The organism is Sedimentitalea xiamensis, assembly GCF_030164465.1.
GTDB lineage: Bacteria > Pseudomonadota > Alphaproteobacteria > Rhodobacterales > Rhodobacteraceae > Sedimentitalea > Sedimentitalea xiamensis.
The window spans coordinates 1-56721 of sequence record NZ_JASNJE010000004.1 but is presented as its reverse complement, the minus strand read 5'-3'; the positions used below and the strand labels follow the sequence as shown (position 1 = coordinate 56721).

At 64.6% G+C, this 56721-nt stretch carries 57 protein-coding genes (1 of these 57 only partly in view); 17 read left to right on the top strand and 40 right to left on the bottom strand.

Annotated elements, in window-relative coordinates:
- The 21 genes from nuoL to QO034_RS04545 form a co-directional block, all read right to left on the bottom strand.
- A protein-coding gene (gene nuoL, locus QO034_RS04645) for an NADH-quinone oxidoreductase subunit L (protein WP_284484336.1) crosses the window boundary here: on the bottom strand, positions 1-925 show its 5' portion. Its footprint begins 1205 nt before the window's first position; only the first 925 of its 2130 coding nucleotides appear in the window; it begins with the start codon at positions 923-925; the stop codon falls past the left edge of the window.
- A 7-nt stretch (positions 926-932) separates the two neighbouring features.
- Positions 933-1238: an NADH-quinone oxidoreductase subunit NuoK gene (gene nuoK / locus QO034_RS04640; RefSeq protein WP_005984024.1), complete on the bottom strand. Its 306-nt coding sequence runs from the start codon at positions 1236-1238 to the stop codon at positions 933-935.
- A gap of 3 nt (positions 1239-1241) precedes the next feature.
- The gene (locus tag QO034_RS04635) at positions 1242-1631 is read right to left on the bottom strand and encodes a hypothetical protein (protein ID WP_284484335.1); all 390 of its coding nucleotides are present in this window, start codon (positions 1629-1631) and stop codon (positions 1242-1244) included.
- Between the two features lie 3 nt (positions 1632-1634).
- Positions 1635-2237 (bottom strand): NADH-quinone oxidoreductase subunit J, encoded by a 603-nt coding sequence (locus QO034_RS04630; RefSeq protein WP_284484334.1) that lies wholly within the window; start codon positions 2235-2237, stop codon positions 1635-1637.
- On the bottom strand, positions 2234-2641 hold the full coding sequence (locus QO034_RS04625; protein WP_284484333.1) for a carboxymuconolactone decarboxylase family protein: 408 nt from the start codon (positions 2639-2641) through the stop codon (positions 2234-2236). The genes QO034_RS04630 and QO034_RS04625 overlap by 4 nt, the downstream gene beginning before the upstream one ends.
- Entirely contained in the window at positions 2638-3132 is a 495-nt protein-coding gene (nuoI, locus tag QO034_RS04620; RefSeq protein WP_199026136.1) for an NADH-quinone oxidoreductase subunit NuoI, read from the bottom strand. Before nuoI ends, QO034_RS04625 begins: the two co-directional genes overlap by 4 nt.
- 2 nt (positions 3133-3134) lie before the next feature.
- Positions 3135-4172, bottom strand: a complete 1038-nt coding sequence (gene nuoH, locus QO034_RS04615; RefSeq protein ID WP_284484332.1) for an NADH-quinone oxidoreductase subunit NuoH — start codon at positions 4170-4172, stop codon at positions 3135-3137.
- Positions 4173-4178: 6 nt separating this feature from the next.
- The gene (locus tag QO034_RS04610; RefSeq protein WP_284484331.1) at positions 4179-4562 is read right to left on the bottom strand and encodes a hypothetical protein; all 384 of its coding nucleotides are present in this window, start codon (positions 4560-4562) and stop codon (positions 4179-4181) included.
- On the bottom strand, positions 4559-6580 hold the full coding sequence (gene nuoG / locus QO034_RS04605; protein ID WP_284484330.1) for an NADH-quinone oxidoreductase subunit NuoG: 2022 nt from the start codon (positions 6578-6580) through the stop codon (positions 4559-4561). Before nuoG ends, QO034_RS04610 begins: the two co-directional genes overlap by 4 nt.
- Before the next feature lie 3 nt (positions 6581-6583).
- Entirely contained in the window at positions 6584-6952 is a 369-nt protein-coding gene (locus QO034_RS04600; protein WP_284484493.1) for a DUF5333 domain-containing protein, read from the bottom strand.
- 68 nt (positions 6953-7020) lie between these two features.
- A complete protein-coding gene (locus QO034_RS04595) occupies positions 7021-7386 on the bottom strand; it encodes a hypothetical protein (protein ID WP_284484329.1) in 366 nt (121 codons plus the stop codon).
- Entirely contained in the window at positions 7383-7766 is a 384-nt protein-coding gene (locus tag QO034_RS04590; RefSeq protein ID WP_284484328.1) for a hypothetical protein, read from the bottom strand. The genes QO034_RS04595 and QO034_RS04590 overlap by 4 nt, the downstream gene beginning before the upstream one ends.
- Positions 7766-9064, bottom strand: a complete 1299-nt coding sequence (nuoF, locus tag QO034_RS04585; RefSeq protein WP_284484327.1) for an NADH-quinone oxidoreductase subunit NuoF — start codon at positions 9062-9064, stop codon at positions 7766-7768. The genes QO034_RS04590 and nuoF overlap by 1 nt, the downstream gene beginning before the upstream one ends.
- 6 nt (positions 9065-9070) lie before the next feature.
- Positions 9071-9295: a DUF5337 domain-containing protein gene (locus tag QO034_RS04580; RefSeq protein WP_284484326.1), complete on the bottom strand. Its 225-nt coding sequence runs from the start codon at positions 9293-9295 to the stop codon at positions 9071-9073.
- An 18-nt stretch (positions 9296-9313) separates the two neighbouring features.
- On the bottom strand, positions 9314-9988 hold the full coding sequence (locus QO034_RS04575; RefSeq protein WP_284484325.1) for a hypothetical protein: 675 nt from the start codon (positions 9986-9988) through the stop codon (positions 9314-9316).
- A 32-nt stretch (positions 9989-10020) separates the two neighbouring features.
- Complete coding sequence (locus QO034_RS04570; RefSeq protein WP_284484324.1) at positions 10021-11304, bottom strand: NADH-quinone oxidoreductase subunit E; 1284 nt, start codon at positions 11302-11304, stop codon at positions 10021-10023.
- A gap of 82 nt (positions 11305-11386) precedes the next feature.
- Positions 11387-12631 carry an NADH-quinone oxidoreductase subunit D gene (locus tag QO034_RS04565; RefSeq protein WP_284484323.1) on the bottom strand — a complete coding sequence of 415 codons (1245 nt, stop codon included), beginning with the start codon at positions 12629-12631 and terminating at the stop codon, positions 11387-11389.
- Complete coding sequence (locus QO034_RS04560) at positions 12628-12801, bottom strand: hypothetical protein (RefSeq protein WP_284484322.1); 174 nt, start codon at positions 12799-12801, stop codon at positions 12628-12630. Before QO034_RS04560 ends, QO034_RS04565 begins: the two co-directional genes overlap by 4 nt.
- Positions 12801-13406 (bottom strand): NADH-quinone oxidoreductase subunit C, encoded by a 606-nt coding sequence (locus QO034_RS04555; RefSeq protein WP_284484321.1) that lies wholly within the window; start codon positions 13404-13406, stop codon positions 12801-12803. Before QO034_RS04555 ends, QO034_RS04560 begins: the two co-directional genes overlap by 1 nt.
- Positions 13403-13924, bottom strand: coding sequence for a NuoB/complex I 20 kDa subunit family protein (locus tag QO034_RS04550; protein ID WP_284484320.1), 522 nt, complete (start codon positions 13922-13924; stop codon positions 13403-13405). The genes QO034_RS04555 and QO034_RS04550 overlap by 4 nt, the downstream gene beginning before the upstream one ends.
- Positions 13915-14280 (bottom strand): NADH-quinone oxidoreductase subunit A, encoded by a 366-nt coding sequence (locus tag QO034_RS04545; RefSeq protein ID WP_284484492.1) that lies wholly within the window; start codon positions 14278-14280, stop codon positions 13915-13917. The genes QO034_RS04550 and QO034_RS04545 overlap by 10 nt, the downstream gene beginning before the upstream one ends.
- A 193-nt stretch (positions 14281-14473) precedes the next feature.
- Between QO034_RS04545 and QO034_RS04540 the strand changes: the two genes are divergently transcribed.
- On the top strand, positions 14474-15577 hold the full coding sequence (locus QO034_RS04540) for an NAD(P)H-dependent flavin oxidoreductase (protein ID WP_284484319.1): 1104 nt from the start codon (positions 14474-14476) through the stop codon (positions 15575-15577).
- A 40-nt stretch (positions 15578-15617) separates the two neighbouring features.
- Here the strand turns inward: QO034_RS04540 and QO034_RS04535 are convergent, their stop codons facing one another.
- The 7 genes from QO034_RS04535 to QO034_RS04505 all read right to left on the bottom strand — a co-directional run bounded on the left by QO034_RS04535 (position 15618) and on the right by QO034_RS04505 (position 25266).
- Positions 15618-16403: a crotonase/enoyl-CoA hydratase family protein gene (locus QO034_RS04535; protein ID WP_284484318.1), complete on the bottom strand. Its 786-nt coding sequence runs from the start codon at positions 16401-16403 to the stop codon at positions 15618-15620.
- Positions 16400-17257: a hydroxymethylglutaryl-CoA lyase gene (locus QO034_RS04530; RefSeq protein WP_284484317.1), complete on the bottom strand. Its 858-nt coding sequence runs from the start codon at positions 17255-17257 to the stop codon at positions 16400-16402. Before QO034_RS04530 ends, QO034_RS04535 begins: the two co-directional genes overlap by 4 nt.
- A gap of 57 nt (positions 17258-17314) precedes the next feature.
- Positions 17315-19252 carry an acetyl-CoA carboxylase biotin carboxylase subunit gene (locus QO034_RS04525; protein WP_284484316.1) on the bottom strand — a complete coding sequence of 646 codons (1938 nt, stop codon included), beginning with the start codon at positions 19250-19252 and terminating at the stop codon, positions 17315-17317.
- An 81-nt stretch (positions 19253-19333) separates the two neighbouring features.
- Complete coding sequence (locus QO034_RS04520) at positions 19334-20938, bottom strand: carboxyl transferase domain-containing protein (protein ID WP_284484315.1); 1605 nt, start codon at positions 20936-20938, stop codon at positions 19334-19336.
- Complete coding sequence (locus tag QO034_RS04515) at positions 20935-22470, bottom strand: AMP-binding protein (protein WP_284484314.1); 1536 nt, start codon at positions 22468-22470, stop codon at positions 20935-20937. Before QO034_RS04515 ends, QO034_RS04520 begins: the two co-directional genes overlap by 4 nt.
- Positions 22471-22761: 291 nt before the next feature.
- Positions 22762-23922 carry an isovaleryl-CoA dehydrogenase gene (locus QO034_RS04510; RefSeq protein ID WP_284484313.1) on the bottom strand — a complete coding sequence of 387 codons (1161 nt, stop codon included), beginning with the start codon at positions 23920-23922 and terminating at the stop codon, positions 22762-22764.
- A gap of 135 nt (positions 23923-24057) precedes the next feature.
- On the bottom strand, positions 24058-25266 hold the full coding sequence (locus tag QO034_RS04505; RefSeq protein ID WP_284484312.1) for a DegT/DnrJ/EryC1/StrS family aminotransferase: 1209 nt from the start codon (positions 25264-25266) through the stop codon (positions 24058-24060).
- Positions 25267-25552: 286 nt separating this feature from the next.
- Here QO034_RS04505 and QO034_RS04500 point away from each other — a divergent pair, with 286 nt between their 5' ends.
- A complete protein-coding gene (locus tag QO034_RS04500) occupies positions 25553-25918 on the top strand; it encodes an MmgE/PrpD family protein (RefSeq protein WP_321169986.1) in 366 nt (121 codons plus the stop codon).
- Between the two features lie 163 nt (positions 25919-26081).
- Here QO034_RS04500 and QO034_RS04495 read toward each other — a convergent pair whose 3' ends face one another.
- Complete coding sequence (locus QO034_RS04495) at positions 26082-26744, bottom strand: HAD-IA family hydrolase (protein ID WP_284484311.1); 663 nt, start codon at positions 26742-26744, stop codon at positions 26082-26084.
- A 130-nt stretch (positions 26745-26874) separates the two neighbouring features.
- Between QO034_RS04495 and glmU the strand changes: the two genes are divergently transcribed.
- The 7 genes from glmU to QO034_RS04460 are packed head-to-tail and all read left to right on the top strand — an operon-like array spanning position 26875 to position 34678.
- Positions 26875-28227, top strand: coding sequence for a bifunctional UDP-N-acetylglucosamine diphosphorylase/glucosamine-1-phosphate N-acetyltransferase GlmU (gene glmU / locus QO034_RS04490; RefSeq protein WP_284484310.1), 1353 nt, complete (start codon positions 26875-26877; stop codon positions 28225-28227).
- Between the two features lie 2 nt (positions 28228-28229).
- Positions 28230-30053 carry a glutamine--fructose-6-phosphate transaminase (isomerizing) gene (gene glmS, locus QO034_RS04485; protein ID WP_284484309.1) on the top strand — a complete coding sequence of 608 codons (1824 nt, stop codon included), beginning with the start codon at positions 28230-28232 and terminating at the stop codon, positions 30051-30053.
- Entirely contained in the window at positions 30054-30599 is a 546-nt protein-coding gene (locus QO034_RS04480; protein ID WP_284484308.1) for a pyridoxamine 5'-phosphate oxidase family protein, read from the top strand.
- Complete coding sequence (locus QO034_RS04475; RefSeq protein WP_284484307.1) at positions 30596-31297, top strand: DNA alkylation repair protein; 702 nt, start codon at positions 30596-30598, stop codon at positions 31295-31297. The genes QO034_RS04480 and QO034_RS04475 overlap by 4 nt, the downstream gene beginning before the upstream one ends.
- 39 nt (positions 31298-31336) lie before the next feature.
- Positions 31337-32344, top strand: a complete 1008-nt coding sequence (gene moaA / locus QO034_RS04470) for a GTP 3',8-cyclase MoaA (protein WP_284484306.1) — start codon at positions 31337-31339, stop codon at positions 32342-32344.
- Positions 32344-33651 (top strand): 3-deoxy-D-manno-octulosonic acid transferase, encoded by a 1308-nt coding sequence (locus QO034_RS04465; RefSeq protein ID WP_284484305.1) that lies wholly within the window; start codon positions 32344-32346, stop codon positions 33649-33651. The genes moaA and QO034_RS04465 overlap by 1 nt, the downstream gene beginning before the upstream one ends.
- On the top strand, positions 33644-34678 hold the full coding sequence (locus tag QO034_RS04460) for a glycosyltransferase family 4 protein (protein WP_284484304.1): 1035 nt from the start codon (positions 33644-33646) through the stop codon (positions 34676-34678). Before QO034_RS04465 ends, QO034_RS04460 begins: the two co-directional genes overlap by 8 nt.
- 98 nt (positions 34679-34776) lie before the next feature.
- On the opposite strand, the gene QO034_RS04455 is transcribed toward QO034_RS04460, so the two are convergent.
- Genes QO034_RS04455 through QO034_RS04440 form a run of 4 tightly spaced genes read right to left on the bottom strand, consistent with a single transcriptional unit; the run spans position 34777 to position 40148 of the window.
- Positions 34777-35940: a M20 aminoacylase family protein gene (locus QO034_RS04455; RefSeq protein ID WP_284484303.1), complete on the bottom strand. Its 1164-nt coding sequence runs from the start codon at positions 35938-35940 to the stop codon at positions 34777-34779.
- A gap of 48 nt (positions 35941-35988) precedes the next feature.
- Positions 35989-37155, bottom strand: a complete 1167-nt coding sequence (locus QO034_RS04450; protein WP_284484302.1) for a M20 aminoacylase family protein — start codon at positions 37153-37155, stop codon at positions 35989-35991.
- Between the two features lie 4 nt (positions 37156-37159).
- Positions 37160-38326 carry an acetylornithine deacetylase gene (gene argE / locus QO034_RS04445; RefSeq protein ID WP_284484301.1) on the bottom strand — a complete coding sequence of 389 codons (1167 nt, stop codon included), beginning with the start codon at positions 38324-38326 and terminating at the stop codon, positions 37160-37162.
- A 1-nt stretch (position 38327) separates the two neighbouring features.
- Positions 38328-40148 carry an ABC transporter ATP-binding protein gene (locus QO034_RS04440; protein WP_284484300.1) on the bottom strand — a complete coding sequence of 607 codons (1821 nt, stop codon included), beginning with the start codon at positions 40146-40148 and terminating at the stop codon, positions 38328-38330.
- 257 nt (positions 40149-40405) lie between these two features.
- Here QO034_RS04440 and QO034_RS04435 point away from each other — a divergent pair, with 257 nt between their 5' ends.
- The 4 genes from QO034_RS04435 (at position 40406) to QO034_RS04420 (ending at position 45451) form a co-directional block, all read left to right on the top strand.
- Positions 40406-42112, top strand: coding sequence for a peptide ABC transporter substrate-binding protein (locus QO034_RS04435; RefSeq protein WP_284484299.1), 1707 nt, complete (start codon positions 40406-40408; stop codon positions 42110-42112).
- A gap of 86 nt (positions 42113-42198) precedes the next feature.
- Positions 42199-43206, top strand: a complete 1008-nt coding sequence (locus QO034_RS04430; protein ID WP_284484298.1) for an ABC transporter permease — start codon at positions 42199-42201, stop codon at positions 43204-43206.
- A gap of 88 nt (positions 43207-43294) precedes the next feature.
- Complete coding sequence (locus tag QO034_RS04425) at positions 43295-44185, top strand: ABC transporter permease (protein ID WP_284484490.1); 891 nt, start codon at positions 43295-43297, stop codon at positions 44183-44185.
- Positions 44186-44392: 207 nt separating this feature from the next.
- A complete protein-coding gene (locus tag QO034_RS04420) occupies positions 44393-45451 on the top strand; it encodes a YeeE/YedE family protein (RefSeq protein WP_284484297.1) in 1059 nt (352 codons plus the stop codon).
- Between the two features lie 14 nt (positions 45452-45465).
- Here QO034_RS04420 and QO034_RS04415 read toward each other — a convergent pair whose 3' ends face one another.
- The 6 genes from QO034_RS04415 to QO034_RS04390 all read right to left on the bottom strand — a co-directional run bounded on the left by QO034_RS04415 (position 45466) and on the right by QO034_RS04390 (position 53087).
- The gene (locus QO034_RS04415; RefSeq protein ID WP_284484296.1) at positions 45466-46959 is read right to left on the bottom strand and encodes a protein kinase domain-containing protein; all 1494 of its coding nucleotides are present in this window, start codon (positions 46957-46959) and stop codon (positions 45466-45468) included.
- A gap of 87 nt (positions 46960-47046) precedes the next feature.
- Positions 47047-48327, bottom strand: a complete 1281-nt coding sequence (locus QO034_RS04410) for a DUF3422 family protein (protein ID WP_284484295.1) — start codon at positions 48325-48327, stop codon at positions 47047-47049.
- Between the two features lie 192 nt (positions 48328-48519).
- A complete protein-coding gene (locus QO034_RS04405) occupies positions 48520-49953 on the bottom strand; it encodes an NAD(P)(+) transhydrogenase (Re/Si-specific) subunit beta (protein WP_284484294.1) in 1434 nt (477 codons plus the stop codon).
- Positions 49954-49969: 16 nt separating this feature from the next.
- Complete coding sequence (locus tag QO034_RS04400) at positions 49970-51541, bottom strand: Re/Si-specific NAD(P)(+) transhydrogenase subunit alpha (protein ID WP_284484293.1); 1572 nt, start codon at positions 51539-51541, stop codon at positions 49970-49972.
- A gap of 117 nt (positions 51542-51658) precedes the next feature.
- A complete protein-coding gene (locus QO034_RS04395; protein ID WP_284484292.1) occupies positions 51659-52108 on the bottom strand; it encodes a methyltransferase family protein in 450 nt (149 codons plus the stop codon).
- A 31-nt stretch (positions 52109-52139) separates the two neighbouring features.
- Positions 52140-53087 carry an MBL fold metallo-hydrolase gene (locus QO034_RS04390; RefSeq protein WP_284484291.1) on the bottom strand — a complete coding sequence of 316 codons (948 nt, stop codon included), beginning with the start codon at positions 53085-53087 and terminating at the stop codon, positions 52140-52142.
- 129 nt (positions 53088-53216) lie between these two features.
- Between QO034_RS04390 and QO034_RS04385 the strand changes: the two genes are divergently transcribed.
- Genes QO034_RS04385 through kynA form a run of 4 tightly spaced genes read left to right on the top strand, consistent with a single transcriptional unit; the run spans position 53217 to position 56502 of the window.
- The gene (locus QO034_RS04385; RefSeq protein ID WP_284484290.1) at positions 53217-53969 is read left to right on the top strand and encodes an SDR family NAD(P)-dependent oxidoreductase; all 753 of its coding nucleotides are present in this window, start codon (positions 53217-53219) and stop codon (positions 53967-53969) included.
- 24 nt (positions 53970-53993) lie between these two features.
- Positions 53994-55187, top strand: coding sequence for a kynureninase (kynU, locus tag QO034_RS04380; RefSeq protein ID WP_284484289.1), 1194 nt, complete (start codon positions 53994-53996; stop codon positions 55185-55187).
- Positions 55184-55672, top strand: coding sequence for a GNAT family N-acetyltransferase (locus tag QO034_RS04375; RefSeq protein ID WP_284484288.1), 489 nt, complete (start codon positions 55184-55186; stop codon positions 55670-55672). Before kynU ends, QO034_RS04375 begins: the two co-directional genes overlap by 4 nt.
- Positions 55669-56502 carry a tryptophan 2,3-dioxygenase gene (kynA, locus tag QO034_RS04370; RefSeq protein ID WP_284484287.1) on the top strand — a complete coding sequence of 278 codons (834 nt, stop codon included), beginning with the start codon at positions 55669-55671 and terminating at the stop codon, positions 56500-56502. The genes QO034_RS04375 and kynA overlap by 4 nt, the downstream gene beginning before the upstream one ends.
- A 12-nt stretch (positions 56503-56514) precedes the next feature.
- Here kynA and QO034_RS04365 read toward each other — a convergent pair.
- Positions 56515-56721 (bottom strand): transposase (locus tag QO034_RS04365; protein ID WP_407696723.1); only part of this gene is annotated, 207 nt, incomplete at its 5' end.

Here is a 56721-nt window from a genome sequence, read left to right as displayed (position 1 = left end):
CCAGACCCACGGTCGCGGCGAAAAACGCGGTCGTCGCCCCGATCACGGTCACGAAGGCCATGGCCTCGGGCGCGAATTCCATCAGCGGCGACATGCGGCAGACAAGGAACACGCCCGCCGTCACCATGGTCGCGGCGTGAATCAGGGCCGACACCGGGGTCGGGCCTTCCATCGCGTCCGGCAGCCAGGTGTGCAGGAAGAGTTGCGCCGACTTGCCCATCGCGCCGATGAACAGCAGCACCGCGATCAGGTTGGCGGCGTTCCATTCGCCCCAGAGGAATGTCACCTGGGTTTCCGCCAGCGTCGGCGCGGCGGCGAAGATGTCATCCATGTTGATGCTGTCGACCAGGAAGAAGATGCAGCAGATGCCGAGCGCGAAGCCGAAATCGCCGACCCGGTTGACGACAAACGCCTTGATCGCGGCAGCGTTGGCGCTGGGTTTGCGGTAATAGAAACCGATCAGCAGATAGGAGGCGACGCCGACGCCCTCCCAGCCAAAGAACATCTGCACCAGGTTGTCCGCCGTCACCAGCATCAGCATCGCGAAGGTAAAGAAGGACAGGTAGGCGAAGAAGCGCGGCTTGTAGACCTCGCCTTCCTTCCACTGCGGATCGTGATCCATGTAACCGAAGGAGTAGAGATGCACGAGGGACGATACGGTGGTGATCACGATCAGCATGATCGCGGTCAGCCGGTCCATGCGGATCGCCCAGTCGGTCGAGAGCGAGCCGCTCTCGATCCAGCGCAGGATCTGGATCTGTTCGGTGGTGCCGTCGAAATTGACGAAGACCGCCCAGGAGAGCAGCGCGGACAGGAACAACAGGCCAGTCGCCACCCACAAGGCGGCGGTTTCGCCGATGAGTTTCCAGCCAAAACCGCAGATCAGCGACCCGATGAGCGGGGCGAAGAGGATGATGGTTTCCATTGTGCTCTCAGCCCTTCATCATGTTGACGTCTTCAACCGCGATGGTGCCGCGGTTGCGGAAGAAACAGACCAGGATCGCCAGCCCGATCGCTGCCTCGGCGGCCGCCACGGTCAGCACGAACAGGGTGAACACCTGCCCGACCAGATCGCCCAGGAAGCTCGAGAAGGCAACGAGGTTGATGTTCACCGCCAGAAGCATCAGTTCGATGCTCATCAGCAGGATGATCACGTTCTTCCGGTTCAGGAAAAGTCCGAAAATGCCGATAACGAACAGCGTCGCCGCAACCGTGAGATAGTGTTCAAGTCCAATCATGTTTCACCATTCCAGCAACGGATAGCCGTGCTTCTTGCATGCGTGCTGCGCCAGCGGCGCAACCGGGGAGGTTTCGTCAATCGGGTTCAGATTGAAATCGAGATTGTCGAACGGAAAGGCGTCCGGTGCGTTGTCGTCTTCATAGACCGGCGTATAGGTCTTGTTCACGCAGTCGATATTATGCACCGCATGCGTCGTGCCGGTTTCACTCTCCTTGCGGGAATGAAGCTGCACCTTGCCGCCGCCGAAATCCTTGCTGGCCACTTCGAAATGGCTATCGACCTGCCCGGTCGTGGTGATGGGGCTGTCCGCAACCGCGGCACCGGCAACGGAGAACAGACACCCCGCCGCGAGGATCATGCGAAAACCTTTGGGAAAGTTCCGGTTTGGCATCGGTTACAGCCCCTGCCCCGGCTTCACGTCTTTCAGTTCCATCGCCTTTGCCGGATCGCGCATCATCTGCGCCACGATGTTCTGGCGCTTGATGTCGGTCCGGTGGCGCAGCGTCAGCACGATGGCCCCGATCATCGCCACCAGCAGGATCAGGCCGGCCAGTTGGAACAGCAGGAAATACTGGTCATACAGGATCAGCCCCAGCGCCTCGGTATTGTGGCGGTCGGTCGGGATGACCTGCATCCGCAGGCTTTCAGCCGCTGCATTGCTTTCCCAGACGCCGAACGCCATGGCGAGTTGCATCAGGATCACCAGGCCGATCAAAAGCGCCAGCGGCATGTAGCGCGCCATTTCCGCCTTCAGTTCGGCAAAATCCACGTCCAGCATCATCACCACGAACAGGAACAGCACCGCCACCGCGCCCACATAGACGATGATCAGCAGCATGGCGACGAATTCCGCGCCCAGAAGAACGAAAAGCCCCGCGGCAGAGATGAAGGACAGGATCAGCCAGAGCACGGAATGCACCGGCTGGCGGCTGATCACGGTGAACAGACCGCCGGTGATCACGCAGATCGCAAAGAGGTAAAAGGCAAATACGCTCATTCCTGATTTTCCTCTGTCTCGTCCATGGCCTCTTGCGCCAGATCCAGGGCCCGCGTCATGGCCGGAATGCCGGCGAAGAGCGACATCTGGCCGATCGTTTCCACGATCTCCTGCTTGCGCGCACCCGCTGCGACGGCGTGGCGCACGGTCTGGCGCACGGCGGTATCGGCCTGCGCGCCCTGCATCGTCAACCCGGCCAGCGTGATCAGAAGGCGGGTCTTGGCGTCCAGCCCGTCCTTGTTGACGGTGTTGCCGAACCACATTTCCATGACCTCTTTGGGCATGGTCGGCCAAAGCGATTCAAACCCCTTCGGCGAAAAGCTTTCCAGCGCCGGGTTGAACGCCTTGGCCATGTCCTGCGCCTGCTTCATCATGGCTTCGAATGGGTTGGGAGCATCGGTCATCGGTAGGGCGCGTCCAGTTCGAGGTTGCGGGCGATTTCGGCTTCCCAGCGTTCGCCGTTTTCAAGCAGCTTGGCCTTGTCGTAGAACAGTTCCTCGCGGGTTTCGGTCGCGAATTCGAAATTCGGTCCCTCGACAATGGCATCGACCGGGCAGGCCTCCTGACAGAAGCCGCAATAGATGCATTTCGTCATGTCGATGTCATAGCGCGTGGTGCGGCGGCTGCCGTCTTCGCGCGGCTCGGCGTCGATGGTTATCGCCTGCGCGGGGCAGATCGCCTCGCAGAGCTTGCAGGCGATGCAGCGTTCTTCGCCGTTGGGATAGCGGCGCAGTGCGTGTTCGCCGCGGAAGCGGGGCGAAAGCGGCCCCTTTTCATGCGGGTAGTTCACCGTGGCCTTGGGCGCGAAGAAATACTTCAGCCCCAGCTTCATGCCGATCACGAAATCCCAGAGCAGGAAATACTTGGCCTTGCGTGCGTAGTCGATGTTCGCCATGGTCAGCCCCCCGTCGTCCAGCGCGCGAAAGCGCCCCAGAACCAGTCGAATTTTGCAGCGAAAGAGACAAAGACCACCCAGACCAGGCTGAACGGCAGAAACACCTTCCAGCCCAGGCGCATCAGCTGGTCATAGCGGTAGCGCGGCGTGATCGCCTTCACCATCGCAAAGATGAAGAAGAAGAAGGCCATCTTGCCCACCATCCAGAGAACGCCGTCCGGCAGACCGGGGATCGGCGACAGCCAGCCGCCGAAGAACAACAGGCTGGTCAGCGCGCACATCAGGAAGATGGCGATGTATTCACCGGCCATGAACAGCAGGAAGGGCGTCGCGGAATATTCCACCTGATAGCCCGCCACCAGTTCGCTTTCCGCTTCGGGCAGGTCGAACGGCGGACGGTTGGTTTCGGCCAGGGCCGAGATGAAGAACAGGAACACCATCGGGAAATGCGGCAGCCAATACCAGCTGAAGAAACCGAAATCGCCATCCTGCGCCCGCACGATATCGCCGAAGTTCATGCTGCCGGTCGAGATGATGACGCCGATGATGATCAGGCCGATGGAGACCTCGTAGGAAATCATCTGCGCCGCGGAGCGCAGGCTGCCCAGAAAAGGATATTTGGAGTTGCTGGCCCAGCCGCCCATGATCACGCCATAGACCTCGAGCGAGGACACGGCGAAGACATAGAGGATCGCGACGTTGATGTCGCTCAGAACCCAGCCGTCGTTGAACGGGATCACTGCCCAGGCGACCATCGCCAGCACAAAGCTGGTCAGCGGCGCCAGCATGAACACGGTGCGGTCGGCCCCGGCCGGAATGACGACTTCCTTGACAACGTATTTCAGGGCGTCGGCCACCGATTGCAGGATACCGTAGACGCCCACGACATTGGGCCCCCGCCGCATCTGCACCGCGGCCCAGATCTTGCGGTCGCCATAGACAAGGAACAAGAGCGAGATCATGACAAAGGCAACGACAGCAAGCACTTGCGCCAGTATCAGCACAGCGATGCCGCCCGGAGTGGAAAAGAAGTCAGCCATAAGTCCTCACACCGTGGGTATTCCGTTTTCAACGCAGCCGGCGACCATGACCTTGGCGTCGATGGTTTCCAGTCCGCGCGGCAGTGATGGCGAGATGGTGTAAACAGCATCTGCCCTCCACACGCCACCCTTTTCATTCACATTTGTGCGCAAATGCCGCGCAAAGCCAAAGCCCCGGCCAAGCGCATGCTGCGCCACGACGCAGTCGGCATAATCGGTTGCATCGTCATTCGACCGCGCCCCTGCCATCGCAACACCAGCCTGCACGAGATCGTCGTCCAGAAGGCTGGACCCGGCCCCCTTGGAGGCGGGCGCAAAGACCGATTCCCCGGACTGCCGTGCCGCGCAGGCCACCTGGACAAGCGGCGATATGAGCGCCGTCCGGATCATTCCGCGGCGATCTTGCGGTCGCCGCGGGCGCGCGCCTTCGCCGAAAGCTCTGCCATCAAGGCGCTGGCCCGCGCGATCGGATTGGTCAGGTAGAAATCCGTGATCGCCAGCCGGAACGTGGCCTTGCCCAAGGGCGCCGCATCCAGGGGCTGGACCGCGTTTTCCGGCACCACGTCGATCTGCGCCAGGTGCGGCACTTCCGTCACCAGCGCCATGCGCAACTGGGCAAGGGAATCGTAGGGCAGCGGAGCCCCGGTTTCAGCGCTCAATGCCCGCAGGATCGCCCAGTTCTCCTTGGCCTGGCCCGGCGCGAACCCGGCCCGCAAGGCCATCTGCGGACGCCCTTCCGTGTTCACGAACAGACCGGGTTCTTCGGTATAGGCAGCACCCGGCAGAATCACGTCGGCCCGATGCGCCCCACGGTCGCCGTGGCTGCCCTGGTAGATCACGAAGGCGCCGGCGGCGATGTCGATCTCGTCCGCCCCGAGGTTGTAGATCACGTCGGCGTCGTCGACCGCCTCCATGCCGGCGTCGCAGGTCGCGCCCGCATCCATCGCGCCGACCCGTCCGGCTGCCGTGTGCAGGACCAGCAGACCGCTTTGCGTCGCCTCGGCGATGGCCTGGGCCGCGGCCAGAACGGCCGCCCCGTCGGCTTCCTGCAAGGCACCCTGCCCGACAATGACCATCGAGGCCCGGTTGCGGATCTCGTCGTCCCCGCCCATGTCCACGACCTGTTGAAGTGCTGCTCGATCGTCGCCCACATGCGCATAGTCAAAAGTCAGATCGACGGCCTGCCCGACCAGCGCAACGTCGGCCCCATTGGACCACGCCTTGCGAATCCTCGCGTTCAGGACCGGCGATTCGACGCGGGGATTGGTTCCGATCAGAAGAATTCTTTCCGCCGAATCAATATCTTCTATGGTTGCCGTTCCGACATAGCCCCCCCGGTTGCCCGCCGGCAGCTTGGCCCCGTCGGTGCGGCATTCCACGACCCCGCCCCGTGCTTCGATCATCTGCTTCAGGGCAAAGGCGGCCTCGACCGGGACCAGATCACCGACCAGCCCGACCGGCTTCTTCGCCCCCTTGAGCGCCTCGGCGGCTTTGCCAAGCGCCTCGGGCCAGGTCGCCGGACGCAGCTTGCCATTCTCGCGCACATAGGGTTGGTCGAGCCGCTGGCGGCGCAGCCCGTCCCAGACGAACCGCGTCTTGTCGGAAATCCATTCCTCGTTCACGCCGTCGTGGTTGCGCGGCAGGAATCGCATGACCTCGCGCCCCTTGGTGTCGACCCGGATGTTGGAGCCGAGCGCGTCCATCACGTCGATGCTTTCGGTCTTGGTCAGTTCCCAGGGCCGCGCGGTAAAGGCATAGGGTTTGGAGACCAGCGCCCCGACCGGGCACAGGTCGATGATGTTGCCCTGCATGTTGCTGTCCAGCGTCTCGCCCAGATAGGAGGTGATCTCCGCATCCTCGCCGCGCCCGGTCTGGCCCATCTGGGTGATCCCGGCGACCTCGGTGGTGAAGCGCACGCAGCGGGTGCAGGAAATGCAGCGGGTCATGTGGGTTTCGACCAACGGACCCAGATCCAGATCCTCGGTTGCCCGTTTCGGTTCGCGGTAGCGGCTGAAATCGACGCCATAGGCCATCGCCTGGTCCTGCAGGTCGCATTCGCCGCCCTGATCGCAGATCGGGCAATCCAGCGGATGGTTGATCAGCAGGAACTCCATCACCCCTTCGCGGGCCTTCTTGACCATCGGGCTGTTGGTCTTGACCTGCGGCGCCTGTCCTTCCGGTCCGGGACGCAGGTCCTTGACCTGCATGGCGCAGCTGGCGGCGGGCTTCGGCGGACCGCCAACGACTTCGACCAGGCACATGCGGCAGTTGCCGGCGATGGACAGCCGTTCGTGATAGCAGAACCGCGGAATTTCGACTCCTGCGATCTCGCAGGCCTGGATCAGGGTCATCGCCCCGTCAACCTCGATCTCGGTTCCGTCAATGTTGATCTTGCGCAAGTCAGACATTCTCTATCTCGCCTTCAGAAGCGCGCCGATCGCGCTGGATTTCGCTATTTCCGCCCGTCCGAACGCGCAGAAGGTTTCGGGATCGGAATAGGACACGCCGTTCTGTTTCAGAAACGCCTCGCCCTTGGCCCGCATCCGGGATTTCTCGGCATCGGATTCCACATAGGCCCGGATCTCGTCATCCGAATATCCGAGATCGTTCGCGCGCGACCGCAACTGCCAGGCCATGCCGATCGCTTTCATTCGCCGCGCTGAAATCGACGCGCATTTTTCGCTGACCTCATGGGCAATGGCGGCTGCGAACAGGATATTTTCGATCTCTGCCACATCGCGCAGATGCGGCTTGGCCTGGGCCGCCGTGGCCGGACTCATGGCGCAGGCCAGAACGACCGGCAGAACCGTTTTCAGCGCATTCGCGACAGAGATGGGTTTCGCGCCGGTCATGGATCGCACCGTCCGCGGAAGGTGATGTTGTTGTCCACCAGCGTCAATCGCGCCGGATCGCTGTCCGGTCCGACCATCCAATCGATATCCGACGTGCCATAATTCGTGACGCAATACTTGGTGCCTTCATACCGCGCCGCTTCGCGCGCCCCGTCCAGGCTGGCCGAGGCCGCATAGATGGTCGCGGTGAAATCGGCCCGCGAGACTTTCTTGTCGACCGCGGCGGTCCTGGTCTTGAACAGGATTCCGTCAAAGGCGATCTCGTTCGCATTCTTGCCCGAGCAGGCGGCCAGGGTTGCCAGAACGGCCAGAGCCGCGAGCCTGCCGGACCTCAAGGCGGCGAAGTTGAGCTGTTTGATCATCCGGTCCTCGATTCCAGCGTGCGATGGCCGCTATCCTCCGTCGGCGGCGCGCAGGCATCCAGCGCGTCAAAGCTCGACTGCCCGTAATACGCCGCGAGAGACCGCTGCTTCACCTCTGTTTCGAGATCCACATCGCTGCTCCGGGTCGATCCGGCCGTGGCCCCGGCAGCCAGACGCGCCTCGCTCAACGCATCCGCCATGGCGCTGTCATAACCGAACCCGGAACAGCGGTCCGTCAGATCCCGCGCGACATTGCGTTCGGCGAAATGCTGCGGTCCCGGCAGGCTCAGCAGGCTTTGCGCGCGCGGATCGCCAGGATCGGACACCGCGCACCCTGCCATGGCCGCCAGGGCCGGCGTTGCAAGGACCGGAAGACGCATTATTCCGCCGCCACCGCGCTGACGCGGCCTGTGCGCTTGTGCTTGATCCGGTCCTCGATCTCGTCGCGGAAATGCCGGATCAGGCCCTGGATCGGCCAGGCGGCGGCGTCGCCAAGCGCGCAGATGGTGTGCCCCTCGACCTGCTTGGTCACGTCCAGAAGCATGTCGATCTCTTCGGGTTCCGCATCGCCGGTCACAAGGCGGTCCATGACCCGCATCATCCAGCCGGTGCCTTCGCGGCAGGGGGTACACTGGCCGCAGCTTTCATGCTTGTAGAATTTGCTCAGCCGCCAGATCGCCTTGATCACATCGGTGGAATTGTCCATCACGATGACAGCCGCCGTGCCCAGCCCCGACCGCTGTTCGCGCAGCCAGTCGAAATCCATGATGCATTCGTCCTTCATGATCTTGCCGGGCAGCAGCGGCACCGACGAACCGCCCGGAATGACCGCCTTCAGGTTGTCCCAACCACCCCGGATGCCGCCGCAATGCCGTTCGATCAGTTCCTCGAAACTGATGCTCATCGCTTCTTCGACGACACAGGGATTGTTCACATGTCCCGAAACCGCGAAAAGCTTGGTGCCCGCGTTGTTGGGCCGTCCGAAGGAAGAAAACCATTCCGGCCCCCGGCGCAGGATCGTCGGCACCACGGCGATGGATTCGACATTGTTCACCGTGGTCGGGCAGCCATAGAGCCCCGCTCCGGCGGGGAATGGCGGCTTCATCCGCGGCATACCTTTCTTGCCTTCGAGGCTTTCCAGCAGCGCGGTTTCCTCGCCGCAGATATAGGCGCCCGCGCCGTGATGCAGGAAAAGATCGAAATCCCAGCCGGACCCGGCGGCGTTCTTGCCAAGCAACCCCGCGTCATAGGCTTCGTCGATGGCCGCCTGCAATGCTTCCCTCTCGCGGATGTATTCGCCGCGGATGTAGATGTAGCAGGCGTTCGCGTTCATCGCGAAGGACGCGATCAGGCAGCCTTCGATCAGCGTGTGCGGATCGTGGCGCATGATCTCGCGGTCCTTGCAGGTGCCGGGTTCGGATTCATCGGCGTTCACCACGAGATAGCTGGGCCGGCCGTCGCTTTCCTTGGGCATGAAGGACCATTTCAGCCCGGTGGGAAAGCCCGCGCCGCCGCGTCCGCGCAGCCCGCTGTCCTTCATCTGCTGCACGATCCAGTCGCGCCCCTTCTGGATCAGCCCGGCGGTACCGTCCCAATGCCCGCGCGCCCTGGCCCCGGCCAGCGTGCGGTCATGCATCCCGTAGAGGTTGGTAAAGATCCGATCCTGGTCTTTCAGCATCTGAGACTACCCTTGCTTGTTCTGACGCACCCGCCAGATTTGATAGATATTGACCATCGCATAGATCAGCGCGGCCAGCGCGGCCAGATCGAACAGCAGGGCATAACGCCCCGGCAAGCCCATCTCCTGACCGATCCAGTTCGCACCGAGCCACAGGATCATGGCCGCCGCGATCACGATGGCCACGTGCCGCCCCTTTCGGGCGATGATCCTGTCCTGCTCGATGCCCATGACAGTCGTTTCGCCCTCTCAGCCCGTCTGACCGCTGCGTCTGGAGAACTCCGTTTCGCCGCCGGCGGCGAGGATCTTCGCCTGCGCCACCCAGTCGTCGCGCGACACCCGGCCCTTGAAGCCTTCGAGGTTGTCATCCATCCAGTCCACGTCGGACTGCGACCATCCCGCGATCTGGTCGAAATGGAAGAACCCCATCGCATTGAGCGCGCTTTCCAGCTTCGGCCCGACCCCCTTGATCAGCTTCAGATCGTCCGCCCCCGTATCGCGGGCGGATGTCATGCGGGCGGGACCGGATGGCGATGCATCGCCATAGATCCAGGTGCCCTTGCGGGCGGAAAGTTCCGTTTCACCCGGCAGTTGCGAAGATTTGACCAGAGGAATCGCGGCCTGTTGGGCCGGGCTGGCCGCTGGCGCCACCGGAGCATCCGGTTTGACACCGGACGATGCCTGCGGAACCGGCGCGTCCCGGCGGGGTTCTTCCCGCTTGGCACCGGCTTGCGCGCCAGCCTTCGCGACACAGAAGACCTTGCGCAGCAGAATGCCCCCGGCGATGGCCACAACCACACCGATCACCAAGGCGAACACCACCGACACGCTGCCCTGAAGGACAAAGAACAGCGCAAGGCCGGCCAGGACGCTCAGCGCCCAGCAAATCTTGTTACAGGTGTTTGAAGTCTCGGTGGCGGTCATGGCGAACCTCTTTCATCAAATCCGGTGCAGTATCAGTAGACGTCTCCATCCTTGACGCGGGCCGAGAATTCGGTTTCCCCGCCTTCGGCCAGTGTCCTGGCCTGTTCAACCCAATTGTCCCGGCTGACCCGCCCCTTGAACCCGACCAGGTTCTGGTCGGCCCAGACGACTTCGTCCGCCGTCCAGGCCGCGATCTGGTCGAAATGGAAAATCCCGACATCGTGCAGCACGGATTCAAGCTTGGGTCCGACGCCCTTGATCAGTTTCAGATCGTCCGGCTTGCCGTCTCTGGCCGCTTTCAGAAGCCGCGGTTTCCGCCCCTCTTCAGCATCGGTTTCCTGTGTCGCGGCGACCGCCGGCTTCGCGCCGGGCTGGTATGTCCATTGCCCCTTGCGCGCGGCCAGTTCAGCCTGCCCCGGCAGTTCGGCGGACGGCCGGATCGTTCCGGGCTGCACGACCGGATGCCGTTTCGACACCGGCCTGGCCTTGGATTGCTCTTGTGCTTCCTGTTTCGTCACGCCGGTCCCGTCGACAGGGACTTGCGCCGCCGGTTTCGGCTCTGACGCGGAGTCCGGCCTCGCCGCCGGTTTCGTCGTCGTGTTCGCTGCATTGTCGCGCCACGGGGTCAACAGCGGCACCTCGGTCCCGTCGATCCGCTTGACCGTATCGCCGATGTCCACCGCCAGCTGAACGCTGGCGTTATACTGCGTCCGCCCACTGTCGTATTCCTTGAGACTGGTCAGCCCGTTCAGGGGTTCCGAAGCGTAGCGTCCGTTCTGCGGCCCCGGAGTCGGGACCTTGCCCGCCGCCAGTTCGTCGATGATCTCGCCCAGCCGCGCCGCGGTAAGGTCTTCGTAATAGTCCTTGCCGATCTGCGCCATCGGCGCATTGGCGCAGGACCCCAGGCATTCGACCTCTTCCCAGCTGAACTTGCCGTCCGCCGACAGGTCGTGCGGCCTGGCGGCGATCTTGTCCTTGCAAACCGCCATCAGGTCCTCGGCCCCGCAGATCATGCAGGAGGTGGTGCCGCAGATCTGGATATGCGCCACGCTGCCAACCGGCTGCAACTGGAACATGAAATAGAAAGACGCCACTTCGAGCGCGCGGATATAGGCCATGCCGAGCATGTCCGCGACATGTTCGATGGCCGGACGGGTCAGCCAGCCTTCCTGTTCCTGCGCCCGCCAGAGGAGCGGGATGATCGCGCTGGCCTGCCGGCCTTCGGGATATTTGCTGATCTGGCCTTCGGCCCAGGCGAGATTGTCTGGGGTGAAGGCGAAGGAATCAGGCTGTTCGTGGTGCAGACGGCGGAGCATCAGATCGTCTTTCGGTATGCGCCGCAGGCGTCGGAGCCTCCGGCGGGAGTATTTGAAGCAAGAGGAAGGCGGGGTCCGGCGATCATCGGTCGATCTCTCCGAACACCACGTCCATGGTGCCGATGATCGCCGCGACGTCGGCCAACTGATGCCCGCCCGCCACGTGATCCATCGCCTGAAGATGCAGGAACCCCGGCGCGCGGATCTTGCTGCGGTAGGGCTTGTTGGTGCCATCCGCCACCAGATAGACGCCGAATTCTCCCTTGGGCGCCTCCACGGCGGCGTAGACTTCGCCTGCGGGCACGTGGAACCCTTCGGTGTAGAGCTTGAAATGGTGAATCAGGCTTTCCATCGACGTTTTCATGTCGGACCGCGAAGGCGGCGTGATCTTGCCGCGGGCCAGCACGTCGCCCTGGCCTTCGGGTTCGCGCAGCTTGACGATCGCCTGCTGGATGATCGACAGCGACTGGCGCATTTCCTCCATCCGCACGAGGTAGCGGTCATAGCAGTCGCCGTTCTTTCCGATCGGGATCTGGAAGTCGAACTCGTCGTAGCATTCGTAGGGCTGGCTGCGCCGCAAGTCCCAGGCTAGGCCCGAGCCGCGCACCATGACACCCGAGAAGCCGTAGTTCAGGATGTCGTCCTCGGTCACGATGCCGATATCGGCGTTGCGCTGCTTGAAGATGCGGTTCTCGGTCAGGAGCCCGTCGATATCCGCCATCACGCGCGGGAAATCGCGGCTCCAGGTCTCGATGTCGTCGATCAGATCGTCCGGCAGATCCTGGTGCACACCGCCGGGCCGGAAATAGGCCGCGTGCAGGCGCGCGCCGCAGGCCCGTTCGTAGAAGATCATCAGCTTCTCGCGTTCCTCGAACCCCCAGAGCGGCGGGGTCAGGGCGCCCACGTCCATCGCCTGCGTGGTGATGTTCAAGAGGTGGTTCAGGATGCGGCCGATTTCGGAATAGAGAACCCGGATCAGGCTGGCGCGGCGCGGCACCTGCACCCCGGTCAGCTTTTCGATGGCGAGACACCAGGCATGTTCCTGGTTCATCGGCGCCACGTAATCCAGCCGGTCGAAATAGGGCAGGTTCTGCAGGTAGGTGCGGCTTTCCATCAGCTTTTCGGTGCCACGGTGCAGCAGGCCGATATGCGGGTCGCAGCGTTCGACGATCTCGCCGTCCAGTTCCAGCACCAGCCGCAGCACGCCATGCGCCGCCGGGTGCTGGGGGCCGAAGTTGATGTTGAAGTTGCGGATCTTCTGTTCGCCCGTCAGGGCGTCGGTGGAGCCGTCGTCATAGGTGTTGATGCGAATGTCGCCGTCCATCATCGTTTCTCAAGCTCCTGAAGTTTCATCGCCATGACCCATAGCAATACGAGAACCCCGAGCGGAATGATGCAGGCGGCCGCCCAATACTTGTTGATGCCGAAATGCGGCAGCAGCTTCAGCATCGGGATGATGACAAGCGCCGTGGCGACCAGCCAGATGATGCCTTCCATCACTTCGCCTCCTGCTTTTCGTCGCCGGGCAGGATGTACTCGGCGCCTTCCCAGGGGCTCATGAAGTCGAACTGCCGGTATTCCTGCACCAGTGAAACCGGTTCGTAGACGACGCGTTTCTCTGCCTCGTCATAGCGGACCTCGGTATAGCCGGTGGTCGGGAAATCCTTGCGCAGCGGATGCCCGCGGAACCCGTAGTCGGTCAGGATGCGGCGCAGGTCCGGGTGGCCGGAAAACAGGATGCCGAACATGTCGAAGACTTCGCGTTCGAACCAGTTGGCGCTGGGATGCACCGAGATGATCGACGGCACCATGTCCTCTTCGCGCACGCTCACGCGCAGCCGGATGCGCTGGTTCTGATACATCGACAGGAAATGATAGACCACGTCGAACCGCTTGGCCCGCTCCGGGTAGTCGACCGCGGTGATGTCCACCAGCGTCGAGAACCGGCAGCTTCCATCGGTTTTCAGAAACTCGACGAAACCGACGATATTGGCCGGGGTCACGTCGACGTTGAGCTCTCCGTGCGCCACGTCCCAGGACAGCACGCAATCCGGACGCTTCATTTCGATATGGGGGCCCAGTTCGGTGAGAGCTTCGGTCATCGTACGATCGTCCCCGTGCGGCGGATCTTGCGTTGAAGTTGCAGCAGCCCGTAGAGCAGCGCCTCGGCCGTCGGCGGGCAGCCGGGCACATAGATGTCGACGGGCACGATCCGGTCGCAGCCGCGCACAACGGAATAGCTGTAGTGATAATACCCACCGCCATTCGCGCAGCTGCCCATGCTGAGCACATAGCGGGGTTCGGGCATCTGGTCGTAGACCTTGCGCAGGGCCGGCGCCATCTTGTTGGTCAGGGTGCCGGCGACGATCATCAGGTCGGACTGGCGCGGGCTGGCGCGCGGCGCGATGCCGAAGCGTTCGGCGTCATAGCGCGGCATCGAGGTGTGCATCATCTCGACGGCGCAGCAGGCGAGTCCGAAAGTCATCCAGTGCAAGGACCCGGTGCGGGCCCAGTTGATGATGTCCTCGGTCGACGTCAGCAGGAACCCCTTGTCCTGAAGTTCGGCGTTGAGCGCCTGGGTGGCGACTTCCTTGTCGCCGCCTGCAACAGCTACTCCCATTCCAGGGCTCCCTTTTTCCATTCATAGGCAAAGCCGATGGTCAGCACGGCCAGGAAGACCATCATCGACCAGAACCCGACCATGCTCACGTCCTTGAACGCCACGGCCCAGGGGAACAGCATCGCGATTTCCAGATCGAAGATGATGAAAAGGATCGACACCAGGTAGAACCGGACGTCGAATTTCATCCGCGCATCGTCGAACGCGTTGAAGCCGCATTCATAGGCGCTGACCTTTTCGGGATCCGGATTGCGGACCGCCAGAACGACCGCGGCAAGGATCAGGACAAGCCCCAGGCCGATCGCTACGGCCAGAAACACCAGGATCGGGAGATACTCCCGCAACATCTCTTCCACGAGTGGCTCCTTCATCAGATCCGGCGCGCACGACGGGGTGCGCCGGCAAACGACGTGTCGACTAGGGGATTGTCTACTCTTGCCAACCCAGAGGGTCAACCGAGGGAAGCCGCCATCGCACGGCTGAATCGCCGCAGTCTCGCGCTGCACCGATGCGCGGCCCCACTTGACGCAGATCACGGAGCATGACCCCATGATCCGTGACCGGATCGGCAACATGAAGGAACTTCCCATGCAATCGGACCTGGACCGCGCACTTGATTTCGCCGGCTTTCTCGGCATCGAGGCTCCGATCCTGCTGGCCCCCATGGCGGGCGCCTGCCCGCCGTCCCTGTCTGCCGCAGTCGCCGCTGGCGGCGGATTCGGCGCCTGCGGCGCGCTTCTGCTGTCGCCCGAGCAGATTGCCGGCTGGGCCAGCGAGATGCGCCGCAGTTCCAACGGCGGCTTCCAGATGAACCTGTGGATTCCCGACCCCGAGCCGGCGCGCGACCCGGCCCGCGAAGCCGAGCTACGCGAGTTCCTGGGTCAATGGGGTCCTGACGTGCCGGACGACGCTGCCGACGCGCCGATGCTCGATTTCGCGGCGCAGTGCCAGGCCATGCTGGACGCCTCGCCACGGGCGGTCTCATCGATCATGGGTCTTTATCCGCCCGAATTCGTCGCCCGGCTCAAGGAGCGGGGCATTCTTTGGTTCGCCACGGTGACGACCGTCGCCGAAGCCCGCGCCGCCGAAGCGGCGGGCGCAGATGTGATCGTGGCACAAGGAATGGAGGCCGGCGGCCATCGCGGGGCGTTCAACGCGTCGGACGCACGGTCTGCGATGGTCGGTCTTTTCGCCCTGCTGCCCGCGGTGGTCGATGCGGTTCGGCTGCCCGTCGTCGCCACCGGCGGCATAGCGGACGCACGGGCCATCGCCGCCGCGCTGCTGCTGGGCGCGTCTGGCGTGCAGATCGGCACGGGGTTCCTGCGCGCCCCCGAAGCCGGAACGAATCCGGTCTGGGCGGACGCGCTCGGCCGCACCGCCCCGGAAGACACGATCGCGACCGAGGCCTTTTCCGGCCGGCTGGGCCGGGCGATCCGCAACGCCTATACGGTGGCCGCCGATGGCGCCCCTGCCCCAGCGCCCTACCCGGTGCAGCGCGCGCTGACCGCGCCTATGCGCGCGGACGCGGCCAGAACCGGCCGGATCGATTCCATGCAGGCCTGGGCCGGGCAATCCGCAGCCCAGGCCTTGGCGGAACCGGCCGCCCGGATCGTCACCCGGCTCTGGCGGGAAACCTGCACGCGTCTCGGATAGGCAAGCCCGCTTGTCCGATGCCCGGCCGGCAGCCTGGCGGTCACGGCATCCAGGCCGCCTTGCGCTTGTCAAAGAACGCGCCGATGCCTTCCGCCGCTTCGTCGGTTTCCCAGCGGTCGACCAGGGCGCGGATCGTGTGGTCGATGGTTTCGGCATCGATGCGCGGCCCCAGGTCACGCACCAGTTGCTTGGCCGACGCCACCGCCCCCGGCGCACAGGACAGGTAGGGAACGACTTCACGTTCAACGGCGGCATCGAGCGCGTCCGCCGCGACGATCCGCGCCAGCAGGCCCAGTTCGACCGCTTCGGGCGCGTCGAAGATGCGGGCCGACATGAACACCCGGCGGGCGCGCGCTTCGCCCATCCGGGCCACCACATAGGGGCCGATCGTGGCCGGGATCAGACCCAGCCGGGTTTCGGTCAGCCCCAGTTTCGCGTGGTCCGCGCCGATCGCGACGTCGCAGACGCTGATCAGCCCCAAACCGCCGCCGAAGGCATTGCCCTGCACCGCGCCGACCAGAGGTTTGGGCAGGCGGTTCAAGGCATCCAGCATCTCGGCCAGCTTGCGCGCCTCGCGGAACCGGGTGTCCGCATCGGCCGCCATCTGGGCCTGCATCCAGGACAGGTCGCCACCGGCGCAGAAGGATTTTCCCTCGCCGGTCAGAACCACCGCGCGGACAGTTCCGTCGGCCCCCAGTTCCGCCGCCGCGCGGGTCAATTCGTCGATCATGAGAGCCGACATGGCGTTGTGCTTGTCAGCCCGTGCCAGGGTCAGCACCGCGACGCCGCGCGGATCGGTGGAAAGCGAAATCGTCTGATACGTCATGCCGCCACCCGCATCGCCTTGGCCATCGCCGCCGCTTCGTTCAGAACGTCCAGATCAAGGCCGGTATCATAGCCGAGGCGTTCCAGATGCGCGGCGACGCGTTCGGTCGCCACGTTGCCGCTCGCACCTGGAGCATAGGGGCAACCGCCGAGCCCCCCCACGGCGGCATCGAAAACCCGCACGCCAAGCGACAGGGACGCATCTATGTTGGCGATGGCATGGCCCGCAGTGTCGTGGTAGTGGCCCGCGAGCCTCCCGACCGGCACCCGGTTGCGGACCGCCATCAGCATCCGCGCGATCTTGTCCGGCGTTGCGCGGCCAATCGTGTCGCCCAGGGAAATTTCATAGCATCCCTGCGAAAACAGAATGTCGGCCAGTTCGGCGACCTGTTCGGGTGGCGTCGGCCCGTCGAAGGGGCAATCGGTCACACAGGAAATATAGCCCCGAACCGGCAGGTCGATATGGCGGGCCGCCTTCAGGATCGGCTTGAACCGTTCGATCGATTCGGCGATCGTCGCGTTGATATTGGCCTTGGAAAACCCTTCGCTGGCGGACGCGAAGATCGCGATTTCATCCGCCCCGGCCGCGCGCGCATCGTCATAGCCGCGCATGTTCGGGGTCAGGGCGGCATAACGCACGCCCGGCTTTCGCGCGATCCCGGCAAGAACCTCGGCACTTCCGGCCATCTGCGGCACCCATTTCGGCGAGACGAAACTGGCGACTTCGATCCGCGAGAACCCCGCCCGGCTGAGGCAATCCACCAGCGCGATCTTTTCCGCCACCGGGATTTCGCGTTTCTCGTTCTGCAGGCCATCGCGTGGCCCCACTTCAAAAATCTCGACCTGTCCGCTCATCCCACCTGTTCCAATCCCGTTTCCCGTTCGTTCGTTTCCCGCCGTTGCGCTTCCGCCTCAGTCGTCCAATGGTTCCAGCCGGACCAGCGCCGACCCGGCCTCGACCTGCTCGCCATCGCTGACCAGGACTTCGGCCACCACGCCATCGCGCGCCGCCAGCAGCGCATGTTCCATCTTCATGGCCTCCAGCACCGCGAGCCGGTCGCCCTGCGCCACCTCCTGTCCGGGGCGGGCGAGCACCGCCTTCACAAGGCCGGGCATCGGCGCTTCGATCAGGTTGCCGTCGCCCGTCGCACCGGCGGCCCGCGCCAGAGGGTCGACGATATCAAAGGCCAGCCCATAATCATCAAACACGGTGACGGTGCTGCCCGCAACGGCGATTTCAGGTAGGGCGAGCCCTTCCACCTGCCAGACGCCGGCGACCCGTTCCGCCAGGACCTCGGACCCGTCGACAGTCCAGCGCTGCCGGTCCGGCCCTTCCGCGCGCAGGTTCAGTTCGAAAGGCGCACCCTGCCAGGCCAGCGACACCCCGCGCACCAGCGGCTGCCAGAGCGTGAATCCGCTGTCCCAACCGGTTTCGATCACATTCAGCGCCGCCATGCCCGCCGCCACCTTGATCCGCGGGGCCGGCTCGGCCGGAGTCACCAGCTTGTCGAGATCGCGGCCGATCAGGCCGGTATCCACGTCTCCGGCGGCAAAGCCATCATGCCGCGCCAGGGCGCCCAGAAAGGCCAGGTTCGTCACGGTTCCGGCAACCTGGGTGCCCGAGAGCGCCCGGTCGAGCCGCGACAGGGCCACGGAACGGGTCGGCCCGTGCACGATGACCTTCGATATCATCGGATCATACCAGGGCGAAATCGCGTCGCCCGCCCGAACGCCGCTGTCGGCGCGGCATCCCTGCGGGAAGGACAGATGCGTGAGCGTGCCGGTCGCCGGCAGGAACCCCTTTGGCACGTCTTCGGCATAAAGCCGGGCCTCGAAGGCATGACCGGAAATGGCCAGTTCCTGCTGCGCGCAGGGCAGAGCTTCGCCGGAGGCCACCCGCAGTTGCCATTCGACCAGATCGATCCCGGTGATCGCCTCCGTCACCGGATGTTCGACCTGCAGGCGGGTGTTCATTTCCATGAACCAGAAACGGTCCGGGCGCAGCCCCTCGCTGGCGTCGACGATGAATTCGACCGTTCCCGCCCCGCTGTAGCCGATCGCTTCCGCGGCGCGCACGCCCGCCTGCCCCATCGCGGCGCGCATTTCCTCCGTCATGCCCGGCGCCGGGGCTTCCTCGATCACCTTCTGGTGGCGGCGTTGCAGCGAGCAGTCCCGTTCGAACAGATGCACTGCATGGCGGCCGTCGCCGAAGACCTGGATCTCTATATGGCGCGGTTTGCTGATGAACTTCTCCACCAGAACAGCGTCGTTCCCGAAGGCCGTGCGCGCCTCGCTCCGAGCGCTTTCCAAGGCCTCGGCGAAATCGGACGGGCGCTCCACCAGGCGCATGCCCTTGCCCCCGCCCCCGGCGACGGCCTTGATCAGTACCGGGTAGCCGATCGTGTCCGCCGCGCCCGCCAGATGTTCCGGATCCTGGTTTTCGCCGTGATAACCCGGCACGACCGGCACCCCGGCCTTTTCCATCAGCGCCTTTGCCGCGTCCTTGAGTCCCATGGCGCGGATCGCATCCGCGGTCGGGCCGATGAAGGTCAGCCCCGAGGCCTGCAGCAGATCGACGAAGTCCGGGTTCTCCGACAGGAACCCGTAGCCGGGGTGGACCGCCTGAGCACCGGTCTTTCGGGCGGCCTCGATGATGGCATCCTGGCGCAGGTAGCTGTCCGCCGGGGCCGGGCCGCCGATCCGGACGGCCTCGTCCGCCATTTGGACATGCTTGGCGCCCGCGTCGGCATCCGAGTAGACCGCGACGCAGCGCACGCCCATCTTCTGGGCGGTCTCCATGACCCGGCAGGCGATTTCACCGCGATTGGCGATCAGGATCGTGTCGAACATTGGTTTCGTCCTTGTGGCTTGGGGTCGGACCGGGGGCTGTCTGCCCCCGGACCCCCGAGAGTTTTTTCAGCAAGCGGAAGATCACATCCGGAATACACCGAAGCGGGTGTCTTCGATCGGGGCGTTCAGCGCGGCGGACAGGCTCAGCGCCAGCACCTCGCGGGATTTGCGCGGATCGATGACGCCATCATCCCAAAGCCGGGCGCTGGCATAGAGGGGATGCGACTGTTCCTGGAACATCTCGATGGTCGGGCGCTTGAATTCGGATTCTTCCTCGTAGGACCAACTGCCGCCGGCCCGTTCGATGGCGTCGCGCTTGACCGTGGCGAGCACCCCGGCGGCCTGTTCACCGCCCATCACCGAGATGCGGGAATTGGGCCAGGTCCACAGGAAGCGTGGCTGGTAGGCGCGACCCGCCATGCCGTAGTTTCCGGCGCCGAAGGAGCCGCCGACCAGCATGGTGATCTTTGGGACATTGGTGCTGGCCACCGCCGTCACCATCTTCGCCCCGTGGCGCGCGATGCCTTCGTTCTCATATTTGCGTCCCACCATGAAGCCGGTGATGTTCTGAAGGAAGACCAGCGGGATCCTGCGCTGGCTACACAGTTCGACGAAATGCGCCCCCTTCTGCGCCGCCTCGGAGAACAGCACGCCATTGTTCGCGATGATGCCGACCGGGCAGCCTTTGACATGGGCAAAGCCGGTCACCAGCGTCTCGCCGAAGCGCGGCTTGAATTCGTCGAACCGGCTGGCGTCGACGAGGCGCGCGATCACTTCGCGGATGTCATAGGGCGTGCGCAGGTCGGCAGGCACGACGCCGAGCAGTTCGTCGGGATCATAGGCCGGTTCCTCGGACGCCTGCCACTGGACACTCTCCGACCTGCGCCGGTTCAGCGATTCCACCGCGCGGCGGGCCAGCGCGAGGGCATGCGCATCGTCTTCGGCAAGATAGTCGGCGACACCCGACAGGCGGGTGTGCACGTCGCCGCCGCCCAGATCCTCCGCCGTCACGACTTCGCCCGTCGCCGCTTTTACCAGCGGCGGACCGGCGAGAAAGATCGTGCCCTGTTCGCGCACGATGATGGTGACATCGGACATCGCCGGAACATAGGCGCCGCCGGCGGTGCAGGACCCCATGACGACGGCGATCTGCGGAATGCCCTTGGCGCTCATCCGGGCCTGATTGTAGAAGATGCGCCCGAAATGGTCGCGATCCGGGAACACCTCGTCCTGGTTCGGGAGGTTGGCGCCGCCGCTGTCGACGAGATAGATGCAGGGCAGGTTGCATTCCTCGGCGATTTCCTGGGCGCGCAGATGTTTCTTGACCGTCATCGGGTAGTAGGTGCCGCCCTTCACGGTGGCGTCGTTGCAGACGACCATCACCTCCTGCCCGTGCACCCGGCCGATCCCGGCGATGACGCCGGCGCAGGGCGCGGCATCGTCATACATGCCATGGGCCGCGGTCGCGCCGATTTCCAGAAACGGGCTGCCGGGGTCGAGCAGGTTCGCCACCCGGCGGCGCGGCAGCATCTTGCCGCGGTCTTCGTGCCGGGCACGGGATTTTTCGCCGCCTCCCAACCGGGCCGCTTCCGCCGCGGCACGGATCGTTTCGAGTGCCTCCAGATGCGCGGCGTGGTTTTGTCTGTACACGTCCGAGGACGGGATCGCGCCTGATACGAGCTTCACTGTTCAGCCTCCTGTTCCGCCGCCGCGCGGCGTTTGAGTTCCTTGCGGATCACCTTGCCCGTGACCGTCATCGGCAGGGTATCCAGAAAGGTTATTTCCCTTGGAAATGAATATGTTGCCAGTCGTTTTTTAACGAAATCCTGGAGATCTTCCGCCCGGACATCCTGTCCGGGTCGCAGAACCACGTAGGCCTTGACGATTTCGGTGCGCAGCGGGTCCGGCTTGCCGACGACACCGACGGTCGCCACCGCCGGGTGGGTCAGGAGACAGTCTTCGATTTCCGCCGGTCCGATCCGGTATCCGGCGCTGGTGATCACGTCATCCTCGCGCCCGACGAAATGCAGATAGCCCTCTTCCCAGACGCCCCGGTCGCCGGTCAGCAACCAGTCGCCGCGGAACTTTTCCGCGGTTGCCTCCGGCCGGTTCCAGTAGCGCAGCATCATGCTGGCGGATCCCCGTCGCACGGCCACGTCGCCTTCGGTTTCCGTCGGATTGCCGCCCCGGTCCAGCACCGCGACCTCATGCCCCGGCACCGGCCTGCCGATGCAGCCCGGTCGCGCAGGAAAATCCGCGCCACAGGAAGACACCACCATGTTGCATTCCGTCTGACCGTAGAATTCGTTGATTTCAAGACCAAAGGCAGAGCGTCCCCAGGCCAGCATCTCCGCCCCCAGCGGCTCTCCGCCGGACGCGATGGATCGCAGGCCGCCGATCCGGGTTTCCGCCGCCTTCAGCATGCGCAGCGCCGTGGGCGGAAAGAACACGTTGCGGACCTGCCCCATCGAGATGACGTCGGCGCAGCCTTCGGGCGAAAATTTGTGAAGCCGCGCCGCGACGACCGGCACGCCAAGCGCAAGGCCCGGCATCAGAACGTCGAACAGCCCGCCGATCCAGGCCCAGTCCGCCGGGGTCCAGAGACAATCGCCCGGCTGTCCCAGATGGTCGTGGCTGACCGACACACCGGGCAGGTGGCCGGTCAGAACCCGATGCGCGTGCAGGGCCCCCTTGGGCGCCCCGGTGGTGCCGCTTGTATAGATCAGAACCGCCGGATCTTCGGGGCCGGTATCGGCAAAGGCGACCGGAGCACCGTCCTCTCCGACCCGGTCCGCCAGGAGAACCTCGGCCATGGAGCCGAGCAGGTCCGCGCCTTCGGAGTCGGTCAGGACATACCGGACCCCAGCGTCCCGCGTCCGGCTGCGCAGCGCGTCTTGCTGGAAGAGCTTGAACAGCGGCACCGAGATCGCGCCGATCTTCCAGATCGCCAGGTGGGCGGCGGCGCACCAGGGAGACTGGCTGAGCAGCACCCCGACACGGTCCTCCGGCGCCACGTCGCGCGCAAGCCGGCGTGCCAACCCGTCCGTCATTCGCGACAGGTCCGATTGGGTGATGTCGCGGCGCGCAGGTCCGGTCAGGTCGATGATCGCCAGGCGATCTTCCGGCCCGGACAGGCACTGCCTCGCCATGTTCAGACGATCAGGAAGATCCCATGACCCCGTCGGGGTGTGTCCGGGAAAGGTCACTGCCGCCGTCATCGCGTCAACCGTTCCCGTTGCGCATGGCCGGCATTGCGCCGATCCGATTTGAGTCGCGGCGCACCCCGGCATTGGGAAGGTTCAATCCCGGGGCAACTGGACCTTCGGCATCGAAAGCGATGTCACGTTGAACGGCGCGCCGACCGGCACGGTCAAAATCGATCCTGTCGTGGTTGGTCTCAGCTAGGTGCACCGTTTCCGATCCTTTCCCGTCGTCCGGCGCAGCGAAACGCCGCGCCACCGGATCGATCCGCTGCCTTTCAGGCTCGCGGGTCGATCCCTGGCCGGACACTACATCGCGGCCATCATCTCGCGCCCCACCAGCATGCGGCGGATTTCGCTCGTCCCGGCGCCGATCTCCATCAGTTTGGCATCCCGGAAAATGCGTCCGACCGGGTTGTCCGAAAGATAGCCCGCGCCGCCCATCGCCTGCACCGCCTGATGCGCCTGAACCATCGCCTGCTCCGAGGCATAAAGGCAGCAGGCCGCCGCGTCCTGCCGGGTGACGTCGCCCCGGTCGCAGGCTTTCGCAACCTCGTAGACATAGGCGCGGGCCGAATTCATCGCCGTATACATGTCGGCCATCTTGCCCTGCATCAGCTGGAAAGATCCGATCGGCTGGCCGAACTGCTTGCGCTCTGCCATGTAGGGCATGATTTCGTCCAGGCAGGCCGCCATGATCCCGGTGCCGATCCCGGCCAGAACGACGCGTTCGTAGTCCAGGCCCGACATCAGGACGCGCACCCCCTTGCCCTCTTCCCCGAGCACGTTCTCAAAGGGCACTTCGCAGTCTTCGAAGATCAGTTCCGCCGTGTTCGAACCGCGCATGCCCAGCTTGTCGAAATGACGGCTCGTGGAAAACCCCTTGAAGCTCTTCTCGATCAGGAAAGCCGTGATCCCCTTGCTGCCCGCGTCAGGAGCGGTTTTGGCGTAGACGACGAGCGTATCCGCATCCGGACCGTTGGTGATCCAGTATTTGTTGCCGTTCAGCCGGTAGTATCCGTTTCGCTTTTCGGCCTGCAGTTTCATGCTGACGACATCCGACCCCGCCCCGGCTTCGGACATCGCCAGGGCGCCGACATGAGCGCCGGAAATCAGGCCGGGCAGATACTTGCGCTTCTGCTCTTCGGTTCCGTTCAGCTTGATCTGGTTGACGCAAAGGTTCGAATGGGCGCCATAGGACAGCGAGACCGACGCGCTCGCCCGCGCGATTTCCTCGACCGCGATCACATGCGCAAGGTAGGACATGCCGGCGCCGCCGTATTCTTCCGGCACGGTTATCCCGAGCAACCCCAGATCCCCCATCTCGGCCCAGAGATGGGCCGGAAAGACGTTGTCCCGATCCACGTCTGCCGCAATCGGCTTGATCTTTTCCTGCGCCCAGCGGTGCACCATGTCGCGCAGCGCGTTTACATCTTCGCCAAGATCGAATTGCATGGTGGCGTTGAACATCCGGGGTCCTCCGATTTAATGAACGTCCGTTCAATAAATCTTTAACAGCGCCGCCCGAGTCGGTCAATCGCCATGACTCGGCCACCGTTCGCCGGTCCGGACGACGAAGCCGCGCCGGCGCGGACGACCGGACGATCAAGCAGATCGGACAGCGCCGGCCTGGTAGACTGTCCCGACTTCGGCCCGGATGATCCTGGCGATCAGCGCGCAGTCTTGCAGCGAAAACGTCAGCGGCACCCGCATGTCCAGAATTCCGGCCAGAATCCGGTCGCTCTCCGGCATTGCCGGTGCATCGGCGTAACGCCAGCTGTCGTAGCGGGAGGTAAAGGCCAGCGGTTCGGGCGCGCCGAACCATTTCAGTTCGACACCCCGGCGCTCGCATCGGTCCAGGACCTCCGTCACGGAGTCGCCCGTCCAGTCCAGCAGCAGAAACTGGAAGGACGATCCGACGAAGGATTCCGCATCGGGGCGCGGGATCAGGGTCAGACCGGGGGTGCCGCGCAGCCCGTCTTCCAGCGCGCGATAGCGGGCGTTCCAGCGATCGACCTGTTTCGCCAGATCCGCCAGTTGCGGACGCAGGATGGCCGCGCGCAGGTTGTCCATGCGTCCGGAAATATTCGGCGTGTGATACTTGATCCGCTCGAACGCCTCGGGCGGCGGGGCGGCCCGGTGGCGGTCGTAGAGCATGTAGGACCCCGACAGCATGATCGCGCGGGCCGCCAGATCGGCGTCATCCGTGACCAGCAATCCGCCTTCGCCGGAATTCACGTGCTTGTAGGTCTGGCAGGAATAGCACCCGATCGCCCCGTGCCGTCCCGAAGCGACACCGCGCCAGCTGGCCCCCATCGTATGAGCGCAATCCTCGATGACCCTGATCCCGGCATCGCCGCAGACCTCCATCAGGCGGTCCATGTCGCAGATATGGCCGCGCATATGGCTGAGCAGGAGCACATCCGCCTCGTCCGCCTTGGCGGCGAGGTCGCGCAGGTCGATGGTCAGGTCTTCGGTCACGCCGACGAAAACCGGTTGCGCCCCGACAGAGGCGATGGCCCCCGGCACCGGCGCGAGAGTGAAGGCGTTGGACAGCACCCGGTCGCCCGGTCCGACCCCGACCGCGCGCAGGGCCGTGGCCATTGCATATCCGCCCGACGCGACCGCCAGGCAGTAGCGCGCCCCGGTGAACGCGGCGAATTCCTCTTCCAGCAGGGCGGTTTCCCCGATCTCGCCCGGCGCAAGGTTGTAGCGATGCAATCGACCGCTTTGCAATACGGCCAGAGCCGCGGCGATCCCCGCCTCGGGGATGGGTTCCTGCTGCGTGAAGCTTCCGGTGAACCGTTCTGTCATGATCCGGTTGTGAAGCGCGCCGGCGGGCGGGTCAAGAGAGATCGGGCGACTGGCGAAAGGTGCAAAGGGCGGAGCGAGGGGCCAGCCCCTCGCGCTCCCCGGAGTATTTCCGGCAAGAGGAAGAAAAGACGCGACATGCCGCGAAGGAACCGGACAGGGCGGCGGCCGCGCCCGGGTTTCCTGGCCATGGGCGCGATCGATTTCATTCATGCTCTGCACCGGTCGGACCTGCCCCCCACGGAGAGAACCCGCGCCGAACCTTGAGCGCTCGACCTGACCGGAACCGCTGTCGTCGATCATCCGAGCCCATGCCGCTGATACATTCGGCGGCACGGCGCCGATGCCGTTCGATGCGCGCAGGGCCAACGTGGCCGGCGTCGCCCTGGCGGCCGGTATGACGATCGATTCGCTGGACGGGCATGACGGGTTCAACCCCGCCAAGGGGCGTGTCGGCTGTCCGCTGTTCCCCGCCACCCTTGCCTTCGGGTATCAGAGCCGCGCTTCGGGATCGGAGTTTGTGACAACGATCGTGATGGGTTACGAGTTCGGCTGCCGGGCCGCCATCACGCAGCAGGCCGCGGCCTGCGACCACCACGCATCCGAAAGCCGGGGTGCGGTCGATGGGGCTGGACCGGGTCGGCAGCTGGCGTGACGCCACGCCGGGATTGCCGCAGCCCCCCGACAGAGCCGGAACCGCGGGCGGAGTATCAGGCGCTTGCCGGTCCCGCGCTCGGTCCGGACCGTGCCGCCTGGACAGACTCCGCCTTGCACGACCTGCCCGGCCGCGACCTGTCTTCCCTGAACGACCTTCTCTGTCAGCCGATCAAGCCGGACACGATCCCCGGAAGGTCCTCGAACCGATCGAGGAGCGCGTCGGGTTCCAGCGCCGCCATGTCGGCGCCGGAAGGACCGAAGGTGACGAGCACCGACGGCACCCCGGCCGCCCGCGCCGTGTTGCGGTCGGTGTCCGAATCCCCGATCAGCACGCACATCGCCGGGTCTCCGCCGGCGCGGCGGGCGGCCTCGCGCAGGGGTTCCGGATCCGGCTTTCGAACCGGCAGCGTGTCCGCCCCGACCATGGAGGCGAAGGCGTCGCGGATGTTGAGCCGGGTGAGCAGCAATTCGGCCAGCGCCTCCGGCTTGTTGGTGCAGATGCCAACGCCATAACCCTGCGTCTTCAGCGCCTCGACCGCGGCCATCGCGCCGGGATAGAGTTCGGTATGGGTGTCGATCGCGTCGGCATAGGCGTCAAGCAGCACCGGATAGTATTGATCGACCAGGGCTTCGTCGAAACGGTCCAGCCGTTCCAGCCCGCGCGTCAGCATCATCCTGCCGCCGCGCAGCGCAATTCCGGCGTCCGCGCCCGGCACCAGCACGTCGCCCGCCCCCATCTTGCGGAAACAGACATTGGCGGCGGCGATCAGATCGCCCGACGTGTCAGCCAGCGTGCCGTCAAGATCGAAAATAACCGTCCGCATCCCGCCCTCCGTTCCGGCGCCAATCCGCGCACCGATGTTGCAGCCCGCAACCTTGTTTGAACGCCGCGCCGCTTGCCTTGTGGTCCCAAGCGGATAAAACGGGCGCACGAAAAACACAAAGAGAAATCATATGAGTATTGCATTGGTCATTCTGGCCGCCGGCAAGGGCACCCGGATGGAATCCGACCTGCCCAAGGTGCTGCATCCGATCGCGCAGGTGCCGATGCTGGTGCACGCAATGCGGGCCGGCGCCGCGCTGGATCCCGACCGCGTGGTGATCGTCGCAGGCCATGGGGCCGAGGCCGTGACCGCGGTGGCGGAGGCGGAAGACGAACGGGCCGAGATCGTGGTGCAGGCCGAACAGCTTGGCACCGCGCATGCGGTCCGCCAGGCGCGGGCGGTGCTGAACGGGTTTTCGGGCGATGTGGTGGTGCTTTACGGCGACACGCCCTTCCTGCAACCCGAGACGCTGGGGCGCATGATCGCCGCACGCAAGCGCCGTGACCTCGTGGTGCTCGGGTTTCAGGCCGGGGACCCGGCGCGCTACGGACGCCTGCTCACGCAGGGCGACGAGTTGCTCGGGATCGTCGAATACAAGGATGCGACGGAAACGGAACGCGCCATCACGCTGTGCAACAGCGGGTTGCTCGCCTGCGACGCCGCGACCCTGTTCGACCTGATCGCGGCGGTCGGCAAGGACAATGCGGCGGGTGAATACTATCTCACGGACATCGTGGCGCTGGCCCGCGCCCGCGGGCTGTCCGCATCGGTCGTCAGCTGCGACGAGGCCGAGACCATGGGGATAAATTCGCGCCAGGAACTGGCGGCGGCGGAGGCCGTGTTCCAGTCCCGCGCCCGTGCCGACCTGCTGACGTCGGGCGTGATGCTGATGGCTCCGGACACGGTCTATCTGGCCCAGGACACGGTGATCGGCCGCGACACGGTGGTCGAACCCCATGTCGTGTTCGGTCCCGGCGTCACCGTGGAAAGCGGCGCGACGATCCGCGCCTTTTCGCATCTCGAAGGCTGTCATGTCAGCCGCGGCGCGACCGTCGGCCCCTATGCCCGCCTGCGCCCCGGCGCGGAACTGGCCGAAGACACCCGCGTGGGAAATTTCGTGGAAATCAAGAACGCGCAGGTTGCGGAAGGCGCGAAGATCAACCACCTGTCCTATATCGGCGACGCCACGGTGGGCGCGGCCGCCAATATCGGAGCCGGGACCATAACCTGCAACTATGACGGCGTCATGAAACACCACACCACGATCGGCGCCGGGGCGTTCATCGGGTCCAATACCATGCTGGTCGCCCCGGTCACGGTCGGCGACCGGGCCATGACCGCGACCGGATCGGTGATCACCCGCGACGTGGATGCCGATGCCCTGGCGGTGGCGCGGGCGAAACAGGACAACAAGCCGGGCCGGGCACGCAAGCTGTTTGAAATGCTGAAGGCCCGCAAGGCCCGGCGCGACGAGGGAAAATAGAGATGTGTGGTATCGTAGGCGTCCTGGGCAGCCACGAAGTCGCCCCGATTCTGGTCGAAGCGCTGAAGCGGCTGGAATACCGCGGCTATGACAGCGCCGGGATCGCGACCGTCAACAACGGTGCTCTGGACCGCCGCCGCGCCGTCGGCAAGCTGGTCAACCTGTCGGACCTGCTGGTGCACCAGCCGCTCGCCGGGAAATCCGGCATCGGCCATACCCGCTGGGCGACACATGGCGCGCCGACGGTGAACAACGCCCACCCGCATCGGGCCGGCAACGTCGCGGTGGTGCATAATGGCATCATTGAAAATTACCGCGAACTGCGGGCCGAACTGGCCGCCAATGGCGTGCGTTTCGCCACTGAAACCGACACCGAAACCGTGGCGCTGCTGACGGAATTCTACATGCGCGAGGGCGCCGACCCGGTGGCGGCCGCCAACAAGGCGCTGGACCGGCTGGAAGGCGCGTTCGCGCTGGCGTTCCTGTTTGACGGGCAGGACGATCTGATCATTGCCGCCCGCAAGGGGTCGCCGCTCGCCATCGGACACGGCGACGGGGAAATGTTCATCGGCAGCGACGCCATCGCGCTCGCGCCGCTCACCGACCGCATCACCTACCTGGAGGAAGGCGACCGCGCGGTCCTGACCCGCGCCGGGGTGACGATCCACGATGCAAGGGGCAAGCTGGCCAACCGGGCGGTCAAGGTGATCCAGATCGACACCACCCGCGTGGACAAGGCGGGACACAAGCACTTCATGGCCAAGGAAATCGCCGAGCAGCCCGAGGTCATCGGCGACGCGATCCGGCACTATCTGCCCAGCGGCGAAGACGGGGTGATCCTGCCGGGCAAGGGACTCGATTTCACGCAAGTGCAGCGTCTGACCATGGTGGCCTGCGGCACCGCCTACTATGCCTGTCTGACGGCGAAATACTGGTTCGAACAACTGGCTCGCCTGCCGGTCGAGGTCGATGTCGCCAGCGAATTCCGCTATCGCGAACCGCCCGTCCCGGAGGGAACCCTAGCGCTTTTCGTCAGCCAGTCCGGCGAAACCGCCGACACGCTCGCCGCTCTGCGCTATTGCGCCGGCAAGGCCGACAGCATCGTGTCGGTGGTCAACGTGCCCGAAAGCTCCATCGCGCGGGAAAGCGATCTGGCCCTGCCGATCCATGCCGGCGTGGAAATCGGCGTCGCCTCGACCAAGGCCTTCACCTGCCAGTTGTCCGTCTTGCTGATGCTGGCGCTCAAGGCCGCAGCGGATCGCGGTACGCTTTCCGCCAACACCCTGTCCGACCATGTCTCGGCCCTGCGCGGATTGCCAGCTGTCCTGAACGTGGCGCTGGACCAGAACGACGCGATCCACGCCGCCGCCCAACAGCTGAGCGAAGCCCGTGACGTGTTGTTCCTGGGGCGTGGACTGATGTATCCCCTAGCTCTTGAGGGTGCGTTGAAATTAAAGGAAATCAGTTATATACACGCCGAAGCTTACGCGTCAGGCGAACTCAAGCATGGCCCAATCGCCCTGATCGACCAACAGATGCCGGTCGTCGTGATGGCACCGCGCGATGCGCTGTTCGACAAGACGGTGTCCAACATGCAGGAGGTCATGGCGCGCAAGGGCAAGGTGATCCTCATCTCCGACGAGCGCGGCATCGACGAAGCGCGGGACGGGGTCTGGACGACCATCCGGATGCCCCGCGTGCATGACAGCCTGACGCCGATCCTCTATGCGGTTCCGGCGCAACTTCTGGCCTATCACACGGCGGTCGCCAAGGGCACCGACGTCGACCAGCCGCGCAACCTCGCGAAATCCGTGACGGTGGAATAGATGGCCAAGCAGTTCCCGTCTCTGACCGATGATCACTGCCGCTTCATCGCCGATCAGCACGTCTTCTTTACCGGGTCGGCGGCGCCGGATGGTCGGGTCAACGTGTCGCCGAAGGGGATGGACAGCCTGCGTGTCCGGGGACCGAACCGGCTTCTCTGGCGGAACCTGACCGGCAGCGGCAATGAAACCGCCGGACATCTCCGGGAGCATCCGCGCGTCACCCTGATGTGGTGTTCGTTCTCCAGGCGGCCGCTGATCCTGCAGGCCTATGGAACCGCGCGAGCCGTCCATTGCGATCACGCGGACTGGGACGAACTGAGCAGTGTCTTTCCGCCGCACCGCGGCGCCCGGCAGGTTTTCGACATGACCATCGACCTCGTTCAGACCTCCTGCGGATATGCCGTGCCGTTCATGGACTTCACCGGAGAACGCGACGCCCTGTCGAAATGGACGCAGGCCAAGTCCGATGCGGACCTGCGCGCCTATTGGCAGGACAAGAACGCCCGAACCATCGACGGAAAGCCGACCGGCGTTCCGATTCCATGATCGACCGCTACCTCGCCCAGATCAGGGAACATGCCGACCCTGACCGCGCCGCGGGCATGGCGGCCTATCACAAGGCCGAGCGGAGGTATTTCGGGGTGGCAAATCCCGTCATCAACGAGCTCACCCTGAAATGGCGGCAAGAGCTCGACGTGGCGGACAGGGTGAAACTGGCGGACCTGCTCTGGCGGACCGATATCTACGAGGCGAGGCTCGCCGCCGCCAAGCTGCTGACACAGGCGCGCATCCGCCCCGACGACGCGGCATGGGGCCTGATCCGGTCCTGGGCACCCGAATTCGACAGTTGGGCCATTGCCGATCACGCCTGCATGGCCGGGCAGAAACGTCTTGTCGCCAACCCCGTCCGCCTCGACGAGGTGGAACCCTGGACGGGGTCCGACCACATGTGGACCCGCCGCGCCGCGCTGGTCATCACCCTGCCCTGGACCAAACAGAACAACCCGAAACCGGAAGATCTTGCGCGGCGCGAGCGCATCCTCGGCTGGGCCGCCGGCTATGTGCCGGACCGTGACTGGTTCATCCAGAAGGCAATCGCGTGGTGGCTGCGCGACCTGTCCAAGCACGACGCCGCGCGCGTCCGGGCGTTTCTCGATACCCATGGCGCGGGCATGAAACCCTTTGCCCGCAAGGAAGCGGCAAAGTATCTGCCCCGCGTCGAAACTCCGGGCAATTCGCCTTAGCCCCTTGCCGCCGGCGGGGCCGCGCTTTACCTAAGAGCCATGACTGCGCCCCTGATCGATCCCTTTGCCCGCGCCATCACCTATCTGCGCGTCTCCGTCACCGACCGGTGCGATTTCCGCTGTGTTTACTGCATGTCGGAAAACATGACCTTTTTGCCCAAGAAGGAACTGCTGACGCTCGAAGAACTCGACCGGATGTGTTCGACCTTCATCGGGCTGGGTGTCGAAAAGCTGCGGATCACCGGCGGCGAACCTTTGGTACGCAAGGGAATCATGACGTTTTTCCAGGCGATGACGCGACACCTGGAAAGCGGCGCGCTCCGGGAGCTGACGCTAACAACGAACGGCAGCCAGCTCGAAAAATTCGCCGACGATCTCTACGCCGCCGGGGTGCGGCGGGTGAATATCTCGCTGGACACGCTGGACGAGGCGAAATTCGCGGATATCACGAGATGGGGCCGCCTGCCGCAGGTTCTGCGCGGGATCGATGCCGCCCAGCGCGCCGGGCTGCGGGTCAAGATCAACGCGGTCGCGCTCAAGGGTTTCAACGAGGACGAACTGCCGGCGATCACCCGGTGGTGCGCCGAACGGGACATGGACCTGACCTGGATCGAGGTCATGCCGATGGGCGACATCGGCAACGAGAACAGGCTGGGTCAATACTGGTCGCTCGATGACGTTCGGGAAGCCTATGCGAAAGACTACACCGTGACGGACCTCGCCGAGCGCACCGGCGGCCCGGCCCGGTATGTGCGGCTCGAGGAAACCGGGCAGAAGATCGGCTTTATCACGCCGCTGACGCATAATTTCTGTGAAAGCTGCAACCGTGTGCGCCTGACCTGCACCGGCGAACTGTTCATGTGTCTCGGACAGGAAGACAACGCGGACCTGCGTGCGCCACTGCGCGAGAACCCGGACACCGAAGCCCCCCTGCGCGACGCCATCCGCGCCGCCATTTCGCGCAAGCCGAAAGGCCATGATTTCGACTATTCGCGCCAGCGCACCGACGGGCAGATGTCGCGCCACATGAGTCACACGGGCGGCTGATGGAACCCGCCGGCGCCGCGCCGACGGCGCTGTTTCACCTGTATCGCGGCCTCACCTCCGTCGCGGCTCCGCTTGCCTACTGGATCGTGTCGCGCAAGCTGCAACGACACGGCGTCCCCGCCGCGCGCCAGCATGAACGGCTTGGCAACGCCAGCCTGCCGCGCCCGCCCGGACGCCTGGTCTGGTTTCACGCCGCCAGCGTCGGGGAAAGCCTGTCGGTCCTGACCCTGATCACCCGGATGGGCGAACGACTGCCTGATGCCAGTTTCCTCATCACCAGCGGTACCGCCACGTCGGCGGAACTGATCGCGCGCCGGATGCCGCCGCGCACCTGCCACCAGTTCGCCCCGCTCGACGCCCAGGGGCCGGTGCGGCGGTTCTACGACCACTGGCGCCCCGACGCCGGAATCATAGTGGAAAGCGAACTCTGGCCGCTGATGCTGAGCCGGGCGCACGATCGCGGCATGCCTCTGGCGCTTCTGAACGCGCGGCTTTCGGCCAAGTCGGTGCAGGGGTGGTGCAAGGTTCCCGCGACCTCGGCCTTCATCCTGGACCAGTTCAACCTGATGCTCACCCAGAACCGGCTGGCGGCGGACAACCTGCTGGCCATGGGCGCCGATCCGGCGCGGGTTCGCGTCGGCACCAACCTGAAGGCGACCTCGGCCCCCTTGCCGGTCGATACCGTCACGTTGGGCACGGTGCGCGATCAGTTGAACGGCCGTCCCGCCTGGGTCGCCAGTTCCACGCACCCCGGCGAGGAAGAGATCGTGCTGGCCGCCCATGCGCGGCTGCTGCGGGATCATCCGGCGCTCTGCCTTGTCCTGGTGCCGCGCCATCCGGATCGCGGCGATTCCGTCGCCGATCTGGTCCGTGCCAGGGGCCTGACACTGGCCCGGCGCACGGCGGGCGAAAAGATCACGCCGGACATCCAGGTCTACCTGGCGGACACGCTCGGCGAGACCGGGACCTGGTATGCCCTGACGCCGTTGGTGTTTCTCGGCGGTTCGCTGCTGACCATCGGCGGGCACAATCCGTTCGAACCCGCCCAGGCGGGGGCCGCCGTTCTGACCGGCCCGCATGTGGCGAATTTCGCCGAAACCTTCACCCCCTTGATTGCGTCCGGCGGCGCGCAGGAGGTGACGGACGGCGAAACCCTGGCCGCGGCCGTCGATCTCTGGCTCACCGATCCGAACGCGTTGCAGGCGGCGCGCGCGGCGGCGCGTGCCTATGTCGATCGCCAGCAAAGCGCGCTCGACGCGGTGATCGACCAGATCTGCGATACGCTCGGGCTGTCGGACCATGCCTGACCTTTTCGTCACCAATCTGAACCCGCGGTTCACGGGGGTTTCGGCGACGGCGGCGAATGTGATCCGCCAGCAGATGAAAGATCATGACCTGCGCCTTGTCGGCCATCCGCTGCCGGGCTGCCCAAAGCCCATATCCGTGGCCGAGGCGCGGCACCTGTCCCGCGACGCCGGCGGCGCGCCCTTCGTGATCTGGCATGTGCGCCGGAACCCCGAAATGCGCGCGGCGATCTGGGCCCGCGACGTGCTGCGCCTGCCGATCCGCATCGTATTCACCTCTGCCGCGCAACGCCGCCATTCCGCCTATCCCCGCTGGCTGATCAGCCGCATGGACGCGGTCGTTGCGACCACGGACAAGGCCGCCGAATTCGTGCCCCATGTCCGCGCCGTGGTTCCGCACGGGGTCGATACCGACCTTTTCACCCCTGCCACGAACCGGCATGCGGCCTGGAACGCGCTGGGATATGGCGGTCGCATCGGCATTGCGACGGTGGGGCGGATCCGGCCGGAAAAGGGCACTGACCGCTTCGTCGACGCGATGCTCCGCCTGCTGCCGGACCTGCCGGGGGCGGTGGCGCTGATCCTGGGCCGCGCGGCGCGGGAACACCAGGCGTTTCTGGGCGGGCTGCAACGCCGGATCGCGGCGGCGGGCCTGACGGATCGCATCCTGTTTCCCGGAGAGATCCCTGCCGCCGATCTGCCGGCCCTGATGCGTTCGCTGTCGCTGGTCGTGCAACTGCCGCGATACGAAGGCTACGGCATGGTGCCGCTCGAAGCGATGGCCAGCGGCGTGCCCTTCATCGGCAGCGACGCGGGATATTACCGCGCCTTCTCGGACCGGGGCCGCGCCGGACTCATCGTTGCGGAGGGCGGCGCGGCAGAGACCGCCGACGCCGCGCGCGCCCTGCTCGGGGACGGCGAGCGTCACGCGGCGCTGTCACAAACGGCCCGCGAGATTGCTCTGGCGCGTTTCAGTTCCGCCGCCGAAGCGGAAGGAATCGAGCGGGTCTACCGGGAACTGCTCGCCTAGCCGACCGGAAAGGCGGTCTTCCGGGACACCGCGAACCGGGTTCGAACCGCTCTTGATAAGATCGATGGGTCAGGGAAGTCTACCTCCTGCCCCGGACGTCAGGCCGCCGGCATCCGACGCTCGACGATTTCGGCCCACCAACTGCATCCCGCCGGGATCGCCTCGTCGTTGAAATTGTATTCCGGGTGATGGACCATCGCCGTATCGCCGTTGCCCACGAGGATATAGGCGCCGGGGCGCTCCTCGAGCATGAAGGCGAAATCCTCGCCGCCCATGACCAGCGGCGCGTCCTCGCAATCGCCGGACACGGCGCGCGCGACCTCGGCGGCGAATTCGGTCTGTTCCTCGTGGTTCACCATCACCGGATAGCCGCGGTGATAGTCGATCTCGGCACTGCCGCCGAAGGTCGCTGCGATGCCGTTACAGATCTCCTTGATCCGCCTTTCCGCGAGGTCGCGCATCCCGGTGCTCATCGTGCGCACCGTCCCCTTGAGATGCACCTTCTGCGGGATCACGTTGAACGCCTTGGAGGAGGTCTCGAATGAGGTCACCGACACCACCACCTGGTCGACCGGATCGGCATTGCGGCTGGCGATCGTCTGCAGCGCCAGCACCGTCTGTGCCGCCATCACCGTCGTGTCCACGGTCTCCTGCGGTTTCGCCGCGTGCCCGCCGAGACCTTCGAGCGTGATGTCCAACGTGTCCGTTGCGGCAAAGAAGGCGCCCGGACGGATCGAGAAACTGCCGGTCGGCTTGCCGGGCCAGTTGTGCATGCCATAGACTTCCTGAATGCCGAAACGGTCCATCATGCCGTCATCGCACATTTCCTTGCCACCGCCGCCGCCTTCTTCGGCGGGCTGGAAGATCACAACGGCGGTGCCGTCGAAATTGCGGGTTTCGGACAGGTATTTCGCGGCCCCCAGCAGCATTGCCGTGTGCCCGTCATGGCCGCAGGCATGCATCGCGCCCGCAGTCTTGCTGGCATAGTCCAGCCCCGTCGCCTCGTGGATCGGCAGCGCGTCCATGTCGGCGCGCAACCCGATCACGCGGCCCTTGCTGTCGGAATTGCCCTTGATGACCCCGACGACACCGGTGCGCCCGATGCCGGTGACGACCTCGTCACAGCCGAACGCCTTGAGCTTTTCGGCCACCAGCGCACTGGTGCGGTGGGTTTCGAACAGGATCTCCGGGTTCTCGTGGATATCCCGGCGCCACTCGGTGATTTCGGCCTGCAATTCGGCAAAACGGTTCTTGACGGGCATGATGTCGGTCTCTCTTTCCTGTGTTTCCGGCGGCGGCTGGGCGCGCGGTCACGCCGCCGGCATGCGCCTCTCGACGATTTCCGCGAACCAACTGCACCCTGCCGGGATCGTGTCGTCTGCAAAGTCATAGGCGGGGTGATGGCACATCGCCGTGTCCCCGTTGCCGATGAACATATAGGCCCCCGGCCGGGCTTCAAGCATGAAGGCGAAGTCCTCGGCGGGCAGGATCGGATCGGTGTTTTCATTCACGTCGCCGGCCACGACCCGCGCGGCCTCGGCGGCAAAGGCGGTCTGATCCGGCCAGTTGATCGTCGCAGGATAACCGGGCGACCAGATCACTTCGGCCGTGGCGCCGAAGGCCGAGGCCGTATCCCCGGCGATCCGGCGGATGCGTTCTTCGGCGCGGGTGCGCCATTCCGGGTCGAGCGTGCGCACGGTGCCTTTCATCCGCACACTGTGCGCGATCACGTTGGACGCGGCGCTGTCGGTGTTGAAGGTACCGACCGTCACCACCACCCGTTGGATCGGATCGACGTTGCGCGACACGATGGATTGCAGCGTGACGAGGATCTGCGCCGCCACCAGTGTGGTATCGACCGCCATGTGCGGCGCGGCGGCATGGCCGCCCTTGCCGGTCACGACGATCTCGAACTCGTCCGCCGAAGCCAGCAGCGCGCCGGGCCGGGTGGCGAACTGCCCGACCGGAAGACCCGGCATGTTGTGCATGCCATAGACTTCCTGAATCCCCCAGCGGTCCATCAGCCCGTCATCGACCATCGCCTTGCCGCCGGCCCCGCCTTCTTCGGCCGGCTGGAAGATCAGCACGACGGTTCCATCGAAATTCCGCGTCTCGGCGAGGTATTTCGCCGCCCCCAGCAGCATCGCCGTATGCCCGTCATGGCCGCAGGCGTGCATCTTGCCGGGCACCGTGCTGGCATGGTCCAGCCCGGTCGCTTCCTCGATCGGCAGCGCGTCCATGTCGGCCCGAAGTCCGATCACCCGGCCACGGGTGTCCGTCCGCCCCCGGATCACCGCGACGACGCCGGTCTTGCCGATACCGGGCGTGATCTCGTCAATCCCGAAGTCGCGCAAACGGTCGACGACGAAAGCGGCGGTGTTCTCGACGTCATACATGAGTTCCGGGTGCTGGTGCAGATAGCGCCGCCAGCCGGTGATTTCGCCGTGCATTTCCGCCAGTCGGTTCTTTATGGGCATGGTGTCAGGCTCCTTTCAGGCGCGACAGGAGGCGGTCCATGAAAGCGATTCCCGCTTCGAACTGCGCGACCGTGATGTATTCGTTGGGCTGATGCGCTTGGGCGATGTCGCCGGGACCGCAGACCACGGCGGAATACCCGGCTTCCTGGAACTGCCCCGCCTCGGTTCCGTAACTGACCACGTGGCTGGCGTTGTCGCCGGTCAGCGACCGCACCAGCGTTTCTGCTTCACCGCCGAATTCCGGTTGCAGCGCGGGTACCGAAAAACGCTCGCTGATGTCGATCCGGGTCTCCGGATGAACCGCCTGCATCTCGGCCTCGACCGACCGGACCTGCGCCAGATAGCGCGCCTTCCAATCGGCGAGGTCCTCGCCGGCGACGGCGCGGAAATCCATCGAGAACCGGCAGTCCTTGGCGGTTATGTTGTGGGCCGTGCCGCCTTCGATCTGCCCGACATGAACGGTGGTCCAGGGCGGGTCGAACATGGCCGCCAGATCGGTCGGTTGCGCCGCCTGGTTGGCCGCATTGGTGGCGTTGGCCCATTCGATCAGCCGGGCGCCGGACATGATGGCGTTCACGCCGGTGTGCATCAGCGAACTGTGGACTTCAAAACCGATCACATGGGTGTTGAACCCCTGCCCGCCCTTGTGCCCCGTCACCGCCTGCATCATCGACGGCTCGCCGACGATCACGGCGGATCCCTTGGGCAGCACCCCCTGCATCGCCTCGATCATCGGCGGGGCTCCGGTGCAGCCGATCTCCTCGTCGAAACTGAGCGCGATCTGAAGCGGTCGCGCGACACCGCGCTGCTGCGCCTCGACCAGCGCCCAGAGGGCGATGGCGTCAAAGCCTTTCATGTCGCAGGTGCCGCGGCCGAAATACTTGCCCTCCTTCTCGACCACGGCGAACGGGTCGGTGTCCCAGGGCTGCCCGTCTACCGGCACCACATCCGTATGCCCCGACAGCACGACCGCACCGTCGACCCAGGGGCCGACATGGGCGAAAAGCGCCGCCTTGGGCTGCTCCGGATGAAGATGGCGATAGCAGGTGATTCCGTGACTGGCCAGGTATTCCTCGACCCAGTCGATCAACGGCAGGTTCGTGTCGCGGCTCACGGTGGGAAAGGACACCAGCCTTTCCATGATCGCGCGCGGGCTGAGCGTTTCAGGCATCTCAGTATCCGCTGTCGGTGGTCAGCACGTAATGCTCCGGCTCGACCTCATCATAAACCGATGGCTCCGGCGTGTAATCAAGGCCATGAATCGGCGACGGGATCGGCTTGAAGTTCAGATCTTTTTCCGACTTGCGCCGCCGCGGGTCGGCGATGGGGACCGCCTTCATCAGCGCCTGGGTGTAGGGATGCTGCGGGTTTTCGAACACACGGGCACGCGGACCAAGTTCGACGATCCGGCCCAGATACATCACGCCGACCTGGTGGCTGACCCGTTCCACCACCGCCATGTCATGCGAGATGAACAGGAAGGACAGGCCTAGATCCGCCTGCAATTCCATCATCAGGTTCAGAACCTGCGCCTGCACCGAGACGTCGAGCGCCGAAACCGCTTCGTCCGCGACGATCAGCTTCGGGTTCAGCGCCAGCGCACGGGCGATGGCGACCCGCTGGCGCTGCCCGCCAGAAAGTTCATGCGGGTAGCGGCGCATGAAGCTTTTCGGCAGTTCCACCCGTTCGAACAGCATCGACACGCGTCTGGAAATATCGCCGGCGGAATGGCTGCCGTAGTTGCGCAGCGGCTCCGCCACCTGATCCGACAATTGCATCTGCGGATTGAGAGAGGCGAAGGGATCCTGAAAGATCATCTGCATGTCGAGCCGGGCCTCGCGCAGCCCGCGGGCATCCAGTTTCATGATGTCCACGCCGTCGAGATCGATTTCACCCGACTGCGGGTGCACCAGCCGCAGGACCGACCGACCGGCGGTGGACTTCCCACAACCGGATTCCCCCACCAGCGACAGGGTCTGCCCCCGGTTTATCGTGAAGGACAGGTCCTCCACCGCATGGACATTGGCCACGGTGCGGCGGAAGAACCCGCCGGTGACCGCGAAACGCGTCGTCAGGTGGCTAACCCGCAACAGAACATCGTCACCGCCGGTGATCGGTTCGATCCTCTGGCCTTCGACCCCCAGCAGCTTCATCGGTTCGGGCGCCGCCTTGCCGCGCATCTCGCCGAGCTTTGGCACTGCGGCCAGCAAGGCCTTCGTATAAGGGTGCTTCGGGTTCTCGAAAATCTCTTCGACCGGGCCTTCCTCGACCTTGTTGCCGCGGAACATGACGACCACCCGGTCCGCCATCTGCGCCACCACCGCCATGTCATGGGTGATGAACATGACAGCCGTGCCGGTTTCCCGTTTCAGCCGGTCCATCAGGGCGAGGATTTCGGCCTGGATCGTCACGTCCAGCGCGGTCGTCGGTTCATCGGCAATCAGCAGGCGCGGCGCGCAGGCCATCGCCATGGCGATCACGACGCGCTGGCGCATGCCGCCCGAAAGTTCATGCGGATACTGTTTCATCCGCCGTTCCGGTTCGGGGATGCGCACCTCGCGCAGAAGCACCAGCGCCCGGTCTTCGGCGGCGCTCCGGGACAGGCCCTTGTGGACGCGCAGGCCTTCGGTCAGCTGCCGTCCGACGGTGAACACAGGGTTCAGCGCGGTCATCGGCTCCTGAAAGATCATGCCGATCTCGTTGCCGCGGATCTGGCGCATCAGATCCTGTTCCGCCTGCGCGACATCCAGGTCGCCGCCGTCCTTGCGATGAAAAATCAGGCGGCCCGCATCAATTTTGCCCCCGCCGAATTCGACCAGCCGCATCAGCGACAGCGACGTGACCGATTTGCCGGACCCAGATTCACCAACAATGCAGACGGTTTCGCCCGGTTTGATGTCGAAAGACACGTCCTCGACCCCGACCACCGGACCATCCTTGGTCTGAAACGCGACCCTGAGCCCTTCGATCCGTGCAATCGGCTGATCCAGCATCCGCGCTTCCCCACCAGTTCAGAACCAAACGCTACGGCGCGGTTTCCGGTGTGTCAAACCCTGCCCGGCGGCTTCCGGATGGAAAGCTTGCAATTTTCTCAAACTCTGTTTCGATACCTCCCTATCCGATATCGGGGGATGGCGGATAGCGCACTGCACGCAGAACGCCCGGCCATTTCGTCCCGACACGGCAAGATCAGCATCCGCAGGGAATGCGGACGTCAAATGGGACCAGAGTGTCCAACAAGGAGTAAGACATGAATATCAAAGCCCTATTGCTCGGCGCGATCGCAAGCACGGCGCTGGCCCCGATGGCCATGGCCGAGCGCGGATCGGATGGCGAAGTCAAGGTGATCTACTGGCAGGCGCCGTCGATCATGACGCCCTACCTGTCCGGCGGCACCAAGGATCTCGAAGCGGCGTCACTGGTGATCGAACCGCTCGCCCGCTACGATCAGGATGGCAACCTGGTGCCTTGGCTGGTGAACGAGGTTCCGACCGTTGCCAACGGCGGCGTCACCGAAGACCTGAAATCGATCACCTGGAAGCTGAAGGAAGGTCTGCTGTGGTCCGACGGCACGCCCGTCACGTCGGAAGACGTCAAGTTCACCTGGGAATATTGCACCGCCGAAGGCGGCGGCTGCGCGCAGTCGGAAAAGTTCCTGGATGTGGTATCCATCGACACGCCTGACGAACTGACGGTGGTGGTGAACTTCGGGGTGGCAAAGCCCTTCCCCTACGGCCCGTTCGTCGGGGCGCAAGCGCCGATCATCCAGAAGGCGCAATTCGCAGATTGCCTCGGCCCGCGCATGCCGGAATGCACCGAAGCCAACTTCAACCCCATCGGCACCGGACCGTTCACGGTGACGGAATTCCGCCCCAATGACGTGGTGACGCTGGCCGCCAACGAAAACTACCGCGATCCGGCCAAGCCCGCCTTCGCGACCATGACGCTCAAGGGTGGCGGCGACGCCAATGCCGCGGGCCGCGCGGTTCTGGAAACCGGCGAATTCGACTATGCATGGAACCTGCAACTTGCCCCCGAAGTGCTGAGCCGCATGGAAGAGGCCGGCAAGGGCACCAACGTCGTGTCCTTCGGCACCTCGGTCGAGCGCCTGCACATGAACCTGACGGACGTGAGCCCGGAGCTTGGGGACGAGCGCGGCACCGCCAAGCATCCGCACCCGTTCATGACCGACAAGGCGGTGCGCCAGGCCCTGTCCATGGCCATCGACCGCGCCCTGCTGACGGAAATCGGCTATGGCGATTTCGGCCGTCTGACCTGCAACGTCCTGCCGGCCCCGGCGATCTATGCCTCGACCGCCAATGACGGCTGCCTGGTGCAGGACATCGCCGGCGCGAACGCTCTCCTCGACGAGGCCGGCTGGGTCGACAGCAACGGCAACGGCGTGCGCGACAAGGACGGCGTCGAACTGTCGATCCTGTTCCAGACCTCGGTCAACGCGGTGCGCCAGGACTACCAGGCGCTGATCAAGCAGTGGTGGGAAGAGATCGGCGTCGAAACCGAATTACGCAGCATCGACGCCTCGGTGTTCTTCGGCTCTGACCCCGGTTCTCCGGACACGTTCCAGAAGTTCTTTGCCGATGTCGAGATGTTCACCAACAACTTCGACGGGACCGACCCCGAAGCCTACATGGCCAACTGGTCCTGCGATCAGTTCCCCCGTCCGGAAACCCAGTGGCAGGGCAACAACATGATGCGCTTCTGTTCCGAGGAATACGACGCGCTGATCGCCGAAATGGCCGTCACCGGCGACATCGACAAGCGGGCGGAACTGGCCAAGGCGATGAACGACATCCTGATGCAGGAATATGTCATGATGCCGCTGACCTATCGCGGCCGGAACTCCGCCCACTCCAACTCGCTCGGAGGCGTGATCCTGAACGTCTGGGATTCCGAGCTGTGGAACGTCGCGGACTGGCACCGCAAGCAAGGGTCCTGAGCCAGCACGGCCCCGACACCACGCCCCGGACCCGTCCGGGGCGTGCCTGTTGCCGATAACGCTACCAAGCCGCAAAGGCGCGCAGAATGCTGACCTTCACCATTCGACGTTTGGTTCTGGCCATACCGACCCTGCTTTTCATCAGCCTGGTGATTTTCCTGCTGCTTGAACTCGCCCCCGGCGACCCGATGGCGCAGGTGCCGCTGACGGTGCCGCCGGAAGTGAAGGAACAGATGCGCATCGCCCTGGGACTGGGCGAACCGATTCATATCCGTTTCTGGAAATGGCTGGTGCAGTTCTTCTGGATCGAGCCTCAGGTGCTGATCGACCATATCCTCGGCACGCGTTTCTCGACCGGAGACCCGCGGGTGATCAGCTGGCAGACCCGCTCGCCGGTCATGGATATCGTCGTGCAGCGCATTCCGCAGACGCTCTGGGTTGTCGGAACCGCCTATGTCGTCGGCATCCTGATCGCGCTGCCGATCGGGATCTATTCCGCCTACCGCCAGTATTCCTGGTTCGATCAGGCCGGCACTTTCGTGTCGATGATCGGGTTTTCCGTGCCGCCGTTCTTTTCCGGCGTGCTGGTCATAGTGATCTTTTCGGTGAACCTCGGCTGGTTCCCATCCATCTATGACACCACGTTGCAGGTGGTGGACTGGGCCAGTTTCAGGCAGCAGCTGATGCAGATGGTTCTTCCGGTGATGGTGCTGGCGCTCCAGATCACCGCCCAGATCAGCCGGTTCATGCGGGCCTCGATGCTCGACAACCTCAACCAGGATTACGTGCGCACGGCCCGCGCCAAGGGGCTGAGCGAATATACCGTCGTCATGCTGCATGTTCTGCGCAACTCGATGATCCCCGTGGTCACGGTGATCGCGCTTGGCGTGCCGTCGATCTTCGGCGGCGCGATCATCACCGAACAGGTGTTCAAGGTGAACGGGATCGGACAGCTTCTGATCGGCGCGATCCAGGCCAACGATCTGCCCATGGTGCAGACCCTGGCCTTCATCTTCGCGGTGCTGATCGTGCTCTTCAACCTGATCGCCGATGTGCTCTATGGCATTCTTGACCCGAGGATCCGCTATGACTGAATCGCTGCACGACAAAGCGACCGATCCCAAGGACGAAATCGCCTCGCTGGCCGCGCATGACCCGGTCGCGGCCATCGTCCGCGGCCCGATGCCCGACCGCCCGCCGCGCAGCCAATGGCTGGACGTCTGGGACCAGTTCAAGTCCCACAAGGGCGCGCTCTGGGGCGGGATCATCTTTCTGATCATCGTTCTGGGCGTCTTCATCGGGCCGCTGTTATGGAGCGTCGAACCCACCTTCATCGACATTCGTTCCCGCAACCAGGGGCCAAGCCTCGCTCACCCCTTCGGAACCGACCAGCTTGGGCGGGACATTCTGGCGCGGATGATGGCCGGCGGGCAGATTTCCGTGGCGGTCGGCATGGCGGCGATGTCGCTGGCGCTGTTTCTCGGCTCGTTCGTCGGCGTGATCGCCGGGTTCTTCAGGCGGCTGGACGGGCCGCTCATGCGGCTGACCGACCTGTTTCTGGCCCTGCCTCTATTGCCTTTGCTGCTGGTGATGATGCTGCTGTTCCGCGAACCGCTGAACGCGGCCTTCGGGCCGGAACAGGGGATCTTCATCCTCATCGTCGGCGCCATCGGCATCACCAGCTGGATGCCGACCGCCCGTATCGTGCGCGGCGACGTGCTGGCCCTGAAGGAACGCGAATTCGTGCTCGCGGCGCGCAGCATCGGGACCACCAACACCAAGATGATCACCCGGCACATCCTGCCGAACGTGCTGAGTCCGATCATGGTTTCGGCCACCCTGGGCATCGCCAACGCGATCATCACCGAAAGCGCACTGTCTTTCCTCGGGCTCGGTTTTCCACCCGATTTCCCCACCTGGGGGCGGCTGCTGTTCGACGGCACCGACTACCTTCAGCAATATCCGGAACGGGTGATCTGGCCGGGTATCGCCATCTCGATGACGGTGCTCAGCGTCAACTATCTCGGCGACGGGCTGCGCGATGCCCTGGACCCGCGCATTCGCGGGCGCTGAGGGCAAATAAGAACGATTCCGGCCGGAGGGCGGCCCGGCGGCGGATTCCGTTCGGGCGCGAAGCCCGCACCGGAAAACCGATTGCAATTCCACGCTCAAATCGAAACGATTGTTCTCCCAATCCGGTGAAAAGTGCGGTTTCTGCGACTTGAAAGTCCCAACCCGTTGCGCAATGAGAACGCTTGGTCTGAATCGCCGGGGGTCGCCATGTTCGAGACATTGGGATTTGAAAATGCCACGCCAAGAGAAGTGAGCGTGCTGCTGGCGCTGGGTCTTGGCGTCGTGTTCGGTCTGCTCGCGGAACGCACACGGTTCTGTTTCCGGCGCGCCCTGGTCGGGGAAGATCGCCGTGCCGCCCTGGGAATCTGGCTGACGGCGCTTGCCGTGGCGGTGCTGGGCACCCAGTCCGCCGTTTCCGCGGGCTGGATCACGTTCGAAGAACACCGCTTTATGGCCACCGATCTGCCCATCGCCGCCATCCTGCTGGGCGGGCTGATGTTCGGCGCCGGCATGGTGTTGACCCGCGGTTGCGTGTCCCGCCTGACCGTCCTGGGCGGGTCGGGAAACCTGCGCGCCCTTTCGGTGTTGCTGGTCTTCGCCGTCGTTGCCCATGCCACGCTCAAGGGTGTTCTCGCTCCGCTGCGCACCACGCTTGGAGCCATCACCGTGCCGCTGGGCGACATGGTGTCTCTGGCCGCCCTGCCCGGCGGTCCGTTGTTCTGGACCGGCCTGATCGTCGTTGCCGCGCTCGCCGTTGCCATCCGTTCCGGCGCGGGCATCCTGCCTCTCGTGCTGGCGGGGCTGATCGGGCTTCTGGTGCCTCTGGCCTGGGTCGGAACCGGCTTCGTGCTGCTGGATGAATTCGACCCGATCGCGATGGAAAGCCTTTCCTTCACTTCGCCCGCCGCGGACACATTGTTCTTCGGCATCGCATCGACGTCGATCCCGGCGGGCTTTGGCGTCGGGCTGATCGGCGGCGTCCTTGCCGGTTCGCTCGTTGCATCGCTGCTGTTCGGCAGTTTCCGCTGGCAGAGTTTCGAATCCCCGCGCCAGACCGGGCGTTACATGGCCGGTGCCGGGCTCATGGGGGTTGGCGGCGTGCTGGCCGGCGGCTGCACCGTCGGCGCGGGCCTGTCCGGCGTGCCGACCCTGAGCATCGCGGCGCTGGCGGCCATCCTGTCGATCGCGGCCGGAGGTCTGGCGACCAACGCGCTTCTCGGCCGCCCGGCCGGAAGCACCGCCGCGCGGTTCAGCCCGGCGGAATAGCGACGCGCCGCCCCTCAGAACAGGCGGCGCATGCCTTCCACCGCCGCAACCACGCCGGCGACAAGGGTGGTCAGGGACAGCGCCCGCGCGATCAACGTTTCGTAGTTCATCCACCATGGCCTGAGCGACCGCGCAACCTGCATGTGCAATTCGTTCAGCATCGCCAGCGCGCGGAACCTGTCATCGGCGGTTTCGGCACCGGCATATTCCTTCGCAAGCGCCACCATCGTCACTGACAGCATGTCCTCGGACCGTTTCCCGGCGAGCTCGCGGTAGGCGTCGATCCTGAGACATATGGTTTCGGTCAACCGATCCCTGGCGTCGGGGGCATTGATCAGATCCAGCGCCCGGAACGGCAGGGCGACATCCGCCCGCGACGCCCTGGAGCGAATGAACCGGGCGACGAAAAAGCTCGACGCGACCAGCATAACGCCCCCCGCAACAAGAACGATCCCCAGCAGATGCGGCGACTGCAAGATCTGCTCGCGGAACGCCCTGACCGAACTCTCCTCAAACAACATCGCCCCGATGACGAGGAACCCCGTCACGCAAACGACCGTCAAGATCCAGGGCAGCAGCCTTCGGCCGCTTCGGGCGACAGCGCGTGTCGGCTCGCCGGAAATGGAAGGCGAAAGCGTTGGCGCAGGCGGGCGCGATGGCGCTGTCGAAGACGGCAGCGCCGGATCGGCGGGGAAACCGGCCGCAAGCGCCATGTCCATCAAGGCGTCGATCGCCGCGATGGCATCGATCGCGTCGGGCCGCCGGGCCGGGTCCGGTGCCAGCATATCGGCCAGCAACGGGCGCAGCGACGACGGCGCGGCGCTGACATCGGGTGTCTTCGGGTATTGCCGGACGAGATCGGAGATCGAGTCGCCCCGGCGAAAACTCTGTCCGGTCACGGCCTCGAACAGAACCGCGCCAAGAGCCCAGATATCGGAGGCACCGCTTTGCGGAGCGCCGGTGATCTGTTCGGGCGACATGTAAAGCGGCTTGCCCGCGAATTCGCCCGCCACCGTCGTCCTGCCGATCCGGCTGTCCGCGATCAGATCGCCGATCGCGTCAAAATCGATCAGAACCGCCCCGTTGCCGGACAGGATGATGTTCTCCGGGCTGATGTCGCGGTGGACGACGCCTTTCTGATGCGCCGCGGACAATCCGGCCAGGATATCGCGCGTCATCGACAGGGCCGCGTCACGCGCAATCGGGCCGGAGCCCAGCCGCTGCTTCAGGCTGTCGCCCTCGACATAGTCGTAGATCAGCGCATCCGGACCGGAATCGTCAGGCAGAAAGGCAATGAACCTTTGCAGGTGCGGGTTGTCCAAACTTCGGGCGAGCGCCACTTCGCGCAGACAGATATCCCGGCTGGATCCTTGCAGGGGACGGACCTTGACCACGACACGGCGGGCGGTTCGGGCATCCAAGGCGGACCATGTCTCTCCCAGACTGCCCCGCCCCAGCCGCCGCCAGTCGGTGAAACGGCCCTTGGTATCGCGGATCGGTGCGGTCACGCTTTTGCCTGCCTCATGGAACTGCTTCCCGATGCAGCCTGCCAAAAAATGCCGACGCTGTCATTTGGTTTGCACAAGTGTGACGGGTCAGCCGATCCGGCGCCTGATCCGGCGCACCATCCACCAGACCAGCCCCACCACCGGCAGCGTTACCAGGGCGGTGAGCATTCCCTTGCTCACCCCTGTGAGTTCTGTCACCGGATAGAGCAGATAGCTTGCCAGCGACACGCCGTAGTAGCTGATCGCCACGACGGACAGACCTTCGACGGTGTGTTGCAGGCGCAATTGCAGATCGGCGCGGCGGTCCATGCTTTCCAGCAGCGCCTGGTTCTGGGCGCTGCGGTCCACGTCCACGCGGGTGCGCAGCAGTTCGCCGGCGCGGATCGCCCGGTCCGCCAGCGCCTGCAGGCGGGCTTCGGTCGACTTGACGGTGCGCATCGCCGGCTCGTATCGGCGCATCATGAACTCGGCGAAGGTCTGACGCCCGCGGAACCGGGTTTCCCGCAACGCCGTGATCCGCTGGGTCACGATCGCCTCGTAGGCGCCGGTCGCGCCGAACCGGAACGAGGAGCGCGCCGCCATGGTCTCGAGTTGCGCAGAGATCGACAGCAGCTCCGGCAGGGTGACTTCGGGCGAGGTCCCGCCGCCAGTCATTTCCATCATGAGTTCGGTCAGCTGATTGTCCAGGGCCGAAATCGGCGCCGACAGGTCGCGCGCCCGTGAGAAGCCGAGCATGGACATGGATTTGTAGGTTTCGATTTCGCAGATCCGCTGAACCACGCGCCCGATACGTCGCTGGCCGGTCTCCGGGCTGACGAAGATCGCGAAACGCAGGTGCCCTGCCGGATCGATCCTGAAATCGCCCCCGACCACGGCCGCGCCTTCGAGAACCTCCGCCACCGCCAGGCTTTCCGGCACGAACCAGTCGCCCAGGGCCATGTCGATGTCATCGTCCGGCGGGCGCGGCTGGATCCGCAGCATCGCCGAGGTGGCACGCTGTCCGGGGGCCTTGGCGAGCCAGTCCTCGGGGAAGACCGCGAAATCCGCCGGGTCGAAGGGGCGCGCGCCCACGCCATCGAAGAAGGCGGTGTAGGTCACGAATTCGGTGTGCTGTTCCCATTTCAGAACATGCCGTCCGATACGCCCGGAATAATGCGTGGCGCCTGGCTGAGGATGCGGCGCGCCGTGCCGGTCCAGAAGCGCGGTCAGATGCGCGAGATCCGCCGCACGGTCGCGGCTCACCGCCTCGGTCGGCTGCTTGATCGCGATATACGTGACCGTGCAATGCGCCGACATCCGCGGGAACGGACGGGCGTGCAGTTCGTTGGCCAGTTTGTAGCGCAGCGGATGGTCTTCAATCGGCGGCATCGGGAACCTCGTTTGCCGCAGTCTAGACCAAGCCATCCAGAATTGGAAGTTCTTGTTTTTTATCAGTCAGTTAAAGGAATACAATCGTATACCGACGCCACGGTTTGGCACCTGATGTCGAACTGATCCGTCAAAATGAATACCCCGCCGGAGGTCCGGCGGGGTCATGTTGCGAAAAAGGCTCCGCCAGGATCAGTCGATCATTGGAAGCAGCTTGTCCAGCGACGCCTTGGCATCACCATAGAACATCCGGGTATTGTCCTTGAAGAACAGCGGGTTCTCGATTCCCGAATAGCCCGTCCCCTGGCCGCGCTTTGACACGAACACCTGCTTGGCCTTCCAGCATTCCAGAACCGGCATGCCGGCGATGGGACTGTTCGGATCGTCCTGCGCCGCGGGGTTCACGATGTCGTTCGAGCCGATCACGATGGCGACGTCCGTATGCGGGAAATCGTCGTTGATCTCGTCCATCTCCAGCACGATGTCATAGGGCACCTTGGCTTCGGCCAGCAGCACGTTCATGTGCCCCGGCAGACGCCCGGCGACCGGGTGGATCGCGAAGCGCACGTTCTTGCCCTTGGCCCGCAGTTTGCGCGTCAGTTCGGCCACGGCCGCCTGCGCCTGTGCCACCGCCATGCCGTAGCCGGGGATGATGATGACGCTGTCGGCTTCGTTCAGGGCCGAAGCGACACCGTCGGCTTCGATCGCGATCATTTCGCCTTCGACCGCCATCTGTTCGCCGGCGGGACCGCCAAAGCCGCCCAGGATCACCGAGATGAACGACCGGTTCATCGCCTTGCACATGATGTAGGACAGAATCGCACCGGAAGACCCGACCAGAGCCCCGACCACGATCAGAAGGTCGTTGCCAAGGCTGAAGCCGATGGCCGCCGCCGCCCAGCCGGAATAGCTGTTGAGCATCGACACCACGACCGGCATGTCCGCGCCGCCGATGCCCATGATCAGGTGATAGCCGATGAAGAAGGCCAGCAGCGTCATCAGGATCAGCGTCCAGATGCCGGCATCGTTGAAATACATGATGCCGAGAACCGCCGAAAGAAACGCCGCACCCGCATTCAGCACATGGCCGCCCGGCAGTTTCTTCGCTGCGGTATCGACCTTGCCCGCGAGCTTGCCAAAGGCGATGACGGAACCGGTGAAGGTGACGGCCCCGATGAACACGCCGAGGAACACCTCGACCCGCAGGATCGCGATCTCCACGCTGTCCTTCTTGGCCAGCAGCGCGGCAAAACCGTCGAGTCCCTTGCGCGCGGCATCATCCATCGCCATCACGCGCGACAGTTCGATATCGGCGTTGAATCCGACGAACACGGCGGCAAGACCGACCAGGGAATGCATCGCCGCGACAAGCTGCGGCATCTCGGTCATCTGCACCCGCTGGGCCACGACGACCCCGATGGTTCCGCCCGCCGCGATCAGCAGTATCGACAGCAGCCAGAGGCCCGCGCCCGGTCCGATCAGCGTCGCCGCCACGGCCAGTGCCATGCCGACGATGCCATACCAGACGGCGCGTTTCGCGCTTTCCTGACCGGACAGCCCGCCCAGGCTGAGGATGAAGAGGATGGCTGCGACCACATAGGCCGCCGTTGTAAATCCGAAGTCCATTGTCCCTACCCCTCGCTTACGATTTCTGGAACATGGCGAGCATGCGCCGTGTCACGAGGAAGCCGCCGAAAATGTTGATGCCGGCCATGAAGACCGACAGCGCGGCCAGAACGATCACGAGGAACGACCCCGAACCGATCTGCATGAGCGCACCCAGAATGATGATTGACGAAATCGCGTTGGTGACCGCCATCAGCGGCGTGTGCAGGCTGTGCGCCACGTTCCAGATCACCTGGAAGCCGACGAACACCGCCAGAACGAACACGATGAAATGCTGCATGAAACTGGCCGGAGCGACAAGCCCCACGCCCAGAAGCAGCACCGCGCCGACGGCGAGCAGCGTGACCTGGCTGCGCGTCTGCGCCTTGAAGGCCGCGATTTCCTGCGCCCTTTTCTCTTCGGGCGTCAGTTCCGGCTTGGTCGCCTTGGGCTTGGCCGCGATCGCCTGAACCTTTGGCGGCGGCGGCGGGAAGGTGATTTCGCCGTCGAACGTCACGGTCGCGCCACGGATCACGTCGTCTTCCATGTCGTGCTTGATCTGGCCGTCCTTCTCGGGGGTCAGGTCGGTCATCATGTGACGGATATTGGTGGCATAGAGCGTCGATGCCTGCGCCGCCATGCGCGACGGGAAATCGGTGTAGCCGATGATCGTCACGCCGTTGTCGGTCACGATCTTCTCGTCGGCCACGGTCAGCTTGCAGTTGCCGCCCTTTTCCGCCGCAAGGTCCACGATCACGGAGCCGGGCTTCATGGATTTGACCATGTCCTCGGTCCAGAGCTCCGGCGCTTCCCGGTTCGGGATCAGCGCCGTGGTGATCACGATGTCCATGTCCGGAGCAAGTTCTCGGAACTTGGCCAGCTGCGCTTCGCGGAATTCGGGGCTGGACACGGACGCATATCCGCCGGTCGCCGCGCCGTCCTGCTGTTCTTCCTCGAAATCGAGGAAGACGAATTCGGCTCCCATCGATTCGACCTGTTCCGCCACTTCCGGGCGCACGTCGAACGCATAGGTGATCGCGCCGAGACTGGTGGCCGTGCCGATCGCGGCCAGGCCCGCGACGCCTGCTCCCACCACCAGAACCTTGGCCGGGGGCACCTTGCCCGCAGCGGTGATCTGGCCGGTGAAGAAACGGCCGAAGTTGTTGCCCGCCTCGATCACCGCGCGATACCCGGCGATATTGGCCATCGACGACAGGGCGTCCATCTTCTGCGCGCGGCTGATGCGCGGCACCATTTCCATCGCGATGACATTGGCGCCCTTGGCTTTCGCGGCCTCCATCCCGGCCTCGTTGGCCGCAGGATTAAAGAATGAAATCAAGGTCTTGTCCTTGGTGAGACGCTTGAGTTCGGTTTCGTTGGGCTGGCGCACCTTGGCGACGATGTCGGCCTCTTTCCAGAGCGCGGCGGCGGTCTTGATCACCTCGACGCCAGCGCCTTCATAGGCCTCGTCCGAGAACCCCGCCCCGAGACCGGCGCCGGTTTCGATCAGGCACTCGTACCCCAGCTTCTGCAGGGCCAGCGCAGAGTCCGGTGTCATCGCGACACGGCGTTCGCCGTCAAACGTTTCTTTCGGTGTTCCTATCTTCACCTCATGTCCCCCTCGTTGCCCGGTTCGGGCGCAATTTCAGCTTGTCATGTGTCTTAACAGCACATCGCAAGGCGCGACAGCCTCGACTTGCTATACAATGGTCGGTGGGCGCGCAAATCAGACCCAGCGTCGCACCTTGCGCTCATATCGCGCGAATTCCATGCGAAAAGTCCGCCGCATCCGGTCTTCCTCGCCCAGGATGAAGCGTTTTTCGATGATCCAGACGAAGATCGGCACCAGCGGCAACGCCAGCACCGCGTCAAACCGCAGGATGATCCCCGCCAGAAGCAAGGCGTCGCCCAGGTAGACCGGGTTGCGCGTCCGGCTGAAGATGCCGCTTTGGATCAGCCGGGTGGGCGTCCGGTGCGGCAGGATCGTCGTGCGATGCCGCCGGAACTCCGACAGGGCCAGCAGCATCAGCAGCACCCCACCACCGATCAGCACCCCGCCGACGAAGTCCGCCCAGGGCCCGCCAAAACTCAGGCCAAACGGGAAATAGGCGGCCTGCGCCCAGGCCAGTGCGATGAAAGCCAGCAGCCAGACCGGCGGCAGATCGATCCATTTCATCGCGCATCACCCCCGGCGCGTCTGGCGGCCGTCATTCCCACTCCATCTCCTCATAGACCCGGCCCGCATTCTTGGTGGCCAGTTCTTCGAACGTGTCCAGATGGGCCCAATTGGACTGATCGACGTAATAGGCTCCGGCGAGATCACCGCCCGCGTCGATATGGTCCCTGATCTTGGCCCGCAGGTCCACGAGATAATCGCGGGTATAACGGCGCACCTGCGCCAGGTTGGTCGGATGCCCGTGCCCCGGAATCACGTAGGTCGGATTCAGCGGTTCCAGCGCCTGTTCCCAGGTTTCGATCCAGCAACTTGTGCAGGTGCTCTCAAAGATCGGCGGCATCCGTTCGTGAAACGCGATGTCCCCGGCGATCATGATCTGCCAGTCAGGAATCCAGACCTGAATGTCGCCGGGATCATGCGCCGGGCCAAGATGCAGCACCTTGATCGTCACGCCCCCCAGGGATGCATCGTATTCGTCGGAAAAGGTGAGGTTTGCATGTTCCACCCGGCTGCCTTCGGCCTTGTCGCGATTGTAGCCTTCCATGCCCTGAAAGATGAAATCGCCGTTCTCGCGGGTTTCCGCCACCGCGTCCTCATGGGCGAGGATATCGACCCCCTGGTCCCGCCAATAGCCGTTGCCGAGCATCGCATGGCCCTGCCCGTTCTCGTTGATCACCAGAACGACCGGCTGGTCTGTCACGGCCTTGATCTCGTCATGCAGCGCCGCGGCAAGGCGGCTGGACGCACCGGCGTTGATCACGATCACACCGGCGTCGGTGACGATGAAGGACAGGTTGTTGTTGTGGCCGGAATTCTCATAGGTCGGCGGCGCGGTGGCCCCGATCGCGGAAAACACATGCGGGATGACCTCGACCGGCTTGGAATAGAGCTCGGACTGCGGATACTGGTCGGCGATGTCCTCGCTCGACCAGACCGCACTGGCTGCGGCGGCCATCGCGATGGCAAACGGGTATTTCATTTTGCATTCCTTCCTTGCTTCGCCACACATTCACAGAGGCGAATGAGTATGTAAAGTGACGACACAGGGCGTCTTGTCACAGCCGGAACAGCGGATAGGGTGCAGGCAGGTCAAGGGAGGACACGTAAAATGGCACTTGCAGGCAAACACGCGCTGGTGACGGGCGGCGGCACCGGGATCGGGCTCGCCATTGCGCGGGCGCTGGCGGCGGATGGCGTTCAGGTGACGATCACCGGACGGCGGCAGGAGCGGCTGGACGAGGTCGCGACCGAGGGCATGGCCGGACTGGCGATGGACGTGCGCGACGAAGAGGATGTCGTGGCCAAGATCGCCGCCGCGGTCGACGCCCGCGGACCGGTGCAGATCTGCGTCGCCAATGCCGGCATCGCCGAGGGCCGCGCCCTGCACAAGACCACGATGGAATTCTGGCGCAACATGATGGCGACCAACCTGGACGGCGCTTTCCTGACGATCCGGGAATGCCTGCACGGGATGCGCCAGACCGACTGGGGGCGGGTCATCACCGTTTCGTCCATCGCGGGGGTGCGCGGATTGCCCGGCGCGGCCTGCTATACGGCGTCCAAGCACGGGCTGATCGGCCTGACCCGCGCGCTGAGCGAGGATTACATCGGCAAGCCATTCACTTTCAACGCGCTCTGTCCCGCCTATGTCGATACGCCCATCGTCACGCGAAACACCGACAGTATTTCGCAGCGGGCCGGTATCAGCGAGGAAGAAGCCCGCGCCATCATGGTCAACGCCAACCGCCACAAGCGGCTGATCGCGCCGGAAGAGATCGCCGCCGCAGCCATGTGGCTGGTGCGCCCCGGATCGGAAAGCGTCAACGGGCAGACCATCGAAATTGCCGGCGGGCAGATGTAGGCAGCATCCGGAAAGGACCAAGCTATGACCGATTTTGCGGCCACCAAGGCGATGTTTCACCTACCCGAGGGCGTGCTCTATCTCGACGGGAACTCTCTCGGCCCGCTGCCCAAGGCCGCACCGGCCCGGATTCAGGCGATGCTGACCGAGGAATGGGGCGAGATGCTGATCACCGGCTGGAACCGGGCCGGATGGATGGCGCAGCCGATGGGACTTGGCGACAGGGTCGGCAAGCTGATCGGGGCCGAACCCGGACATGTCGTTCTCGGCGACACGCTGTCGATCAAGGTCTACCAGGCGCTTGCCGCCGCGCTGGCGCTGGTGCCCGACCGGCGCGTCGTGCTCAGCGACAGCGGCAACTTCCCTTCCGATCTCTACATGGCCGAAGGGCTGCTGGGATTGCTGGGTCCGGACTATGAACTGCGGGTCGTCGCGCCGGAGGACGTCGCCGACGCCATCACCGAAGACGTCGCCGTCCTGATGCTGACCGAAGTGGATTACGGGACCGGGCGGTTGCACGACATGGCCGGCCTGACGCGCCGCGCCCATGCGGCCGGTGCCGTCACGGTCTGGGACCTGGCCCATTCGGCCGGGGCGATTCCCGTCGATCTGGCCGGGTCCGGCGCCGATTTCGCGGTCGGCTGCACCTACAAGTATCTCAACGGCGGCCCCGGCGCGCCGGCCTTCATCTATGTCGCGCCGCGCCACGCCGGCCATGCGCTCCCGGCCCTGTCGGGCTGGCTCGGCCATGCAGCGCCGTTCGATTTCCACAGGAAATACCGCCCCGGAGCAGGCGTCGAACGGATGCGAGTCGGCACGCCACCGATCCTCCAACTGGCGGCGCTCGAAAGCGCGCTCGACATCTGGGACATGGCGGACATGGGGGATGTGCGTGAAAAATCGCTCGCTCTCTGCGCGCATTTCATCGACGCGGTCGAAGCCGCCTGCCCGATGCTGACGCTTGCCAGCCCGCGCGACGGAGCGCGGCGCGGCAGCCAGGTGTCGTTCCGTTTTGCCGACGGCTATGCCGCCATGCAGGCCCTGATCGACCGCGGTGTGATCGGCGATTTCCGCGCGCCGGACATCATGCGGTTCGGCTTTACACCGCTGTATATCGACGAAGCCGATGTCACGGCCGCCGCCGCCATCATTGCCGACGTGATGACGAACCGGCTTTGGGACCGGCCGGACTACAAGGTCCGCGCCGCCGTCACATGACGGCCCTTGTCCGGCCCTACCAAGCCGAGGACTGCGCCGCCTGCTGGGCCGTCTTTCACCGGGCCGTGCAGATCGGGGCGCGGAACCACTATACCGAAGCCCAGCGAAACGCCTGGAGCCCGTCGATGCCGCGCCCCACGCGGAGCCGATGCGCCCGTCTCATGCAGGCGATGACGCTGGTCGCATGCGACCCGGTGGACAATACGGTCATCGGTTTCATGTCCCTGCTCGGCGACGGGCATCTGGACATGGCCTTTGTCGAACCGGACCGGATGGGGCGCGGCGTCGCCGGAATGCTCCATGACGGGATCCTGGCCCGTGCGCGCGAAAACGGATTGACGCGCCTGACGACGGATGCCAGCCACCTCGCGCGCCCGTTCCTGATGCGTCGCGGCTGGCGGGTGATTGCGCCGGAAACGATCGGACGCAAGGGAATTGAACTGGAGCGCTTTCGCATGGACCTGCAGATCGGAGACAGGCAATGACCGACCCATTTGACCCGGCGACGGACGGCGCGCAAATGTCGTTTGACGGGCGCATGTCCTATGGCGACTACCTGCGCCTGACAACGCTGCTGGACGCGCAGCACCCGCTGTCGGATGCGCATGACGAAATGCTGTTCATCATCCAGCACCAGACATCGGAGCTGTGGATGCGCCTGGCGATCCACGAACTCACCGCCGCGCGCGCCGCCCTGCAAGGCCCCGACCGGCGGCCGGCGTTCAAGATGCTGGCTCGGGTGGCGCGGATTTTCGAGCAACTCAACAGCGCCTGGGACGTGCTGCGCACCATGACGCCAAGCGACTACACCACCTTTCGGATGGCGCTCGGGCAATCCTCCGGGTTTCAATCCCATCAATACCGGCAGATCGAATTCCTTCTGGGCAACCGCAATCCGGCGATGCTGCGTCCCCATGCCCACCGGCCGGAGATCACCGCGCTGTTGACCGCCGAACTGGCCCGCCCGTCGCTTTACGACGTGGCGCTCGGCGCGCTGAACGAGGCGGTGCCTCTGCCGGACAGCGTTCTGGCACGGGAGGTGGCCCGCCCCTACGAGGCGCAGGAAGCTGTCGCCACGGCCTGGACGGTCGTCTACCGCGATCCGCAGACCCACTGGGAACTCTACGAACTGGCGGAGAAACTGGTCGATCTCGAAGACTACTTCCGCCGCTGGCGGTTCAATCATGTGACCACGGTCGAACGTGTCATCGGGTTCAAGCGTGGCACCGGCGGCACCGGCGGGGTCAGTTACCTGAAGCGGATGCTCGAGGTGGAACTGTTTCCCGAACTCTGGCACTTGCGGACAGATCTCTAGGCGGCGTCTGCATTAGGCGAGCCATGTCATAGCACAGGCAAGGGCAACGAATGCCCGAAAGGACGAGATTGTCTTTTCGCAGCGCAGCGCGATACGATGGAACCGTTTGATCCGATTGAAGAAACACTCAACCAGGTGACGCTCCTTGTAGAGTGCCCAGTCGATCCCCTTGCCGCCGCTGCGCGATGGGTTCTGCTTGATCTGCGCGGTCGCGCCCAG

Coding starts and splice junctions, on each gene's coding strand:
- nuoF (WP_284484327.1), bottom strand. CDS start 9,064: ATGCTGAAAGACCAGGATCGGATCTTTACCAACCTCTACGGGATGCAT.
- QO034_RS04565 (WP_284484323.1), bottom strand. CDS start 12,631: ATGATGGACGGCGACATTCGCATCAACACCTATGACGACGGCTCCACC.
- nuoK (WP_005984024.1), bottom strand. CDS start 1,238: ATGATTGGACTTGAACACTATCTCACGGTTGCGGCGACGCTGTTCGTT.
- nuoH (WP_284484332.1), bottom strand. CDS start 4,172: ATGGCTGACTTCTTTTCCACTCCGGGCGGCATCGCTGTGCTGATACTG.
- kynA (WP_284484287.1), top strand. CDS start 55,669: ATGACCGACCCATTTGACCCGGCGACGGACGGCGCGCAAATGTCGTTT.
- nuoI (WP_199026136.1), bottom strand. CDS start 3,132: ATGGCGAACATCGACTACGCACGCAAGGCCAAGTATTTCCTGCTCTGG.
- QO034_RS04515 (WP_284484314.1), bottom strand. CDS start 22,470: ATGACGGCGGCAGTGACCTTTCCCGGACACACCCCGACGGGGTCATGG.
- QO034_RS04610 (WP_284484331.1), bottom strand. CDS start 4,562: ATGATCCGGACGGCGCTCATATCGCCGCTTGTCCAGGTGGCCTGCGCG.
- QO034_RS04390 (WP_284484291.1), bottom strand. CDS start 53,087: ATGAAATACCCGTTTGCCATCGCGATGGCCGCCGCAGCCAGTGCGGTC.
- QO034_RS04635 (WP_284484335.1), bottom strand. CDS start 1,631: ATGCCAAACCGGAACTTTCCCAAAGGTTTTCGCATGATCCTCGCGGCG.
- QO034_RS04525 (WP_284484316.1), bottom strand. CDS start 19,252: ATGTTCGACACGATCCTGATCGCCAATCGCGGTGAAATCGCCTGCCGG.
- QO034_RS04505 (WP_284484312.1), bottom strand. CDS start 25,266: ATGACAGAACGGTTCACCGGAAGCTTCACGCAGCAGGAACCCATCCCC.
- QO034_RS04495 (WP_284484311.1), bottom strand. CDS start 26,744: ATGCGGACGGTTATTTTCGATCTTGACGGCACGCTGGCTGACACGTCG.
- QO034_RS04595 (WP_284484329.1), bottom strand. CDS start 7,386: ATGATCAAACAGCTCAACTTCGCCGCCTTGAGGTCCGGCAGGCTCGCG.
- QO034_RS04530 (WP_284484317.1), bottom strand. CDS start 17,257: ATGAGCGGACAGGTCGAGATTTTTGAAGTGGGGCCACGCGATGGCCTG.
- argE (WP_284484301.1), bottom strand. CDS start 38,326: ATGCCTGAAACGCTCAGCCCGCGCGCGATCATGGAAAGGCTGGTGTCC.
- QO034_RS04600 (WP_284484493.1), bottom strand. CDS start 6,952: ATGAGTCCGGCCACGGCGGCCCAGGCCAAGCCGCATCTGCGCGATGTG.
- QO034_RS04425 (WP_284484490.1), top strand. CDS start 43,295: ATGCCCGACCGCCCGCCGCGCAGCCAATGGCTGGACGTCTGGGACCAG.
- moaA (WP_284484306.1), top strand. CDS start 31,337: ATGACTGCGCCCCTGATCGATCCCTTTGCCCGCGCCATCACCTATCTG.
- QO034_RS04590 (WP_284484328.1), bottom strand. CDS start 7,766: ATGCGTCTTCCGGTCCTTGCAACGCCGGCCCTGGCGGCCATGGCAGGG.
- QO034_RS04385 (WP_284484290.1), top strand. CDS start 53,217: ATGGCACTTGCAGGCAAACACGCGCTGGTGACGGGCGGCGGCACCGGG.
- QO034_RS04435 (WP_284484299.1), top strand. CDS start 40,406: ATGAATATCAAAGCCCTATTGCTCGGCGCGATCGCAAGCACGGCGCTG.
- QO034_RS04535 (WP_284484318.1), bottom strand. CDS start 16,403: ATGACGTATCAGACGATTTCGCTTTCCACCGATCCGCGCGGCGTCGCG.
- QO034_RS04440 (WP_284484300.1), bottom strand. CDS start 40,148: ATGCTGGATCAGCCGATTGCACGGATCGAAGGGCTCAGGGTCGCGTTT.
- QO034_RS04510 (WP_284484313.1), bottom strand. CDS start 23,922: ATGTTCAACGCCACCATGCAATTCGATCTTGGCGAAGATGTAAACGCG.
- QO034_RS04460 (WP_284484304.1), top strand. CDS start 33,644: ATGCCTGACCTTTTCGTCACCAATCTGAACCCGCGGTTCACGGGGGTT.
- QO034_RS04405 (WP_284484294.1), bottom strand. CDS start 49,953: ATGGACTTCGGATTTACAACGGCGGCCTATGTGGTCGCAGCCATCCTC.
- glmU (WP_284484310.1), top strand. CDS start 26,875: ATGAGTATTGCATTGGTCATTCTGGCCGCCGGCAAGGGCACCCGGATG.
- QO034_RS04625 (WP_284484333.1), bottom strand. CDS start 2,641: ATGACCGATGCTCCCAACCCATTCGAAGCCATGATGAAGCAGGCGCAG.
- QO034_RS04395 (WP_284484292.1), bottom strand. CDS start 52,108: ATGAAATGGATCGATCTGCCGCCGGTCTGGCTGCTGGCTTTCATCGCA.
- QO034_RS04480 (WP_284484308.1), top strand. CDS start 30,054: ATGGCCAAGCAGTTCCCGTCTCTGACCGATGATCACTGCCGCTTCATC.
- QO034_RS04450 (WP_284484302.1), bottom strand. CDS start 37,155: ATGCCCATAAAGAACCGACTGGCGGAAATGCACGGCGAAATCACCGGC.
- QO034_RS04465 (WP_284484305.1), top strand. CDS start 32,344: ATGGAACCCGCCGGCGCCGCGCCGACGGCGCTGTTTCACCTGTATCGC.
- QO034_RS04430 (WP_284484298.1), top strand. CDS start 42,199: ATGCTGACCTTCACCATTCGACGTTTGGTTCTGGCCATACCGACCCTG.
- QO034_RS04410 (WP_284484295.1), bottom strand. CDS start 48,327: ATGCCGCCGATTGAAGACCATCCGCTGCGCTACAAACTGGCCAACGAA.
- QO034_RS04455 (WP_284484303.1), bottom strand. CDS start 35,940: ATGCCCGTCAAGAACCGTTTTGCCGAATTGCAGGCCGAAATCACCGAG.
- QO034_RS04630 (WP_284484334.1), bottom strand. CDS start 2,237: ATGAGCGTATTTGCCTTTTACCTCTTTGCGATCTGCGTGATCACCGGC.
- QO034_RS04560 (WP_284484322.1), bottom strand. CDS start 12,801: ATGGAAGGCATCATCTGGCTGGTCGCCACGGCGCTTGTCATCATCCCG.
- QO034_RS04570 (WP_284484324.1), bottom strand. CDS start 11,304: ATGCTCCGCCGTCTGCACCACGAACAGCCTGATTCCTTCGCCTTCACC.
- nuoG (WP_284484330.1), bottom strand. CDS start 6,580: ATGTCTGACTTGCGCAAGATCAACATTGACGGAACCGAGATCGAGGTT.
- QO034_RS04550 (WP_284484320.1), bottom strand. CDS start 13,924: ATGGGAGTAGCTGTTGCAGGCGGCGACAAGGAAGTCGCCACCCAGGCG.
- QO034_RS04475 (WP_284484307.1), top strand. CDS start 30,596: ATGATCGACCGCTACCTCGCCCAGATCAGGGAACATGCCGACCCTGAC.
- QO034_RS04375 (WP_284484288.1), top strand. CDS start 55,184: ATGACGGCCCTTGTCCGGCCCTACCAAGCCGAGGACTGCGCCGCCTGC.
- QO034_RS04575 (WP_284484325.1), bottom strand. CDS start 9,988: ATGACCGCCACCGAGACTTCAAACACCTGTAACAAGATTTGCTGGGCG.
- QO034_RS04580 (WP_284484326.1), bottom strand. CDS start 9,295: ATGGGCATCGAGCAGGACAGGATCATCGCCCGAAAGGGGCGGCACGTG.
- QO034_RS04420 (WP_284484297.1), top strand. CDS start 44,393: ATGTTCGAGACATTGGGATTTGAAAATGCCACGCCAAGAGAAGTGAGC.
- glmS (WP_284484309.1), top strand. CDS start 28,230: ATGTGTGGTATCGTAGGCGTCCTGGGCAGCCACGAAGTCGCCCCGATT.
- QO034_RS04555 (WP_284484321.1), bottom strand. CDS start 13,406: ATGACCGAAGCTCTCACCGAACTGGGCCCCCATATCGAAATGAAGCGT.
- kynU (WP_284484289.1), top strand. CDS start 53,994: ATGACCGATTTTGCGGCCACCAAGGCGATGTTTCACCTACCCGAGGGC.
- QO034_RS04540 (WP_284484319.1), top strand. CDS start 14,474: ATGATCCGTGACCGGATCGGCAACATGAAGGAACTTCCCATGCAATCG.